This is a genomic window from Mycobacterium sp. NGS58 (genome assembly GCF_059812385.1).
The window spans coordinates 1-44,155 of the sequence record NZ_JCALCO010000032.1 but is presented as its reverse complement, the minus strand read 5'-3'; the positions used below and the strand labels follow the sequence as shown (position 1 = coordinate 44,155).

Genomic DNA, 44,155 nt, shown 5'->3' with positions numbered 1-44,155 from the left:
CCTGGATCGCCTGGATCGCCTGGATCGCCTGTGAATCCTGGGCTTTCAGCGTGAGCACTCGGCGGCGACACGCCGATGAACTCCGCCGTGGGTTCACGATCAAAGCCGTGGTGTCACATTAGATTTCGCCAGCGCCGCCCGCACCCGCCGGACGATGCCTTCGGGCCGGTCTTCCGCGACGACCCGGACGACGATCCACCCCATCCGCTCGAGCATCTCCAGCCGCTGGATGTCTTTGACGTATTGCCGTCGGTCGGTGCGGTGTTGATCACCGTCATACTCCACGCCGACCATCGACTTCGGAAAGCCCAAGTCCAAGTAGGCTACCGGTAAGCCGTCAACGCCCAGCACCGGAATCTGGGTCTGCGGCCGCGGCAGACCCGAGTCGATCAGGAGCAGCCGCAAGTAGCTTTCCCGCGGCGACTGCGAACCGGGATCGACCAGGTCGAGCGCGGTCTCCAGTCGCCGCAACCCGGGCGTGTGTGGGTGTGCCGTGGCGACCCGCAGCACGTCGTCGACCTTGAAACCCGTTGCGCGGGCCAGCGCGTCGAGCCGGACGACAGCCGAGCGGATGGCCCCACGCCGCCCGATATCGAAGGCGGTTCGCTCCGGTGTGGTCACGGTGAGACCGTCGCACAGCTGCGTCTCGCCTCCACACAGCGTTTCCCGACGCGTCAGTATCCCGTCCGGCGGTCGACTGTTGCTGTGTATCAGCTCAACCGGCACACCGTCGGGGATCCACCTGGCGCCGTGCAGGAAAGCGGCGGCGGCCCCCGCGATAACGGCTTGGCCCCCAGACCACAGCCAGGCCGCCCGCATGCGCATCCTGAGCGACGGCACCAAGTGCTCGGGCACATAGACATCCGGAAACACCGCGCGGTATCGGGTCCGCAGCTGGTGCCGACTCAACGCGGCATAGCGCAACGCCTCGCTGCCGACAAACGGCTCCTCCATGCCGCGACCATCGCACGTCGACCGCGTCGCGCGAGTACTTCTGTGCACAGGCCGCGGGACCCTTGCGGGCGGGACAATCGAGAGTGGACCTACCTCGGCCACGAAACCGCAGAGGATCCGCGAATGGGCGAGATTTGTCGCTTGAAGGCGACGGTTCCGATCACGGTGCTCGCGCTGGAAACGCTCGCGTTGACCGGTTGCGCCGCCGGCACGCCGAAAGCGCCGTCGGGCTCTTACTCAAATCGAAGGAAAACACAGCGAAATCTCAGCTGCAGGACGCACAGTTATCGGATGGGAGGCCAGTCCACCGCATGGGTCAGCACGGCCCGCATGCTGCGCCGGGCCGGGTTCGGGGTGACCGGTCCGGAGGTCGACGCGGTCGTCGGCCGGGACTGGCCCGGCTACGTGGACGCGATGCTGGCCACCGATCCCGACGCCGACCCGGGCGCGGCCGCCACGCCGATGCCCGCCCTGGACGCACCCAGGCGGCCGGGCAAGCGCGCCACGCCGGCGGCGCGCAGGCAATACAACCAGCAGGTGACACAACAGTTGGGCGCGCTGTCGGATTGGTGGATCCGCCGCATGGTCGGTGTGCGGCAGCCCGTGCACGAAAAGCTGACCCTGTTGTGGCACAACCACTTTGCCACCTCGGCGCAGAAGGTGCGGGTCGCGGCGTACATGGCCGCGCAGAATCAGAAGCTACGTGCGGGGTCGCTGGGCGATTTCGGCGCACTGGCGTACGCGATGCTGACCGACGCTGCGATGCTGCGCTGGCTGGACGCGCCGCGCAGCACCGCCAAGGCGCCCAACGAAAACCTGGCCCGCGAATTCATGGAGCTGTTCGCGTTGGGACACGGCAACGGCTATACCGAAAGCGACGTGCGCAACGGCGCGCGGGCCCTGACGGGATGGGTCATCGGTCCCGGGGGCTTAACATCCGTGGCACCCAAACGCCATGACGCGAGCGCCAAGACGCTGTTCGGGCAGAGCCGCAACTTCGATGCCGCCGGATTCTGCGACACCGTGCTGGCCCAACCCAAATCCGCCGTATACGTCGCGGGACGGCTGTGGCGGCAACTGGCGTCCGACGACCCGCCGTCACCCCAGGTGCTCGACCGGCTGCTCGCCGGCTACGGGCCCAACCGCGACCTGCGCGCGCTGACCCGGGCGATCCTCACCGACAACGAATTCACCGGTAGCCACGCCGCGCTGGTCAACACCCCGGTCGAATGGCTCGTCGGCGTCATCCGGGCGCTGCGGGTGCCCGTCGACGACCCGAAGCGCCTGAAGATGGTCGACGCGACACTGCGCACGTTGGGCCAGCGGCCGTTCTATCCGCCCAGCGTCGGGGGCTGGCCCAGCGGCCAACTCTGGCTGTCTACCGCCAGCGCCGGGACCCGCCTGCGCGCCGCGACCGAATTGGCGCACGCGGGCGACCTCTCGGGCATCGAGGACACCGCCGCGGGCGACCGCGTCGACGCGGTCGGTTATCTGATCGGCGTCGGCTCCTGGTCGGACCGCACCGTCAAGGCCCTGCAGCCGCTGGTGCGCCAACCGGCGCTGCTGGTCGCGGCCGCCGTCAACACTCCCGAATACCTGACGTCCTAGCGAGATGCCATGCCCGAGTTGAACCGTCGCCGATTCCTGATCGCCAGCGCGGGCGTCGGCGCGGCCGGCCTGATGTCGGCCGTCAGTTGGCCCGACCTGATGCGCGCAGCCCGGGAACGGCCGCTGGCCGCTGGCGCCGGTGTCCTGGTGATCGCCACCCTCTATGGCGGCAACGACGGCATCAACACCGTGATTCCCTACGCGGACAACGCCTATCACGACGCCCGCCCCGAACTCGCCTACGCGCCGGGCGATGTCTTGCACCTCGATCAGCAGCTGGGGCTCAACCCGGCGATGAAAGGGTTGGCGGGTCTGTGGAACCGGGGGCAACTGGCCGTCGTCCGCGGCGCCGGCTACCCGAAGCCCGACCACAGCCACTTTCGGTCCATGGATATCTGGCAGACGGCGTCACCGGCCGAGCCGGTGTCGACCGGCTGGATCGGCCGCTGGCTCGACACGACCGGAGATGATCCGTTGCGGGCGGTCAACATCGGCGCCGTCCTGCCGCCGCTGGCCGTCGGCGCGAAGTGCACGGCCGCAGCGCTCTCGCCGGGCGGCGCGCCGGCTAAGGCGGAGCGGTTCGGCGCGGTGATGACCGCGCTGGGCGACGACGATCCCGACGACACCCCCGCAATGGCCGCGGTGTGCAAGGCCTACCGCGCCGCGCGCACGGTCGACACGACGTTCGCGTCGGTGAAACCCGCCGCCAAGGAACGTAACTCGCTGTCGTCCCAACTGGGCGCGGTGTCCCAGGCCATCAAGGCCCGGGTACCCGCGCGCGTGTACACGGTGCAGCTGGGCGGCTTCGACACCCACGCCGGCGAACGCGGGACCCAGCAGCGCCTCCTGCAGACCTTCGACGAGGCGGTGACCACCTTCGTCCACGAGATGGCCGGGCGCGACGTGGTGCTGCTGGCGTACTCGGAATTCGGGCGCCGGGTGCGCGCCAACGCCTCGCAGGGCACCGATCACGGCACCGCGGGCCCCGTTTTCCTCGCGGGCCCACCCGTCAAGGGCGGTTTCTACGGCGAACAGCCCAGCCTCACCGACCTCGACAACGGAGACCTGAAGTACACTACAGATTTTCGTGACATCTACGCCGAGTTGCTGGCGCGAACGGTCGGGACGGATCCCACGCCGGCAGTGGGCGCCGGACGAAACAGCCTGGGCTTCCTATCCGCCTAGGACACTCACGCAGTCGCGGGCGATGGCCAGCTCTTCGTTGGTCGGGACCACCAGCACGGCGATCGGTGAGTCGTCCGCGGAGATCTGGCGCGTACCCTTGCCGCCGCCGAGGTTGCGGCGCTGATCGAGGACGATGCCCAGCTCCTCCATGCCGGCGACCGCGTCGCGGCGCACCGCCGGGTCGTTCTCGCCGATCCCGGCGGTGAAGCTGATGACATCGGTGTGCCCCAGCACCGCCAGGTAGGCGCCAATGTACTTGCGCAGCCGATGCGTGAACACGCTATATGCCAGTTGCGCTGCCTCGTCGCCGGATTCGATCATCGTCCGCAGCCGGCGAAAGTCGCGCTCCCCGGACAGACCCAGTACCCCGGAGCGCTGGTTGAGCATGGATTCGATGTCGTCAACGCCCATCTCGGCCGCGTGCGAAAGGTAGGCGACGACGCTGGGGTCGATGTCGCCGCTGCGGGTGCCCATCACGAGGCCTTCCAGCGGCGTCAAACCCATCGAGGTGTCCAGCGGCCGGGTGCCGGCGATCGCCGAGGCGGAGCAGCCGTTACCCAGGTGCAGCACAATCTGTTTCAGGTCACCGACCGATCGGTCCAGGAACGCGGCGGCCTGCTGGCTGACGTAGTGGTGCGACGTCCCGTGAAACCCATACCGGCGGATCTGATACCGCTGCGCGAGGTCGCGATCGATGGCGTAGGTGGCCGCCGCGGGCGGCAGGTCATGGAAGAAGCCGGTGTCGAACACCGCGATGTGCGCGAGGTCGGGCAGCAGTTTGCGCGCGACCGCGATTCCCTTGAGCGCGGGCGGATTGTGCAGCGGGGCCAGCTCCGACAATTGTTCGAGCCTGCCGATCACCGCGTCGTCCAGCAGCGTGGGTTGATAGAAAGTGTTGCCGCCGTGCACCACTCGATGGCCCACCGCGGCGATGCCGCTCGCCCCCAGGTCGATGCCGTCGTCGGCCAGCGTGTCGAACGCGCGGCGCAGCGCCGCATCGTGGTCGGGAACCGACGATGATTCCTCGCTGATGCGCTCGATGAGACCGGTCGCCCGCGCTTCACCCGAATCGGGATCGACCAGTTGATATTTGAGGGATGACGAGCCGGAGTTGATCACCAGCACCAGGCGTGTGCGCTCGCCGCTGTCCGTCATGGCTGCCCCTGGGCCTGGATCGCGGTGATGGCCACGGTGTTCACGATGTCTTCGACCAACGCGCCGCGGGAGAGGTCGTTCACCGGCTTGCGCAAGCCCTGCAGCACGGGCCCGATGGCCAGCGCGCCGGCGCTACGCTGCACCGCCTTGTAGGTGTTGTTGCCGGTGTTGAGGTCGGGGAAGATCAACACCGTGGCGCGGCCCGCCACCGGCGAATCGCGCAACTTGGTGGCAGCGACCGAGGGTTCGATCGCGGCGTCGTACTGGATGGGTCCCTCGACGGGCAGGTCGGGGTTCCGTTTCCGCACCAATTCGGTTGCCGTCCTTACCTTGTCGACGTCCGCGCCGGTACCCGAGTCGCCGGTCGAGTACGACAGCATCGCCACCCGCGGTTCGATGCCGAACTGGGCTGCAGTGCGCGCCGACGAGATCGCGATGTCGGCCAGCTGCTCGGGCGTCGGATTCGGGATGATCGCGCAGTCGCCATACGCCAGCACGCGATCGGGCAGACACATCAAGAAGATGCTGGACACCGTCGAGACATCCGGGACCGTCTTGATGATTTCGAATGCGGGCCGAACGGTGTGGGCGGTGGTGTGCGCGGCGCCGGACACCATGCCATCCACGTGGGAGTTGTGCACCAGCATGGTGCCGAAATACGTGCTGTCGCGCATCGCCTCGCGCGCCTGCTCGACGGTGATGCCCTTAGCCTTACGCACCTGTGCGTACTGCTCGGCGAACTCGTGGCGCAGCCGGCTGCTGCGCGGGTCGATCACCGTGACGTCACCCAGGTCGACTCCGAGTTCCGCTGACCGATGCCGGATTTGGGCCTCGTCGCCCAGGATGGTCAGGTCGGCGACGCGGCGCTGCAGCACCCGGCCGGCGGCCCGCAGGATCCGGTCGTCGTCACCCTCGGGAAGCACGATGTGCTTGCGATCCGCGCGCGCCCGCAGCGTGAGCTGGTGAATGAACATCTGCGGTGTGATGACGGTGGGGATCGGGATGGCAAGCTGCGCCAACAGATCGGTGACGTCGACATGGCGGTCCATCAGCTCCAGCGCGGTGTCGATCTTGCGCTGGGAGGTCGCCGTGACCCTGCCCCGGGCCGACGCCGCCGCGCTGGCGGTGTCGTAGGTGCCCAGGGCGGTGGCGACGATCGGCAGCCGCAGCCGCAGTCCGGCGACCAGCGCGGCGATGGACGGGTGCAACGCGAAGCCGCCGTTGAGCACGATGCACGACAGCGACGGAAAGCCTTCCGCGGCGTGGGCACTGGCAACCGCGAGCACCACGTCCGAGCGGTCACCGGGCGTGATGACCGCGATGCCGTCGCGCAGCCGCTCCAGCACGTGGTCGGCGGTCATCCCCGCGACCAGCACGCCGGTGACCTCGCGTTCGCGCAGCGACTCTTCGCCGCTCACCGGTGTTCCGGCGACCGCCTTCTGGAGCTCGGCCACCGTCGGGGCCGACAGCAGTGGCTCCTCGGGCAGCACATAGCTGCGCTGCGCGAATGTGCGCAGCGCCTCGGCCACGTCGGCCAGCTCTCCCGGCTCACACCGGTTGGCCACCACCGCCGCGGTGTGGGCGTGCTGGGCGTCCAGCTCGGCCAGGCAGACGTCGACGACGCTGGCGATCTCGGCGGCGGTGCGCCCCTTGCCGCTGACCGTCAGCAGCAGCGGCGCACCGAGGTTGACCGCAATGCGCGCGTTGGTCGTGAGTTCCGCGGGCCGGGTGACGTCCGTGTAGTCGCTGCCGACGATCACCACCGCGTCGCACGCCTCGGCGACCGCGTGATAAGCGTCGAAGATGCGGGCGATCGCGGCGTCACCGTCGGCGTGCAGCTGCTGATAGGTGACGCCGACGCACTGCTCGTAGGACAGACCCGCGGTGGTCCGTGTCAGCAGCAGTTCAAGGATGTAGTCGCGCTCACCTGGTTCAGAACGCGTAATCGGCCGGAACACACCGACTTTGGCGACAGTCGCGGTCAACCGGTGCAGCAACCCCAGCGCGATCGTGGACTTGCCGGTCTCCGGCTCGGGGGCGGCGATGTAGATCGCAGACACAGAACCGGTTGCCACCCCGTGCGCCTATCCGGCCAGCCGCCGCAGCCGCGGCGCCAGGTCCTTCTCGAAGAGCTCCAAGAACCGGCGTTGGTCATGGCCGGGCGCGTGGAACACCAGGTGGTTGAGGCCCCATTTCACGTACTGGCCGACCTTTTCGACCGCCTCGTCCGGATCGGAAGCCACGATCCAGCGCTTGGCGACCTGCTCGATGGGCAGTTCGTCGGCGGCCTTCTCCATCTCCAGCGGGTCGTGAATGCTGGTCTTCTGTTCGGCCGTCAGCGACAACGGCGCCCAGAACCGGGTGTTCTCCAGCGCCTTGTCCGGGTCGGTGTCGTAGGAGATTTTGATTTCGATCATCCGGTCGACGTCGTCGGGATTCTTTCCGGCGGCCTCCGCACCCTCCTTCATGGCGGGCATCAGCTTGTCCTTGTACAGCTCCTCGCCCTTGCCGGAGGTGCAGATGAAGCCGTCGCCCGCGCGACCCGCGTACTTGGCCACCTGCGGACCGCCGGCGGCGATATAGATCGGGATGCCGCCCTCCGGAACGTCGTAGATCGAGGCGCCCTTGGTGTGGTAGTACTCGCCCTCGAAGTCGACGCGGTCGCCCAGCCACAGTTCGCGCATCAGGCGCACCGATTCGCGCAGCCTGGCATAGCGTTCCTTGAACTCCGGCCACTCGCCCTCGTATCCGGTGGCTATCTCGTTGAGTGACTCGCCGGTGCCGACGCCGAGGAAAATCCGGTCCGGGTACAGGCACCCCATCGTGGCGAACGCCTGCGCGATGACGGCGGGGTTGTACCGGAAGGTCGGCGTGAGCACCGAGGTGCCCAGCACCAGCCTCTTGGTGCGCTCGCCGACGGCGGTCATCCAGGCCAGCGAGAAAGGTGCGTGTCCGCCCTCGTGCCGCCAGGGCTGGAAGTGGTCACTGACGGTTGCGCTGTCCATGCCGTGCCCTTCGGCGGCGACAGCGAGTTCGACGAGCTCGCGCGGTGCAAATTGTTCAGCGGACGCTTTGTATCCGAGTTTCAGTTCAGCCACGAGTCTTTTCTACTCCTGTGCCGATGGTCGCGACCCGTCCCCCACGCGTGGGAGGTGCCCCCTGCGCCTGCTTCTACACTCGCGGGCATGGGGTTGGCGCCAACTCTCGTGCAAGTGACCGACACGGTGTACCTCGCCCAGGGCGAGGCCGTGAACTGGACGCTGGTCGTCGACGGCACCGGCGTGATGCTGATCGACGCCGGATATCCCGGCGACCGCGAGGACGTGCTGGCGTCGCTGCGGGAGCTGAGTTACGGCCCCGGCGACGTGCGCGCCATCCTGCTCACGCACGCCCACATCGACCATCTGGGCTCGGCGATCTGGCTCGCCAACGAATACGGCACCGACGTGTATTGCCACGCCGAGGAAGTGGGCCACGCCAAGCGCGAGTACCTGGAACAAGCGTCGGTTTTCGATGTCGCCCTGCGCATTTGGCGGCCGCGCTGGGCGGCCTGGGGGCTGCACGTGCTGCGCAGTGGCGGCCTGATTCGCGACGGCATCCCGTCCACCCGGCCGCTCACCGACGAGGTGGCCGCCGGGCTGCCCGGCCACCCCACGGCGGTCTTCACCCCCGGGCACACCAGCGGCCACTGCTCGTACGTGGTCGACGGCGTGCTGGTCAGCGGCGACGCGTTGATCACCGGGCACCCGCTGCTGCGGCGCGGCGGGCCCCAGCTGCTGCCGGCGGTGTTCAGCCACAGCCAGCAGAATTCGCTGAAAAGCCTGGACGCACTGGCCCTGCTGGACACCGAGGTCCTGTTGCCCGGGCACGGCGACGTGTGGCGCGGCCCGATCCGGGAAGCTACCGCGCGGGCCGTCTCACTGGCCGGCCGCAACTGACTTCGGGTGAGATCGCCGTGGCATCAACGTGCTAGCACATCGGCTAGCCGAGTTGGCAACTCAACCTCATCAAAACTGTTGTGACGGAAGCGAAGTCACGCTAGCCACTTCTCGAACGCGATCGGCAGAAACGGGCCCCACGACGGTAGCGGGTCCGGCGGTATCCGGCTATACCCCGTCGCGTCATAGAGTGCCTCCGCCTCGGGCTGCCGATTGCCGGTGATCAGGTAGAGCCGCCGGTAGCCCCGCGCCAGGGTCTCGGCCTCCAGCGCCGCCAACAGCGCCCGGGCGTAACCGCGACGACGATGAGCGCCGTCGGTCCAGATCCGCTTGAGCTCAGCGGTATTGGCGTCGTAACGGCGAAACGCACCGCCGGTCACCGGTACGCCGTCCAGCACGCCGATCAGCAGCCCGCCGTCCGGTGGCGCCAACTCCGCCCGCGGCACCGGCAACCAGGTCAGGTGGGTGCTCGGCGTGCCGCCGTATCGTTGCGCGTACTCGACCGCGAGTTCGGCCAGCAGCGGCTGTGCCAGCGGGTCGTCGTGAGTCGCCGACACGAACCTCAATTGCAACGAGCTTGCTTCGGACATCACGACAACTCAAACGCGGGTAGCGGTGATGTATTCCGGGATGAATTCGGCGTCGCCGGGTCCGGTGCGGCGCCGCCTGCCCAGCCCCACCGCGCCCAGCAGTTCGTTGATGTCGAGTCCGGCCGTCTGCCAGCCGTTCGATGCCAAATACTCTGGGACATAATGGTATTCGCCGGGGTAGGTCAGGCTGGCCAGGTCGACGTCCAGGCCGCGCTGGCGCCAGCCGTCGACAAAGGCCCGCTCGGCACCGAGCTGCAGCGGATTCCAGGTGGGCATGTGAGCGGCGGTGAACCGGCTGCCCGCGGCGCTCGCGACGGTGACGCCGTCCAGCAATCGTTTCTGCTCGCCGGGCGGCAGGTAGCCGACGAGCAACTGCTCGGCGACCCAGACCGTAGGCTGGGCGGCGTCGAACCCGACCCGGCGCAGCGCCGCAGGCCAGTCCTGGCCCAGATCGATGCCGATCGCACACCGGTGGGTGGCCAATTCGGCGTCCAGCCCGCGCAGCACCTCGGCTTTGAAATCGAGCACTTGCGGCTGATCCACCTCGTACACCGTGGTTCCCTGCGGCCACCACAGCCGGTAGGGCCGGGTGTCCAGGCCCGACGCCAGGATCACCACCTGCCGGATGCCCGACCGGACGGCGTCGGCAAGGAATTCGTCGACGAACCGCGTATGCGCCGCCAGCGCGTCCATCAACCCTGTCATCGCGGGATCGTCGCCGTCGTCCTCGGCGAACACACGGTCCTTGATCGCCCGGGTGAGGTAGTCGATCCCGACGGCGCACAGCAGCGGCTCCGCGAACGGATCGTTCAACAGCCCCTTGTCGGTGGCCACCGCCCGCGCGGCCGCACCGAATGTTGCGCTTACCGCCACGTCGGCCGTCTGCACCATGGTCGTCTCAGACGCCGGAGCGACGCCGCAGGATCAGCCCGGCGGCCACTCGCCAGCCAAGCAACAACAGCGCGGTGACCGTCGTCGCGACCACGACGAAACTCGCCGCCACGCCGGCGGAGGTCGCCTTGCGCAGCAGCATGCCGATGATCACGGTGCACAACCACACGGCGACCCCCGTCGGCGCGACCGCGGCCGGCCGCCGCCACCCGCGAGAGACCAGCCACCCGACGGCGGTACCGGTGAGAAACGGCCACGCCGTCACGGCGATGCCGGTGACATCGAGGCCTTCGTCATGGCTCCGGCGTCCCACGGCGCAGAACACCAGCACACCGACGACATCCACCGCGAGCCAGGCCGGCCGCTGGAGCCTAAGCATGCGGGCAGACTACCGGGACACGGCGCAATCCTTGACCGCGCGGCCGCGGTGAACCTACATTCGTCAGCAATGAACAGCCATTCACGCGCCGGCCTCGCGGTGGTGACCGGCGGCCTGACGATGGCAGGCTGATCACATGAGCACTCAGACACCACCCGCCTTCGACCGCGACGATCCGCTCGGCCTGGACGCCTCGCTGTCCAGCGATGAGCTTGCCGTGCGCGACACCGTGCGGGGATTCTGCGCCGAGCATGTCCTGCCGCACGTCGCGGAATGGTTCGAAATCGGCGACCTGCCGGTGCGCGAACTGGCCAAGGGCTTCGGTCAACTCGGCCTGCTCGGGATGCATTTGGACGGGTACGGCTGCGGAGGGGCGTCGTCAGTGCACTACGGCCTGGCCTGTACCGAGCTCGAGGCCGCCGACTCCGGTATTCGATCGATGGTCTCGGTGCAGGGCTCGCTGGCCATGTTCGCGATCTGGAACTTCGGGTCCGAGGAGCAGAAGCAGGAATGGCTGCCCGGCATGGCCACCGGCGAGCTGCTCGGCTGCTTCGGCCTGACCGAACCCGACGTCGGCTCCGATCCCGCCGCGATGAAAACCCGTGCGCGCCAAGATGGTTCGCACTGGGTGCTGAACGGACGCAAGCTGTGGATCACCAACGGCTCGGTCGCCGACGTCGCGGTCGTCTGGGCCGCCACCGACGACGGGATCCGCGGTTTCATCGTGCCGACCAGGACGCCGGGATTCAGCGCCAACACCATTCACCACAAGCTGTCGCTGCGGGCCTCGATCACCAGCGAGCTGGTGCTCGACGACGTGCGGGTGCCGGCCGAGGCGATGCTGCCCGAGGCCAAAGGGCTGCGCGGGCCACTGTCCTGTCTATCCGAGGCCCGCTACGGAATCATCTGGGGCTCGATGGGTGCGGCCCGCTCGGCCTGGCAGGCCGCTCTCGATTACTCGACTCAGCGCACCCAATTCGGCCGCCCCATCGCCGGCTTCCAGCTGACCCAGGCCAAGCTCGTCGACATGGCGGTCGAACTGCACAAGGGCCAGCTGCTGTCGCTGCACCTCGGCCGCCTCAAGGACAGCGGCGGGCTGCGCCCCGAACAGGTGAGTTTCGGCAAGCTCAACAACACCCGCGAGGCGATCAAGATCTGCCGGACCGCGCGAACCATATTGGGCGGCAATGGAATATCCCTGGAATATCCCGTCATCCGGCACATGGTCAACCTGGAATCCGTGCTGACGTACGAGGGGACGCCCGAGATGCACCAGCTGGTCCTCGGCCAGGCCTTCACCGGCAGCGACGCCTTCCGCTGACTCCGAGCATCGATGGCCGCACACCTGGAGTACACGTCCGAGCATCACCAGTTCCGGGAACTGGTAAGCGATTTCGTGCGGCATACGGTCGTGCCCAATCACGAGCGTTGGGAACGGGACGGCCAGTGGGATCGCTCGCTGTTCATCGAGGCGGGCAAACTCGGGCTGCTGGGCTTCTCGGTGCCCGAGCATTTCGGCGGCCCGGGCGTGAGCGATTTCCGCTACAACGCGATCGTGATCGACGAATTGCAGCGCGCGGGTGCCGCCGCCGAGGCCATCGCCTTCACGCTGCAAAACGACGTGGTGCTGCCCTATCTCACCGATTTGACCACACCCGAACAGCAACAGCGCTGGCTGCCCGGCGTGGTCACCGGCGAGACGGTGCTCGCCATCGCGATGACCGAGCCCGGCACCGGCAGCGATCTGGCCGGCATCCGCACGACGGCCGTGCGCGACGGTGACGACTACGTCGTCAACGGCGCCAAGACGTTCATCTCCAACGGGCAGATCGGCGATCTGTTCGTCATCGCCGTGCGCACCTCGCCGGACCGGCACCACGGGCTGTCGCTCCTGGTCGTCGACCCCGCCACACCCGGCTTTTCCCGCGGCCGCAACCTGGAGAAGATCGGCCTGCACGCCCAGGACACCAGCGAGCTCACCTTCACCGATATGCGGGTGCCGAGGGCCAATCTGCTCGAAGCCGAGGGCAGGGGTTTCTACCAGCTGATGAAGAACCTGCCCCAGGAGCGGCTCGCCCTCGGGGTCGGGGCGGTGGCCGCGGCGGAGGGCATTTTGGCGCAGACCCTCGACTACGTGCGCGACCGCACGGCGTTCGGCTCACCGATCGCCAGCTTCCAGAACAGCCAATTCGTCCTCGCCGAGCTCGCAACCGAAATCGACATCGCCCGTACCTATCTCGACGACTGCCTCGCCGAACACCTGGTGGGTGAGCTGACCGCCGCGCGCGCCGCCCGGCTGAAGTGGTGGACCACCGACCTGCAGGTGCGCACCGCGGACCGCTGCCTGCAGTTGCACGGCGGATACGGCTACATGCGCGAATACAGCGTGGCGCGCGCCTTCGTCGACGCCCGCATTCAGACCATCTACGGCGGCACCAACGAGATCATGAAGACGATCATCGCCAAGGACCTGGGCATCTGAGGTCTTCATTGGTCACCGATTACAGCGATCTCCCCGCCGAGGAGGCGGTGCGCGCGGCCCGGGCCGGCTCGCGGCGCCGCCAGGTGCTGGATGCCGCGGTCAAGGTCATGGGCCGCAACGGGTTTCACCAGATGTCCATGCAGGACCTGGCCGCCGAAGCCAAGGTCAGCGTCGGCCTGATCTACAAATACTTCGGCGGCAAGGAGGACCTGCTGCTCGCGACGATCGTGCGGATCCTGGACGCGTTCCGCGACCAGCTGGCACCGGTCATCGCTGCCGCCGGCGACGACGTCGTCGACCAATTGACCGCGGGTGTGCGCCGCTATGCCCAGATCGTCGACGAGAACCTCGACGGTGTGGTGCTGACCTATCGGGAGAGCCGCACGCTCGGGTCGGCCGGCCGCGCCCAGATCAAGGACCTCGAAATCGCCAGCGCCGCACCACTGCGCGCGGTGATCGAGGACGGCATCGCCCAGGGGGTCTTTCGCGGCGTCGACGTCGACCTGACCGTGTTCGACATCATGCTGCTCGCCCACGGCTGGGCGCTCAAACAGTGGCACTTCGGGACGATCTATGGCATCGACCAGTACATCGCGTTGCAGACCCGGCACGTGCTGACCGGATTGATCGCCGACGACCACCGCGCCGACTACGCGCACGTGCTGAAATAGGGGTCATGAGACTCACCGCCCGCCCGTTTCGCAGCATGATCTTGCTGCTGGCGCTGGGCGCCGCCGCCGGTATGCCCACGGCGGGTGCCGATCCCGCCGGGACGCTTCCCGCGATGACGTCCAGCGGCGGTGGCCCGATCATCGGCGGCGGCAGCAACGCCGGCATCGCGCAGCAGCTGTTCACCTTCGGCAAGCCTGACGTGCAGGAGGTTGACGGCTCGGACGCCGCGCAATTCATCACGACCGCCGCCGCGGGCACGAATTCGCAACTGACCGCGCCCTTCTCGCTGATGCGCCGCGCGCTGGCATGCCAGACGAACAACGCCGGATTCGGGGCGCGGGCCTATCGGCGCAGCGATGGTCAATGGGGAGGCGCGATGGTGGTCGCGGCCAAGACCGCTACGCCGAATGTCGACGGCCTGGTCGCCTGCGCCAAGACCAACTGGCGCAGAGCCACCGCCGGCACGCCGAGTTCGCTCTGCAACTCCGGCTGGAGCACCCCCAACACCTTCGAGAGCCGCCGCGGCGAGACGTACTACGTCCTGCTCGCCGGCACCGCCGACGACTTCTGCAGCGCGGTCAACGGCAAATTCAAGGACAACTCCAACGGCTGGCCGTTCTAGGGGCAGCCGAGTCATAGGCTGGGTCTGCGCCGCAGGGGGCTTGCGGAAAACAGAAGGGGTGAGCATGTCGCGTCATCACGTCGTCATCATCGGAAGCGGATTCGGCGGGCTGAACGCGGCCAGGGCGCTCAGACGGGCCGACGTGGACGTCACCCTGATCTCGAAGACGACGACCCATCTGTTCCAGCCGTTGCTGTACCAAGTGGCCACCGGCATCCTGTCCGAGGGTGACATCGCCCCGACCACCCGGCTGATCCTGCGGCGGCAGAAGAACGTCCGGGTGCTGTGGGGCGAGGTCAGCGAGGTCGATCTGACGGCGAAGACGGTCACCTCGCACCTGATGGGCATGCAGACGGTGACGCCGTTCGACAGCCTCATCGTCGCTGCGGGCGCGCAGCAGTCGTACTTCGGAAACGACCAGTACGCGGCCTTCGCCCCCGGCATGAAGAGCGTCGACGACGCCCTCGAGCTGCGGGCCCGCATCCTCGGCGCGTTCGAGGCCGCCGAGGTTGCCACCGACCCGGCCGAGCGGCAACGCCGCCTGACGTTCGTGGTCGTCGGCGCCGGGCCGACCGGGGTCGAGCTGGCCGGCGAGATCGTGCAGCTCGCCGAGCGGACGCTGGCCGGGGCGTTCCGGACGATCACCCCCAGCGAATGCCGGGTCATCCTGCTGGACGCGGCACCCGCGGTGCTACCCCCGATGGGCCCCAAGCTCGGCCTCAAGGCGCAGCGGCGGCTGGAGAAGATGGACGTCGAGGTTCAGCTGAACGCGATGGTGACCGCGGTCGACTACATGGGCATCACGATCAAGGAGAAGGACGGCGGCGAGCGCCGCATCGAATGTGCGTGCAAGGTGTGGGCGGCGGGGGTGCAGGCCAGCTCGTTGGGCAAAATGATCGCCGAGCAGTCCGACGGGACCGAGACCGACCGCGCCGGAAGGGTGATCGTCGAACCCGACCTCACCGTCAAGGGGCATCCCTACGTCTTCGTGGTCGGCGACCTGATGTCGGTGCCCGACGTCCCCGGCATGGCGCAGGGCGCCATCCAGGGGGCGCGCTACGTCACCAAGCTCATCAAGGAGGCGGTGAAGGGCCACGACGATCCCGCCAACCGCAAGCCGTTCAAGTACTTCGACAAGGGCAGCATGGCGCTGATCTCGCGGTACAGCGCCGTCGCGAAGGTCGGCAAGCTGGAGTTCGGCGGCTTCATCGCCTGGCTGGCCTGGCTGCTGCTGCACCTGTTGTACCTGGTTGGCTTCCGCAACCGCATCGCCGCCATGTTCTCCTGGGGCATTTCCTTCCTGGGCCGCACGCGCGGCCAAATGGCCATCACCAGCCAGATGATGTATGCCCGCCCGGTGGTGGATTGGGTGGAGCAGCAAGCGCAGGAGGGAACCCTGGCGGCGGCCGAACGCATCGACGCGGCCGAGAAACAGGCGGGTTAGCTCAGCGCCCGATCGATGTCGGCGATCAGATCGTCGGTGCCTTCCAGCCCGACGGAGATGCGCACCACGCCGTCACCGAGTCCGATGGCCGCGCGGCCCTCCGGGCCCATCGCCCGGTGCGTGGTGGTCGCGGGATGTGTGACAAGGGATTTGGCGTCGCCGAGATTGTTCGAGATGTCGATCAGCTGTAGCTTGTCCAGCACCTCGAAGGCGCGTTGCTTGGCCTTGCCGTCGGGGCAGTCGAGCGCGAACGTGATCACCGTTCCCCCGCCGGACATCTGACGCTTGGCCAAATCGTACTGCGGGTGCGAGGTCAGATACGGGTAGCGGACCCAGCTCACCGCCGGATGGCTCTCCAGGAATTCGGCGATGCGGAAGGCCGAGTTGTTGCTGTATTCCACCCGGACCGCCATGGTCTCAAGCCCTTTCACCAACACCCAGGCGTTGAATGCGCTCATCGCCGGGCCGGTGTGCCGCATCAGCTTCTGCACCGGGCCGTCGATGTACTCCTTGTCGCCCAGGATGGCCCCGCCGAGCACCCGGCCCTGACCGTCGATGTGCTTGGTGGCGGAGTACACCACCACGTCGACGCCGAGCGGAATGCCCTGCTGTAGAAGCGGTGTTGCAAATACGTTGTCCAGCACCACTTTTGCGCCCGCGGCGTGGGCAAGGTCGCTCACCGCGGCGATGTCAACCAGCGACTGCATCGGATTCGACGGCGTCTCGAAGAACACCGCAGTGGTGGGCACCGACAACGCCTGCTCCCACTGCGCCAGGTCGTCGCCGTCGACGAAAACGGTTTCGACCCCCCAGCGCGGCAGGATCTCGTTGCACACCACGAAACACGAACCGAACAGGCTGCGCGACGCGACCAGCCGGTCCCCCGCCCCCAGCAGCGCGCCCAGAGAGGTGAACACCGCCGCCATGCCGCTCGCGGTGGCGAAGGCCGCCGGGGCCCCTTCCAGCAGGCGCAACCGCTCCTCGAACATCGTCACGGTCGGGTTGCCGTAGCGCGAGTAGACGAAGCGGTCCACCTCACCGGTGAACGACCCCTCCGCAACCGCCGCGGACTCGTAGACGTAGCCCGACGTCAGGAACATCCCCTCGGCGGTCTCGTCGAAATTCGAACGCAACAGGCCGCCGCGCACGCCGACGGTCGCCTGGCTGACGCCGTCGGGCAGCGCCGCGGGCACGCGAACGGAATCGTTGTCGGCTGGGGTCATCGCCGGCTCAGCCCTGTTTCCAAGGCAAACCGATTGCGCGCCAACCGGTTTCGCCCCGATGGCCGTCGGCGTCGAGTTGTCCCTCGAAGCCGTCCAGGACGTTGTACGCCGGCGTGATACCCAGCTGCGTTGCGACCTCGGCGGCGCCGATGGAGCGTTGTCCGGAGCGACACAAGAACAGCACGGGGCGCTGCGCCCCGGTCTCTTTCACCTGCTCGCGCAGTTGGTCGGCGAAATTCGGGTTGCGCTGCCCGTCGGAGGTATTCCACTCCAAGAACAACACCTCGCGGCCGAGGCTGGACAGATCGGGTACACCGACGAATCGCCATTCGGCGTCGGTGCGCACGTCGACCAGCACGGCGTCGGGGTTGTCGCTGAGCAGCTTCCATGCCTCCAGGGGCGAGATGTCCCCGGCGTAGGAGTGTGCGCGCTCTGTGCTCATGCTCGTTTCCCTCATTGTTCGTTGTCAGCCACCCTATCCGCGCGACGGCGGTCAAGCCCCGGCCGGACTGCCCCCAGCCCCCGCAGCGGTATCTGACCTGCGATGCTATCGAGGCCGTCGCCGCACTGAGCTGGGGGCGGTCGATTCGGCCGAACGGCCGCGCGGGCTCAGCCGGATGACTCTGGCGCGGCGAGCCGCCCGGCGACCTGGCCGGCGCGCTCGCGGGCGGCCGTCACCTCCGGTGCCGTGGCCAGGGCGCGGTAGCCGCGCCCGACCACCCGCAGGTCACTTTCGGGCACGCTCAGAGCGCCGGTCAGCGCGGCGGGACCATGGGAGGCGACGGCATCGATCGCGCGGGCGGCGGCCGGCGAAACCATCATGGTGTCCACCGGCAGGCCCAAGATGGTGCGGGCCTGCAGTTCGAACGCGGAGAGTCGCTGGCTGCGCAACGTCACCCAGACCGTGTCGGTGGGGTGGGACGTGACGTCGACGAAGTACACCTCGTCCCCGTTGATCATCAATTCGACGGCGAAGACGCCGCGGCCACCCAGCGCCTTCACTATGCGCGCGGCGATCGACTTCGCGGCGTCCGTCGCCGCCGCACTCATCTTCTGCGGTTGCCACGATTCCAGCACCTGCCCGCCGGAGTCACGATGACCGATGGGCGAACAGAATTCGATCACCGGACCCTCGGGCCCGTCGCCGCGCACGGCCAGCAGCGTCACGTAGAACTCGACCTCGACCACGGTTTCGGCCAGCACCCGCGGCTGTCCGGGGCCCGCGTGACCGCCCACCGCGCGTTGCCACGCCGGCCCGAGGTCCTCGCGCCGCGACGCCACCGATTGCCCCGGCCCGGTCGGTCCGGTCACCGGCTTGATCAACAAGGGGTAGCCGGCGTGCGCGCCCACCGCTTCGAGCTCGCCCAGCGACCCGACGAACCAGAACGGCGCGGTGGGCAGCCCCAACTCGTCGGCGGCCAGCCGGCGCAAGCCCTCGCGGTCCGCACTGAGCCGCACGGCGCGAGCGCTGGGCACCAGCTCGGTGTGGTTCCCGCCGGATCCCGAGGCCAGCGCGTCGAGCGCACCCACGGCGACGGCGTCGCTCGCGGTCACCACGAAGTCGGGCTGCAGCCGCCGCAGTGCCGCGGACAGCTCGGCCGCGTCGGTCAGCGGGAGCACCAGTGCCTGGTCGGCCACCCCGTGCGCGGGCGCGTGCGGATCCTGGTCGACGGCGACCACCCGGGCTCCTAGGCGCCCCAGGTCGATCGCCAGCTCGCGGCTGATCTCGCCAGAACCCAGCAGCACCACCGTCGGCCTGTCGTCGGCGGGGGCGGAATGGGCGTCGGCGGGCGCGGGAGCTTGCTGGGGCACGACGAGCGCCGTCGTTTCGTCGTCCCGTCCGTCGGTCACGCCGTCAGTCACGGCTCAAGGATAGGTCGGTTCCGAATGTGGGAGCCCGGGCTCGCCCGCTGACGATGCGGCCCGCGCGGCGGGGTGCTGAGGAAGCGGGCCATCCGGCCTCAGGGCTGGCCTGGGAGTAACTGCACCATCAGGCCGTTAGCCTCGGCCAGCAGCGCGCCGTCCTCGTCGATTAGTTCCGCGGACACGAACGCCTTGCGACCCTCGGTGCTGGTGACCCGTCCGCGCACCGCCAACGGCACGTCGATCGGGGTGATCTTGCGGTAGTCGACATGAAGGAATGCCGTCCGGCTGATCGGGCGGTTCGAGGCGTGGGACACCATGCCGAACATGTGATCAAACAACAGCGGCAGCACGCCGCCGTGCACCGCATGGTTGCCCCCGACGTGAAACCGGGTGAAATGGCCCCGCATCTCGCAGCCGTCGGGCTCGTATCGCGTCAACGTCCACGGCGGCAGCAGCAGACTGCCCATGCCGGGCAGGCCCGGCGTCCGGCCGGCCGGCGCCTGCCCCTCCACGGCGGCCTGAAACGGTCCCAGCAGCTCGGTCAGCGCCTCGACTCGATCGGCCGCGTCGTCCCACAGGTCGTCGCCGGGGTCAGCCGACACAGCGAGGTCCTGCAGCCGCCGCATGGCCGCCACGAATCGCCCGAATCCCGGCCCCGGGTCGGCCACCCCGTATTCCGGGAAGCCGCCGTGGTGCTCGTATTCGGGGTCGAGGTCTTTGGGATCGGAAGCGGCGTCCGTCACGGACGGGCCGCCAGGACATCGCGGCGCACGATGGTCTGCTCACGGCCGGGCCCCACGCCGATGCACGAAATATGTGCTCCGGCAAGTTCTTCCAGCCGCAGCACGTAATCGCGCGCTTTGGCGGGCAGGTCGTCGAATTCCCTTGCGTGCGAGATGTCCTCCCACCAGCCGGGCAGTTCTTCGTAGACGGGTTCGGCGCGGGACAGGTCGCTTTGCGTCATCGGCATCTCGTGGATGCGCTCACCGTCGATCTGGTAGCCGACGCACACCGGAACCGTTTCCAGACTGGACAACACGTCGAGTTTGGTCAGGAAGAAGTCGGTGATGCCGTTGACCCGGGTCGCGTAGCGGGCGATGACGGCGTCGAACCAGCCACAGCGCCGGCGCCGTCCGGTGGTGACGCCGAATTCGCCGCCCGTCTTCGACAGGTATTCGCCGTTCTCGTCGAACAGCTCGGTGGGGAACGGGCCCGAGCCCACGCGGGTGGTGTAGGCCTTGAGGATGCCTAGCACGGCGGTGATCCGGGTGGGGCCGATCCCCGAACCCACGGCGGCGCCGCCCGCCGTCGGATTCGACGACGTCACGTAGGGATAGGTGCCGTGGTCGACGTCGAGCAACGTGCCCTGCGAGCCCTCCAGCAGCACCGCCTCGCCGGCCTCCAGCGCGGTGTTGAGCAGCAACCGGGTGTCGGCGATCCGGTGTTTGAAGCCCTCGGCCTGCTCCAGCAGGGCCTCGACCACCTGGTGCGGATCCAACGCCTTGCGGTTGTAGATCTTGACCAGGATCTGGTTTTTCAGTTCCAGCGCGGCTTCGACCTTGTGCGTCAACACCTCCCGATCCAGCACGTCGGCGACCCGGATGCCGATGCGCGCGATCTTGTCCTGGTAGCAGGGGCCGATGCCGCGGCCGGTGGTGCCGATCTTCTTGTTGCCCATGTAGCGCTCAGTGACCTTGTCGATGGCCACGTGGTAGGGCAACAGCAGGTGCGCGTCGGCGGAGATGAGCAGCCGGGAGGTGTCGACCCCGCGGTCTTCGAGGCCCTTCAGCTCGTCCAGCAACACCCCGGGATCGACCACCACGCCGTTGCCGATGACGTTGGTGACGCCGGGGGTCAGCACTCCCGACGGGATGAGGTGCAGCGCGAAGTTCTCGCCGGTGGGCAGGACGACCGTGTGCCCGGCGTTATTGCCGCCCTGATAGCGCACCACCCACTGAACGCGCCCACCGAGCAAATCGGTGGCCTTACCTTTGCCCTCGTCGCCCCATTGGGCGCCGATGAGGACGATTGCCGGCATGACACGCTCCCACCTGATCTCGCCTGCGTATTGTGGTCCAGCCGGTGACCCACCCTAGCCTGGCGACCGCGCGGGCCACCGGTGGCCGGCTGAGGCGCCGGGCAAACCAGCTTAAGCCAGGAGGTGGCGAGACAGGCATGACAGAGCCGGTAGGGGCGGGCGCCAGCCTCGCGGACATGGCGGCGGTGGTGTTCGGCGACCGCCGGGTGCCGCGGCCGCTCGCCGGCCTGGCCGTCGTCCGGGTCGGGGCGCCCGGCGACCCGGACGCCATCGATGGCGCGATCGGGGCGTTCCGACGGCTGGTCGTGCTGGGCGGCGACGCCGAGCTGGCCAGCGTGCTGACCCGGCTGCTGCGTGCCGAGCGGTTGGACGTCGAGGTGGCTTACGCGCCCCGCCGCCGCACCCGGGCAACCCGGATCTACCGTCTGCCGACCGGATTCCGGGCGGTGTGGCGGGCCAGGCGTGGCTCCGCCCGGCGGGTGACGCTGATCCGCGACGAGACCGGTTCGGTGGTCGTCGGGCGGGCCTGCTGGGTGCCGGCGGGCGACGCGCGGTGGATCCACGGCGAAGCGGTGGTCGACGACACGACGTTGTTCGACGGCGACGTCGCGGGCGTGTGGATCGAGCCGATGCTGGCCGCGCCGGGCCTGCGTGCGGCGGTCGCGGGCCCCGGTACGGGCCGCCTCTGGCGCCGATGGGTCACCGGCCGCGCCGCGCAGCTGGGCAGCAACGGTGCCGCCGTGCTGCGCGACGGCGTTCCCGTGGCGCGCGCCGTCCGCCGCTCGGCGTTCTACCGCAACATCGAAGGCTGGCTGCTGGTCGGCTAGTTTCGACCGGTGAGCTTCCCTGCCTCCCAACACGAATCGGTACGGCCCAGCCCGATCTTCTTGGGCCTGATCGGGCTGACGGGCGCGGGCGCCGCGTTAGCCTGGTCGGCCGGGGTCAGCACACGGCCGCTGGCGTATACCGGCGTGTTCATCTTCGTCATCGCCGGCTGGCTGGTGTCGCTGTGCCTGCACGAATTCGGGCACGCGGTGACGGCCTGGCGGTTCGGCGATCGCGATGCCGCGGTGCGCGGCTACCTGACGCTGGACCCGCGCCGCTACAGCCATCCCGCGCTCTCGCTGCTGCTGCCGATGGTGATCATCCTGCTGGGCGGGATCGGTCTGCCCGGCGCGGCGGTGTACGTGCGGACCTGGTTCATGCCGCCCGCCCGGCGCACCATGGTCAGCCTGGCGGGCCCGGCGGCCAACCTCGTGCTGGCGGTGCTGCTGCTGGTGACGACGCGATTGTTCTTCGACCCGGCGCACGTGGTGCTGTGGGCCGGTGTGGCGTTCCTGGCGTTTCTCCAGCTCACCGCCGTGCTGCTGAATCTGCTGCCCATCCCGGGCCTGGACGGTTACGACGCCCTGGAACCGCACCTGAATCCCCAGACCCAGCGGGCGCTGGCGCCCGCCAAACAGTGGGGCTTCGTCATCCTGCTGTTCCTGCTCCTGGCGCCGGTGCTCAACCAATGGTTCTTCGGGCTCGTGCTGTCCCTGTTCGACCTGTCCGGCGTGCCGGATGTGCTGGTGGGCTGGGGCAACGCGCTGACCCGCTTCTGGAGCCGCTGGTTCTGACCCTTGCCATATATGCGTCGCTACGCATATATTTCGGCCCATGGGCGCAGGCCACAACCACACCCCCGCCGACTCGGGCGACGCTCGGCTGATCCCACGCATGATCATGGCCGCGGCGATCCTGGCGGCGTTCTTCGTGGTGGAGCTGGTCACCTCGCTGCTGATCAACTCGATCGCGCTGCTGGCCGACGCCGGCCACATGCTGACCGACGTCGTCGCCGTCTTCATGGGACTGGCCGCCGTCAGCATGGCGCGCCGCGGCAGCTCGTCGCCCGCCCGCACCTACGGCTGGCATCGCGCCGAGGTGTTCACGGCCGTCGCCAACGCCGGCCTGCTCATCGGCGTGGCGCTGTTCATCCTCTACGAAGCCATCCGGCGGCTCCGCGAAGCACCCGCCGTCCCCGGCGTGCCGATGATCGTGGTCGCGCTGGCCGGGCTCGCCGCCAACTTCGTGGTCGCGCTGCTGTTGCGTTCCCATTCGTCGGGCAGCCTGGCCGTCAAGGGCGCCTACATGGAAGTCGTCGCCGACACCGTGGGCAGCCTGGGCGTGTTGATCGCCGGGGTGGTCACCGTGACCACGCACTGGCCCTATGCCGATGTGGTCGTGGCGGTGCTGGTCGCGCTCTGGGTGTTACCCCGGGCCATCGCGCTGGCCCGCGACGCGCTGCGGATCCTGTCCGAATCGTCGCCTGCCCATATCGACGTCGAGGAACTGCGCGCCGCGCTCGGCGCCGTCGACGGGGTGACCGACGTGCACGACCTGCACGTGTGGACGCTCTCGCCCGGCAAGGACATGTGCACCGCACACCTGATCAGCGAAGGCGACTCCGCGCGGGTGCTGCACGACGCGCGCGCGGTGTTATCGGCTCGGGGACTGGAGCACGCCACCGTTCAGATCGACTGCCCCGACGACACCGATTGTTCGGACAGCTTTTAAAGCCCGAGCGCCTTGCGCGCTTCGGGGTCGCAGTCGTCCAGCAGGTCCAGGCAGCGCGAGTACTCGTCGGTTTCGCCGATCGTGTCGGCTGCGTGCGCCAGGGCCGCCACGCACCGCAGAAAGCCGCGGTTGGGTTCGTGCGAGTAGGGCACCGGGCCGAAGCCCTTCCAGCCGTTTCGGCGCAGCTGGTCCAGGCCGCGGTGGTAGCCGGTGCGGGCATAGGCGTACGCGGTGATCGCCCGATCGTCGGCCAGCGCCTGCTCGGCCAGCGTCGCCCAGGCCACCGACGCCGTCGGATGCGCGGCGGCCACAATGCCCGGCTCCTCGCCGGCGAGCAGCTCTGCCTCGGCTTCGGTATCTCCGGGCAGCAGGATCGGGTCGGGTCCGAGCAGGTCTCCCATCGGCGACATGGTTCTATTCTGCAGCTCGCCCATTTTTCCCCGTGACGCACCTCGGCCAACGCCGGAAGCCGGGCACTCGGTCGCTAAGCTCTGCAACTACCCGACGAAGCGGGAGGACAGTAGTACTCATGCCCAGACGATCCGATCCCGACCGCGGCGGCGCGCCGAAACGGCCCGGGTTCGACCCACGTGAGTCTCGCAGCGAACCGAGCGACGAGTGGGGGGCCGAGTCCGGCTTCGAAACCAGAGACGACGCCACCGAGGGCGTCCCCCTGGTCCCCAGCGACCCCGAAACCGAGACCGAGGTGATCAACAGATCCGACCCGCAGAGCGGCCCCGAGGAGATAGCGGACGGGCCGCAGCGCGAACGTCGCTTCACCGCGCCGGGCTTCGACGCCAAAGAAACCACGGTCATCGCCACCACGCCGGAGCCCGCCACCGAGGTCTTCGGGGCGCCGCCCGGCCAGGAAGGCACCGCACGGTTCGGGGCCCCTCCCAAAGCCGCTGTCCCGCAATCGATCCCACCGCGGCTCGGCGGAAAGCTGCGCACTTCGCGGCAATTCAACTGGGGCTGGATACTGGCGCTGGTCGTGATCGTCTTGGCGCTTGCCGCGATCGCGATCCTGGGCACCGTGCTGCTCACCCGGGGCAAACACTCGAATGCCTCACGGGAAGACCAGGTTCGGCAGACCATTCAGAACTTCGACGTCGCGATCCAGCGGGGTGACCTGACCACGCTGCGCACCATCACGTGCGGCACCACTCGCGACGGCTACGCGGACTACGACGAACACGCCTGGGACGAAACCTATCGGCGGGTGTCGGCGGCCAAGCAGTATCCGGTGATCGCCAGCATCGATCAGGTGGTGGTCAACGGCCAGCACGCCGAGGCCAACGTCACCACGTTCATGGCCTACGACCCGCAGCTGCGCTCGACCCGCAGCATGGACCTGCAGTATCGCGACGACCAGTGGAAGGTCTGCCAGTCCGCCAGCGGCTAGCTGCCGACCGACTTTCCGGCGCAGTGCAGGTCGGTGCAGGCCTGGACCACTCGCTCGGACATCGACGCCTCGGCCTTCTTCAGATAGCTGCGCGGGTCGTAGACCTTCTTGACGCCGACCTCGCCGTCGACCTTGAGCACGCCGTCGTAGTTGCCGAACATGTGACCGGCGATGGGGCGGGTGAACGCGTACTGGGTGTCGGTGTCGACGTTCATCTTCACCACGCCGTAGCGCAGCGACTCCTCGATCTCCGACGTCAGCGAACCGGAACCGCCGTGGAAGACGAAGTCGAACGGCTTGGCGTCCTCGGGAAGTCCCAGCTTCGCCGCCGCGACCTGCTGTCCCTGAGCCAGTATGTCGGGGCGGAGCTTGACGTTGCCCGGCTTGTAGACACCGTGCACGTTGCCGAAGGTGGCGGCGAGCAAGTACTTGCCGTGCTCGCCGTGGCCCAGCGCATCGATGGTCTTCTCGAAGTCGTCCGGTGACGTGTAGAGCTTGTCGTTGATCTCGTGGGCGACCCCGTCCTCCTCGCCACCCACCACGCCGATCTCGATCTCCAGGATGATCTTGGCGGCCGCCGCGTCCTTGAGCAATTCCCGCGCGATTTGGAGGTTCTCGTCGATCGGCACGGCCGATCCGTCCCACATGTGCGACCCGAACAACGGGTCGTGGCCTGCGGCCACCCGTTCGGCCGAAATCGCCAACAGCGGGCGGACATAGGTGTCCAGCTTGTCCTTGGGGCAGTGGTCGGTGTGCAGCGCGACATTGATCGGGTAGCTGTCCGCGATGGAACGCGTGAACTCGGCCAGCGCCACCGCACCGGTCACCATGTCCTTGACACCCAGCCCGGACGCGAATTCGGCGCCGCCCGTGGAGAATTGGATGATCCCGTCGCTGCCCGCGTCGGCGAAGCCCTTGATGGCCGCGTTGACCGTCTCCGACGACGTGCAGTTGATCGCCGGGAAGGCATACGAGTGCTCCTTGGCGCGTCGCAGCATCTCGGCATAGACCTCGGGCGTGGCGATGGGCATAAGACACCTCCTGACGGCTGGTCCTACCCAACCACGGATGGCTGGCCGGCAGCTACCCTGGCGAATCGACCGCCCGGCCCGGGGCGCGCGTTAGTCCGGGCTTGGTGCGGGACGGGGTCATTTCGCCGGTATGTTGAGAGACCATGAGCACCGCCGTGACGGCCCTGCCCCACATCTTCGACCCGATGTATTGGTTGGGCGCCGATGGCGTCTTCGGGTCCGCGGTGCTGCCCGGCATCCTGATCATCGTCTTCATCGAGACCGGACTGCTGTTTCCGCTGCTGCCCGGCGAATCGCTGCTGTTCACCGGCGGCTTGCTGGCCGCGCACCCGAACCCACCGGCCAGCATCTGGGTGCTGGCCCCGGCCGTCGCCACGGTGGCGATACTGGGCGATCAGACGGGGTACTTCATCGGCCGTCGAATCGGCCCCGCGCTGTTCAAGAAGGAAGACTCCCGGTTCTTCAAGAAGCATTACGTGACCGAGTCACACGCGTTCTTCGAGAAATATGGGCCCTGGGCGATCATCCTGGCCCGGTTCGCGCCTTTCGTGCGGACGTTCGTCCCCCCGGTCGCCGGGGTCTCCTACATGCGCTACCCGGTCTTCCTCGGCTTCGACATCGTCGGCGGCACCCTGTGGGGCGGCGGTGTCACGCTGGCGGGCTACTTCATGGGCAACGTGCCGTTCGTCCACCACAACCTGCAGAAAATCCTGTTGGCCATCCTGCTGGTCTCACTGATGCCGGCGTTCATCGCCGCCTGGCGAAGCTACCGGGGGCGCAAGCACGCGCCGAGCTCTGACGACCGGGAATCCGAGCGGCTGCCGGCCGCCGAATAGCCGGCCGCGCGCTCAGACCGCGACTTTGAAGTCGCAGCCCGTCTTGGCGCGAACTTCCTCGACCGTGACGCCGGGCTGCAACTCGGTGAGCACCAGCCCCTGTCCAGGCTCGACGTCGAAAACGCACAGGTTCGTGATGATCATGTCGACCACGGCCTTACCGGTGAGCGGCAGGGTGCACTGGCTGAGGATCTTCGGGCTACCGTCTTTCGCGGTGTGGTCCATCAGCACGATCACGCGTTTGACGCCGGACACCAAATCCATTGCGCCGCCCGGCCCTTTGACCATTTTGCCCGGCACCATCCAGTTGGCCAGGTCGCCGTTGTCCGCGACCTCCAGGGCGCCCAGGATGGACAGGTCGATGTGGCCGCCGCGGATCATCGCGAAGGAATCGGCGCTGGAAAAGAAGCTGGACCCGGGCAGGCTGGTGATGGTCTGCTTACCTGCGTTGATGAGATCGGGGTCGACGGTGTCTTCGCTGGGGTATGCGCCGATGCCCAATAGGCCATTCTCCGATTGCAGCGTGACCTTGATGCCGTCGGGAATGTAGTTGGCCACCAAGGTCGGAATGCCGATGCCCAGGTTCACGTAGAAGCCGTCGCGCAATTCCTGAGCGGCGCGCCGGGCCATCCGTTCGCGGACGGGGCTGTCGTTCTTCAGCGCGGCGCCGCCACTCGTGGTGCGGAACTCGATGCGCTTCTCGTAGCCGGTGCCCTCGATGATGCGGTCGACGTAGATACCCGGGGTGTGGATCAGGTCGGGGTCCAGCTCGCCGACCTCCACCAGTTCCTCCACCTCGGCGACGGTGGTCGCGCCGCAAGTGGCGATCATGGGGTTGAAGTTGCGCGCCGTCTTGCGGTAGACGAGATTGCCGGCGGTATCGCCCTTCCACGCCTTGACGATGGCCACGTCGGCCCGAATGCCTTCTTCGAGAACGTATTCGGTGCCGTCGAAGACCCTGGTGTCCTTGCCTTCGGCGAGGTTGGTGCCGAAGGCCGTGCGGGTGTAGAACCCGGGGATGCCCGCGCCGCCGGCGCGCAGCTTCTCCGCGAGAGTGCCCTGCGGCGTCAGCACGAGGTCCAGTTCGCCGGACAGCACCTGCCGCTCGAACTCCTTGTTCTCGCCGACGTAAGAGGCGATCACCTTCTTCACCTGCCGGCCCTTGAGCAGCAGACCCATGCCGAAATCGTCTACGCCCGCGTTGTTTCCGACGATGGTGAGGTCCTTGATGCCGCTGTCGACGAGAGCCTGGATCAGCTTCTCGGGAATGCCACAAAGACCGAACCCGCCAGCGGCGATGGTGATGCCGTCCTTCAGCAGGCCGTGCAGGGCCGACTCCGCGTCCGGGTGGACCTTATTGCTCACCGGGGGCTCCTGTCCTCGTGCGACGGCTCGGCGGAGACGTTACAGGCGGCCTCCATGAGCATCCACCCCGACAGCTGCACCGACAGGTCCCGTTCGGGCACCTCGGACGCCATCACCGCTCCCTCGACGAACTCCGCCTGTTTGCCGCCCGCCGTGGGCAGCTGGGCGTCGCGGTCCCAGAACGGGCCGAACACCGGCAGCCCGTCCACCGTCTGCCGGTTGTCCCAGGCCGACTTCGCGCTGGCCAGCACGATCTGCCGGGCGGTGTCGCGGGCCAGCACGTCGTCGGCCGCCTCGCCCGGCAGCGCTGTGGCCACCAGCGCCAGGTACCGCGCGGTCACCCCGGCGAACAGGCCGCCGTCCCCGCCACCGGCGCCGGCGAGCACGCCTGCCGGCGCCATGTGCTCGCGCACGGCCGCGACCAGCCGGTGCACCCGGGCGGCGTGCCGCTGCCTGATCTCGACGGCGGTGCGGGCGGCCAGCTCGGTCTCCAACCCCAGCACCACGCCCTGGCAGTAGGTGTACTGCGCGCGCACCAGCGAACCGGCCTTGATGCCGTCGAACACCAGGTGCGTCTCCGGGTCGATCAACGTCTGGTCGATCCAATCGCCCATCTGCTCAGCACGTTTCAGATTGTCTCCGTAGCGGGCGAGAAAGATTCCGGCGGGGCCGTTGGCCGGGGCGTTGAAGAACCGATCGGACTTGCGCCATGGGATGCCGCCGCCGTCCTCGGGCATCCACGCCTTGAGGAATTGGCCGGCGAGCTTGGGCAGCGCGCGGCTGCGCTCGACGCCGGCGATCCGGGCGGCGCGCTCGAGCGCCAGCGCCAGCCAGGCCATGTCGTCGTAGTAGCTGTTGGTCCACGAGAAGTTGTTGCGCAGCCGGTGCGAGCGGACCTGCCGGCTGATCTCGGTGTGCCGCTGCGGCTGCGGATCGCGCCGCTGGGCGTCGATTAGGCAGTCCAGCAGATGTGCCTGCCACCAGTAGTGCCAGGTGCCAAACCAGCGGTCGCGCCGCGTCGCCGGCCAGGCCACCACCCCCAGCTGGGTCGCGGGCAGCCCCCACAGCCGTTTCAGGTGTCGTTGCGTGACAGCGGCTTCGCTGCTGGCCGCGCGGTTGGCCCAGAGCTGATCCATAGCTGTCGATCCTGCCCCACGCGGCCGAGCGTGGGTGCAGGGCGTCGGCAGCTCACCAGGCGCGGGTCAGGTCGGCGTGCTGCTCGACCCACGCGTGCATGGCAATCCCGGCGGCGACGCCGGCGTTGATGCTGCGCGTCGAGCCGAACTGCGCGATCGACACCGTCAGCCCCGCGCCCGTGCGGGTGTCGTCGGTGATGCCCGGGCCCTCCTGCCCGAACACCAGCAGGCACTCGCGCGGCAGCACGGCCTCCTCCAGGCGCGCCGCGCCCGGCACGTTGTCCACCGCGACCACGGTCAGCCCGGCGTCGGCCGCGAAGGCCAGCAGCGCGGCGGTGCTGTCGTGGTGGCACAGCCGCTGATAGCGGTCGGTCACCATGGCGCCGCGACGATTCCACCGCCGCCGCCCCACGATGTGCACGGTGTGCACCGCGAAGGCGTTGGCCGTTCGCACCACCGAACCGATGTTGGCGTCGTGACCGAAGTTCTCGATCGCCACGTGCAGCGGATGGCGACGCCGGTCGATGTCGGCGATGATCGCTTCCCGGGACCAGTACCGGTAGGCGTCGACGACGTTGCGGGTGTCGCCCTCGCGCAACAGGATTGGGTCATACCGCGGGTCATCCGGCGGCTCGCCCGGCCACGGCCCGACGCCGGCCGGCGGTGTCGTCGCCCATTCCGTCGGCCCGGGTGGTTCGCTCATCGCTGCGTCCACACACCGGCGTGCGTGCCGTCGATGGCCAGCGTCGCGTAGAGCAGCGCGTCGTTGATCTCGCCCTGCGTGCACAGCGACGCGTTGACGTGCACCGCGTCCAGTGAGGCGTCGGGCAGGATCAGCACCGACGACCCGTAGGTCGCGCAGGCCGGGTTCAGTCCCGGGGCGGGCAGGGTCGGCGATGCCAGCAGCATCATCGGGCCACCACGCTTAACGGACTCGTCGCGATAGCGGGCCGCGATGGCGGTGGCTTCCAGCCCCAGCAGCATGTAGCCGTTGCCGGTGAACGCTCCCGGGTCGCCCAGCTGCATCTTGGTCACCGGGACGCCGTCGGCCCGCCATGCCGAGAGGCTGGCGGTCTTGACCGCCAGGCCGCCGCTGTCGTTGGCGTTGGTCGGCAGCAGTCCGACCGGGAAGGCGACCGGGTAGGCCGACGAGCTGTCCGGGATCCGGTCGCGCGGCGAGTAGGTGTAGATACCGCGCACCTGACTTCGATCCTTCAGCGGCCCAAGGCAAACCGTGCCCGTGAGCCGGTCACGCGGCGCCGAGAGCGGCGCGGGGATGTCACGCACGCTGGTCTTCGCGGTGTCACAGCTGCCCAGGCCGGCCACTTCCATGGGATGGGCCAGCGCGCCATAGAGCCCGAAGCGGATGTCTTCGGGTTTGGCGTGCGGGCCCTTGGCCGAGGCCGGGCTCGCGTCGACGTCGACAAGCACGTAATCGCCGTCCCAGCGCAGGTTCGACACCGACATGTTCCAGCCGAGTAGGGCCAGCGATTCGCCGAGCCGCGCGCCCTGGGCGCCGTAGGGGCGCACGGGTTGGCCGGAGGACGAGCAGCCGGCCAAACACAGCGCCAAGCAGGCCGCTATCGCGAGGAATGTGCGCACGGTGAAGCCGGCCTAGCTCAGCCCCAGATCGGCGAGGCCGAGCACGCTTCGGTAGGGCAGGCCCTCGGCCTCGATGGCCTCGGCCGCGCCGGTGGCACGGTCCACCACGGTGGCCACCCCCACCACTTCGCCACCGGCCTCCTGGACGGCGCGCACCGCGGTGAGCGCGGAGTTGCCGGTGGTGCTGGTGTCCTCGACGACCAGCGCCCGCTTGCCGGAAACCTCGGAACCCTCGATAAGACGTTGCAGCCCATGGGTTTTGACCGACTTACGCACGACGAAGGCGTCTATCGGGCGGCCGGATGCGTGCATCACGGCGGTGGCCACCGGGTCGGCCCCGAGCGTCAGGCCGCCGACCACGTCGTAGTCCCAGTCGCTGGTCAGTTCGCGCACCAGCGCGCCGATCAGAGCCGAGGCGCGGTGGTGCAGCGTGGCCCGGCGCAGGTCGACGTAGTAGTCGGCCTCCTTGCCCGAGGACAGCGTGACCCGCCCGTGCACCACCGACAGGCGCGACACCAGCTCCGCCAGCTCTTTGCGATCAGGTCCGGCCACGACCGCTCCCGATTCGTTTGGTGACCGCCCGCATCAGGGTCCGCGGCATCAAGCGCTCGGCGGCGATGATCGCCTTGTACTGCAGGCCCGGAATGCTGATCACCTTGCCGCGCGCGATATCGGCCAGGCTCTGGCTGACCACGTCGTCGACCTCGAGCCACATGAACGACGGCGACTTGGCCATGTCGATCCCGGCGCGGTCGTGGAATTCGGTGTGCACGTAGCCGGGACACACCGCGTGTACGGAGACGCCGGTGCCCTGCAGGCCGACGGACAGGCCCTCGCTGAACGAGATCACCCACGCCTTGGACGCCGAGTATGTCGACCCGCGCCCGGGCACGAGCCCGGCGACGCTGGCGATGTTGACGACGGTGCCGGCGCCGGCTTCCAGCATGGCCGGCAGGGCCGCGCGGGTCAGGTGCATGACGGCGGTGACGTTCACGTCGAGCTGGGACTGCAGCAGCGCGGGGTCGGCGGACCAGAAATCGCCGGAGGTGCCGAAGCCGGCGTTGTTCACCAGGACGCGCACTCCCCCCGCGGCCAACCGGTCGCAGACCCGTTGCCGACCCGCAGCATCCGCGAGGTCGGCGGGCAGGATCTCGACGCTGCCGGAGTGTTCTTGCAGCTCGTCCGACAGCCTGGTCAGGCGGTCAACGTCGCGGGCGACCAGGATCACGTCGTAGCCGTCGCCGGCGTAGCGTCGCGCGAACCCGGCGCCGATTCCGGACGTAGGCCCGGTGATCAGGGCTACGGGGCGGGGCATGAGCGACATCTTAACGACGCCGGCTTCATCGGCCGCCGCGCGCCGTCAGCGCTGATAGTTGTTGGCCTGGTGGCCGTTGCGCCCGGGGGGAGGTGGACGGCGGGTGGTTTCCGAGTGCCCCTCGGACCGGGGCTGGTCGCGACGCATCGGCTCGGCGGCTCGGCGACCGGGCGCAAGATCGGGGCCGAGCAATCCCCCCACGTCCTGCTGCGCGCGGCGGGGCGGCAGCTCGGCGCGGCCCGCCGGCGCCAGCGGCCGGCTGGGTGAGGCGTTGCGCGAACCCGCCGGCGTCCCGGCCTCCTGGGAGGTCTCCTCGGGCAGCGGCGGCAGGACCCGCAGCAGGTCGTTGAACTGGCGCACCGTGCGCAAACCCTCGTCCCACTCGGTGCGGGTGCTGGTGATCGGCATGGCGACCAGCGTCCAGTTCTGCTCGTTCCACATAATCTCGGCGCTGTCCGGTGCGGTGTGCGCGAAGGTGACCATGCGCCGGTCGCAGGCCCGTCGGGCGGCGTCCAGATTGGTGGAGTAGACCATCCGCGGCCCGATCGCACCCAACAGCCAAATGTCGCTTTCCCGCGGCTCTTTGAGTCCCTTGAGCCGCAGGTCCACCACGACATTGGTGCCCACCTTGCGGTGCAGCGCGATGACGGTGGCGACCTCTTCGAGGTCGAAGATGTAGACGGCCTCGCCGCGGATCTGACCCAGCACCACGTTCTGGGCGGCCACGTCGCCGACCGTCGACATCACCCCGCGCTTCCAGCGCTTGAGGATGTCGGCTGACTCACGCTCGTAGTCGAACCCGTGCGACCGCGCCCACGACCTGCGGCGCCTGCTGCGCCCGCGCCGCCGATCGATGTCGACGTACAGCAGCACGCCCGCGCCGACGAAGCACAGCGCGGAGAGCGTGAACCAGAGGGGGACCATCCCACACAGGGTATCTGCAATTGCGCCGGAATAAAGAAGTCCAGCAGGTCACAACCCAATTACAGGACAAACCCGCGCGGGATGGTCCCCGAGATCAGCCCAGGATCAACGAGTCGCCATCGGGGCTGACGTTCACCGGAACGGTGTCGCCGTCGTGCACGTCACCGGCCAACAACAGCTTGGCCAGCTGGTCACCGATGGCCTGCTGCACCAGGCGGCGCAACGGCCGCGCGCCGTAGACCGGATCGAATCCGCGTTGCGCCAGCCACTGCTTGGCCGGCAGCGACACCTCCAGCGTGAGGCGGCGCTGAGCCAGCCGCTTCTGCAGCTGGACCAACTGGATGTCGACGATCTGCACCAGCTCACCGGGTTCCAGGCCGTGGAAGATGATCACGTCATCGAGCCGGTTGATGAACTCCGGCTTGAATGCCGAGCGCACCGCGGCCATCACCTGCTCCTCGCTGCCACCCGATCCCAGGTTGGAGGTCAGGATCAGGATGGTGTTGCGGAAGTCGACGGTGCGGCCCTGCCCGTCGGTCAGCCGGCCCTCGTCGAGCACCTGCAGCAGAACGTCGAACACGTCCGGGTGCGCCTTTTCGATCTCGTCGAACAGGATCACCGTGTACGGGCGCCGCCGCACCGCCTCGGTCAGCTGACCGCCCTGGTCGTAGCCGATGTATCCGGGCGGGGCGCCGACCAGCCGGGCGACCGAGTGCTTCTCGCCGTACTCGCTCATGTCGATGCGGACCATCGCGCGTTCGTCGTCGAACAGGAACTCCGCCAGCGCCTTGGCCAGCTCGGTCTTCCCGACGCCGGTGGGACCGAGGAACATGAACGACCCGGTGGGCCGGTTGGGGTCGGCCACGCCGGCCCGGGAACGCCGCACGGCATCCGAGACCGCCGTCACGGCCTTCTTCTGGCCGATGACGCGCCGGCCCAGCTCGTCTTCCATGCGCAGCAGCTTGGCGGTCTCGCCCTCGAGCATTCGGCCTGCCGGAATGCCCGTCCACGCGGACACCACGTCGGCGATGTCGTCGGGACCGACCTCCTCCTTGAGCATCACGTTCTCGCGCGCCTCCGCCTGCGGCAGCGCGGCCTCGAGCTTCTTCTCGACCTCGGGAATGCGCCCGTAACGCAGTTCGGCCGCCTTGGCCAGGTCGCCGTCGCGTTCGGCTCGCTCGGACTCCCCGCGCAGGGTGTCCAGCTGCTCCTTGAGCTCGCGCACGACGTCGATGGCGTTCTTTTCGTTCTGCCAGCGGGTGGTGAGCTCGGCCAGCTTCTCCTTCTGGTCGGCCAGCTCCGAACGCAGCTTCTCCAGGCGTTCCTTGGACGCCTCGTCCTCCTCCTTGGCCAGCGCCATCTCCTCGATCTCGAGGCGGCGCACCAACCGCTCGACCTCGTCGATCTCGACGGGCCGGGAGTCGATCTCCATCTTCAGGCGGCTCGCGGCCTCGTCGACCAGGTCGATGGCCTTGTCCGGCAGGAAGCGTGCGGTGATGTAGCGGTCGGACAGAGTCGCGGCGGCCACCAGGGCCGAGTCGGTGATGCGCACCCCGTGGTGCACCTCGTAGCGGTCCTTCAGCCCACGCAGGATGCCAACGGTGTCCTCCACCGACGGCTCGCCCACCAGCACCTGCTGGAAGCGCCGCTCCAGCGCAGCGTCCTTCTCGATGTACTTGCGGTACTCGTCGAGCGTGGTGGCGCCGACCAGCCGCAGCTCGCCGCGGGCCAGCATCGGCTTGATCATGTTGCCGGCGTCCATCGCGCCCTCGCCGGTCGCGCCCGCGCCGACGATGGTGTGCAGCTCGTCGATGAACGTGATGATCTGTCCGGCGGAGTTCTTGATGTCGTCGAGGACGGCCTTCAGGCGTTCCTCGAACTCGCCGCGGTACTTCGCGCCGGCCACCATCGATCCCAGGTCCAGGCTGATGACGGTCTTGTCGCGCAGACTCTCGGGCACATCGCCGGCGACGATGCGCTGGGCCAGGCCCTCCACGATCGCGGTCTTGCCGACCCCGGGTTCACCGATCAGCACCGGGTTGTTCTTCGTGCGACGGGACAGTACTTGCACGACGCGGCGAATCTCGTTGTCCCGCCCGATAACCGGGTCGAGCTTGCCTTCGCGGGCCCGCTCGGTGAGGTCGGTCGAGTACTTCTCCAACGCCTGATAGGTCGCCTCCGGCTCCGGGCTGGTGACCCGCGCGCTGCCGCGCACCTTGACGAACCCGTCGCGCAACGCCTGCGGCGATGCGCCGTGACCACTGAGCAGCTTGGCGACGTCGGAGTCGCCGGTGGCCAGGCCCACCATCAGGTGCTCGGTCGAGACGTATTCGTCGTTCATCTCGGTGGCCAGTTGCTGCGCGGTGGTGACGGCGGCCAGCGACTCGCGCGACAGTTGCGGTTGCGAGCTGGCGCCGCTGGCCTGCGGCAGCCGCTCCAGCACCCGCTCGGTCTCGGCGCGGATGGTGGCCGGGTCGACGCCGACCGCCTCGAGCAGCGGAGCGGCGATGCCGTCCGCCTGCGTCAGCAGTGCCATCAGCAGGTGCGCGGGCCGGATCTCGGGGTTGCCGGCCGACGAGGCCGCCTGCAACGCCGAGGTCAGCGCCGCTTGGGTCTTGGTGGTCGGGTTAAAAGAGTCCACGACACCTCCGTTCGTAGTAGAAAATGCTTGTCCGCTTGTTCAACGCCGTCAAGGTTGAGTCTGTTCCGCTCAACTCTAACGAGTTTTGGGCGACATGGGCACCGGGGTACCCCCGTACCGATGACGCAGACGACGCAGCACCCCGACCAGGCCGGCGCCGGGCTTGCCAGGACCCCCCGCCGCGCTCCGCAGACCCTGTGGCTCGCCGCGGTGGCCGCGGGCCTCGCGTCCGCGGGCCTGCTACTGCTCGGGTTGCATACCGACTTCAGTGGCGGCAGCCCGTCGACCACCGTCCCGCAAGCCGGGACGCTGCAGGTCAGCGGGACCGGTACGACGAAGACGATCCCCTGCCACGCCGGCTATCTGTCGGTGAGCGGAAAGAACAACACCGTCACCCTCACCGGGCACTGCACCAGCGTCAGCGTCTCCGGCAGCGGTAACCACGTCACGGTCGACAGCGCCGATGCGGTGAGCGCGTCGGGCACCGGCAACGTCGTTCTTTATCACTGGGGATCGCCCAAGACCGACGACGTCGGGACCGCCAACACCGTCCGACAGGGCTAAGCCATCGGCGACCGAGCCTAGAATCGGGGCCCGTGGGCCTGGAGGACGTCGACGCACTGCGGGTGCTGCGCGATGCCTTCATATCCGAAAGCTCAACATCTCACGGTGACACAGAGCTGGTCCACCGCTTCTACACCTATTGGTTCGCCCTCGACCGTTCGGTGCGCGACCTGTTCCCGCCCGAAATGGCCGCCCAGCGGCGGGCTTTCGGCGACGCGTTGCACTGGGTGTACGGCGAGCTGGTCGCGCGGCGCACGCAGGAGCCGGTGGCGTTCCTGGCCCAACTCGGCCGCGATCACCGCAAATACGGTGTGCTGTCCCCGCATTACGAGACGTTGCGGCGGGCGTTGCTGACGACACTGCGCGACCACATCGGTGCGGCCTGGACCGACGCCCTCGACGAGGCCGCAGTGCAGTCGCTGAATCTGATCACCGGCGTGATGAGCGGCGCCGCGGACGCCGAGGAGGGACCCGCTTGGTGGGACGGCACCGTGATCGAGCACCTGCGGGTGTCCCGGGATCTGGCGGTGGTGCGCCTGCAGCTCGATCAGCCGATGCACTATCACCCCGGCCAGTACGTCAACGTCCACGTGCCCCAATGCCCGCGCCGATGGCGGTATTTGAGCCCCGCGATCCCGGCCGACCCGAGCGGCGGGATCGAGTTTCACGTCCGCCTGGTGCCCGGCGGGTTGGTCAGCACCGCGATCGTCGACGAAACGCGCGACGGCGACCGCTGGCGGCTGTCCAGCCCGCACGGCGGCCTGCAAGTCGACCGCGACGGGGAGGACGTGCTGATGGTCGCTGGCAGCACGGGCCTGGCGCCCCTGCGTGCGCTGATCATGGACCTGTCCCGGTTCGCGGTGAACCCGCGGATACACCTTTTCTTCGGCGCGCGATACCGCTGCGAACTCTACGATCTGCCGACCCTGTGGCAGGTCGCCTCCCACAATCCGTGGCTGTCGGTATCGCCCGTCTCCGAGTACAACAGCGACCCGTCCTGGGCCGCGGACTATCCCGACGTCACGCCGCCGCGCGGCCTGCACGTGCACCAGATCGGACGACTGCCCGACGTCGTGACCAAGTACGGCGGCTGGGGCGATCGGCAGATTCTGGTGTGTGGCGGGCCGGCGATGGTCGACGCCACTAAGGCCGCCCTGATCGCCAAAGGGGCTCCGCCCGAACGTATTCAGCACGACCCGCTATGGAGGTAGCCATGCATGTCGTCACCCTGTGCGATCCATCGGCGCCGGTGGTTGCGCAGTTCGTCCCCGAGGCGGGGATGATCGGCACGTCGCTCCGCGATGACGGGGTCGAGCTGCTCGGCCAGCGCCGCGGGCTGGACGCCTACATTTCGGACGGCAAGACGATGGGGATCCCGATCCTGTATCCGTGGGCGAATCGATTGGGCGAGAACACCTATACCGCGCACGACGTCACCGTGACCCTGACGCCGGGAGAAAACGGGGTGCGCGCCGACCCCAACGGGCTGCCCATCCACGGCGTCCTGGCCGCCTACCCCGGATGGCGGGTGACTGCCGAGACCGCCAACGAACTGACCGCCGAGCTGAATTTCGGTGCCGATCCCCGGCTACTGGCCAGCTTCCCGTACCCGCACGTGCTGGCGGTGACCGTGCGGCTGAGCGACCGGATGCTGACGGTCCGGACCATGGTCACCGCGACGAGCGACCGCGCGGTGCCGCTGTGTTTCGGGTTTCATCCCTACCTGCAGTTGCCGGATGCGCCACGGGCCGACTGGATCATCGAGACACCGCGGTTGCGACACCTGCGCCTGGATGACAAGGGGCTGCCCGCCGGCGGCTCGGAGCCTCAGCCCGCGCGCCAGGAAGCGTTGGGCGATAATGCCTTTGACGATGCCTACGACCAGGTGGTCGAGGGTTCGGTGTTCGCGGTGTCCGGCGGCGGACGTCGCATCGAGGTGCATTTCGAGCACGGCTACCCGGCGGCGCAGATCTTCGCCCCGCCGGCCGAGGACCCCGCGAAGGCGATCGTGTGTTTCGAGCCCATGACCGCACCGACCGACGCGCTGCGCCGGGGCGGCTACCGCTGCGCGCGGCCGGGAGAGCCGGCCGCGACGCAGTTTTCGATTCGCGTGTGATCACGGTGAGCACTTGGGTCACTGCATGGGGACAACCGAGCGAGGATCAGCGCCCTCGGCGCGGCTGCCACACCACCACTGCGGTGCTCTTGGGCACCACCGCCACATCGCGGCGCTGGCTCGCTCGCGTCTGCGCCAGCTCCTCGGTCAACTCCTTGACCCGGGCCTGCAGCGCCTCGACCTGATTGGTCAGCTCGATGATCCGCTTGATGCCGGCGAGGTTGACCCCCTCGTCCTGCGAGAGCCGCTGCACCTCACGCAGCAGATCGACATCGTGCTCCGAATACCGCCGTCCCCCACCGGAAGTCCGGCGGGGGCTGACCAACCCGAGGCGATCGTAGGTGCGCAGCGTTTGGGCATGCATGCCGGCCAGCTCCGCGGCCACCGAGATCAAAAAGGTCCGGGCGTCCTCTTTGCGGTTCTTAGCCATCAGCGATTGCCCGCCCATCCCGCCCGGGGGTCGAAGCCACTGGAGCGCTCCGCGGCGGCATACGCCTCCAGCGCCTCCTGGGCCACACCCTCCAAATTGGGTGGTACCGCCACCTTTACGGTCACCAGCAAGTCCCCGTTGCCACCGCTGCGCTTGGGCACGCCACGTCCGCGCACCCGCAGGATGCGGCCGTCGGCGGTGCCCTTGGGCACCCGGACACCGACTTTGCCATCCAGTGTGGGCACCGAAATGGTTGAACCCAAGGCCAACTCGGTGAAGCTGACCGGGACGGTCACCGTGAGGTCGTCACCGTCGCGTCCGAACACCTTGTCCGGGCGCACATGCACGGTCACGTACAGGTCACCCGACGGCGCGCCGCGCAACCCCGCCTCGCCCTGGCCGGGCAGCCGGATGCGTTGTCCGTCTTCGACGCCCGGTGGGATCCGCACGTTGATGGTGCGGGTGCGGGTGGTGACGCCGGTGCCCTTGCACTCGTCGCAAGGGTGCTCGATGATCGAGCCGCTGCCCCGGCAGTCGGTGCACGGTTCGGAGAAGCCGAATGCGCCCTGGTTTCGGTTGATCACGCCGGAGCCGTTGCAGGTTGGGCATACCTTTGGGCTGGTGCCGGGCCGCGCGCCACTGCCGTGGCAGTTGGTGCACGGCGCCGGACTGGTCAGCCGCAGCGGCATCGCCACGCCCTTGGCGGCCTCGACGAAATCCAGCTGGGTTTCGGTCTCGAGGTCGTTGCCGCGGCGCGGCCGGCTGGGCCGGGCGCCCGAGCCGCGCCCGAACAAGCCCCCGAACAGGTCACCGATGTTGGTGCCGCCGCTTCGGCCGGCGGCATCGAACAAATCGTTGAGGTTGAACTCGGCGCCGTCGCCACCGACGTTGAAGCCCCCGAACCCGCCGTTGTCGAACCGGCGCCCGCCGAAACCACCGCCGGCGAACAGCCTTCGGGTTTCGTCGTATTCCTTGCGCTTGGCCGGATCCGACAAGACGTTGTGCGCCTCGGAGACCGCTTTGAATCGTTCGCCGGCGGCGGGGTTGTCGGGGTTGGCGTCCGGGTGCAGATCGCGCGCCAACTTGCGGTAGGCGCGCTTGATCTCTTCCGGGCTGGCGTCAGAGGAGACGCCCAGCTCCTTGTAGAAGTCCTTTTCGACCCATTCACGCTGGGCCATGTCGCGTCACCCCCTCACCACTTCCTTTTGGTCTCTCTTCCAATGTGCTGATTGTGTGGTCTAGTCACCGGATGCGCCGGCATTATCGTCCGATCCGGCGGGCTCGGTTTCCCCAGCCGCCGCGGCGGACTCGCCGGTGGCAGCGGCCGCGTCACCCTCGTCGGCGACCGTGTCGACGACGCCGACCAGAGCGTGGCGCAGCACCTGATCGCCCAGTCTGTAGCCCTGTCGCATGACAGTGCCGATCACCGGCCGGGAGCCTTCGGAACCAGCGCCTTCGTGCTGGACGGCTTCGTGCAGCACCGGGTCGAAGTCCTCGCCCTCCTCGCCGAACGCCGACAGGCCGAGGCCGGTCAACGCGCTCTCCAGCTTGTCGGCCACCGACTTCAGCGGTCCGGACTCCAGGTCGCCGTGCTTGCGCGCCCGGTCGAGATCGTCCAGCACGCCCAGCAATTGGTTGACGACCGCGGCCTTGGCCCGGTCCGCCGCGGCCTGCTGGTCGCGCAGCGCCCGCTTGCGGTAATTGGCGAAGTCGGCCTGCACCCGTTGCAGATCGGCGGTGAGCTCGGCGACTTTGCCCTCGGCCTGGGCCGCCGGCTCGGCGGCAGGCGCCCCTCCCGGCGCGCTGCCGGGAGGGACCTGCCGTACTTCACCGGTCTCAGGATCGATGCGCCGCTTGTCGGTAACTGTCACCTGTTCCTGTGGGTTGCTTTCCGTCACTTGGACTCCCGGTCATCGTCGACCACCTCCGCGTCCACGACGTCGTCCGCGGAGCCCGACCCGTCGCCGGCCGCACCGCCACCGGGCTGTTCGCCGGTGGCCTGGGTGGCCTCGTAGATCGCCTGTCCGAGCGCCTGCGACTCCTGGCCCAGCTTCTCCATCGCCGCCTTGATCGCGGTGATGTCGGTGCCGGCCAGGGCCGCCTTGGCCTCGGCGATCGCGGCGTCGACCTTGGACAGCGTGTCCTCGGGGACCTTCGAGCCGCCCTCGGCTTCGCGCTGATCCTTGACGAACTTCTCCGTCTGGTAGACCAGCGACTCGGCCTGGTTGCGGACGTCGGCCTCTTCGCGACGCTGACGGTCCTCCTCGGCGTGCGCCTCGGCGTCCTTGATCATCCGGTCGATCTCCTCCTTGGACAGGCCGGAGCCCTCCTGGATTTTGATCGTGTTCTCCTTGCCGGTGCCCTTGTCCTTGGCCGTGACGTGCACGATGCCGTTGGCGTCGATGTCGAACGTGACCTCGATCTGCGGGACGCCGCGCGGAGCCGGCGGGATGCCGGTCAGCTCGAAGGAGCCGAGCAGCTTGTTGTGCGAAGCGATTTCGCGCTCACCCTGATAGACCTGAATCTGCACCGACGGCTGATTGTCGTCGGCGGTGGTGAAGGTCTCCGACCGCTTGGTGGGGATGGTGGTGTTGCGCTCGATGAGCTTGGTCATCACGCCACCCTTGGTCTCGATACCGAGGCTCAGCGGCGTAACATCCAGCAGCAGAACGTCTTTCACCTCACCCTTCAGCACACCGGCCTGCAGGGCGGCGCCCACGGCAACAACCTCGTCGGGGTTGACGCCCTTGTTGGGCTCCTTGCCACCGGTGAGCTCCTTGACCAGCTCGGTCACCGCGGGCATGCGGGTGGAACCACCCACCAGGACCACGTGGTCGATCTCGGAGACCGAGATGCCGGCGTCCTTGATCACGGACTGGAAGGGCTTGCGGGTCCGGTCCAGCAGATCCTGTGTGATGCGCTGGAATTCGGCGCGGGTCAGCTGCTCGTCGAGGAACAGCGGGTTCTTGTCCGCGTCGACGGTGATGTAGGGCAGGTTGATCGAGGTGCTCTGCGAACTCGAGAGCTCGATCTTGGCCTTCTCGGCGGCCTCACGCAGCCGCTGCATCGCCATCTTGTCCTTGGTCAGGTCAATTCCGCTGGTGCCCTTGAACTTGTCGACCAGCCACTCGACGACGCGGTCGTCCCAGTCGTCCCCACCGAGGTGGTTGTCACCGCTGGTGGCGCGGACCTCGACCACACCCTCGCCGATCTCGAGCAGCGAGACGTCGAACGTACCGCCACCGAGGTCGAAGACCAGGATGGTCTGTTCCTTCTCGCCCTTGTCCAGGCCGTAGGCCAGCGCGGCCGCGGTCGGCTCGTTGACGATGCGCAGGACGTTGAGGCCGGCGATCTGGCCGGCTTCCTTGGTCGCCTGACGCTGAGCGTCGTTGAAGTACGCCGGCACGGTGACGACGGCGTCGGTGACGTCCTCGCCCAGGTACGCCTCGGCGTCGCGCTTCAGCTTCATCAGCACGCGGGCGCTGATCTCCTGAGCGGTGTATTTCTTGTCATCGATCTCGACGGACCAGTCGGTGCCCATGTGCCGCTTGACCGAACGGATCGTGCGGTCGACGTTGGTGACCGCCTGGTTCTTGGCGGGCTGGCCGACGAGCACCTCGCCGTTGCGCGCGAACGCGACGATGGACGGCGTCGTCCGCGAGCCCTCGGAGTTGGCGACGACGACTGGGTCGCCACCCTCGAGAACTGCGACGACGGAGTTGGTGGTCCCGAGGTCGATACCGACCGCACGAGCCATAGTGATTCCTCCTGAATATGTAGAGCTTGTCTGGTGCCACTATGCTGAGTGAACCCCGCTCAAGCCTGCCCTTGGGGCCGGTGGGCTGTCAACCCAGCATTGAGTGTGGTTCGCTCAACTTGTCGTTCATGTTAACGGCGACCCGCCCCGCCTTGTTCCCGGGGTGGCTAAATATTCGCGGCCTCGCCGGCAACTTCCTCGATCAGCGCGAGCAGCGCCCTGGTGGCCGCGCTGGCCTGCCGGGTCGCCGAGGTCGCGACGTAGAGCCGCCACTGCAGGTCATGCCCGGCGATCCGGACGCTGGCCAAGCCCGAGCTGTCGATGCCCTCGAGGATGGACCAGCTGAGAAAACCGATGCCCAGCCCCTTGCGGATGCAGGTCGCCGCGGTGCCGATATCGGCAACCTCCACCGCGACGGTCCGCTCGACACCGGCGGCCGCGAACGCGTTGTCGACTACTGCGCGGTTGCCGTATCCCGGCGGCCCGTCGACGAAGGACATGCCCGCCAGGTCGGCCAGTGAAACCGCCGTGCGCAGGGCCAGCGGGTGCTCGGCGGGCACCACCAGCAGCAGGGGCACCGAGGCGACGAGCCGGCTGTGCAGGTCGGCCGGTGGCGGACCGGTGAAGACCAGGAAGGCGACGTCGAGGTCGCCGTCGCGCAGTTGCGCGGCCAGGCCGGCCGACCCGGCGCTGGCCGCGCGCAGGTGAACCACGACCTCGGGATGGCGGGCGTGCAGCTCGGCCAGCACGGTCGGCACGTCGATGACGCTGACCGACGTCAGCGTCCCGACCGTGACGGTGCCGCGCACGCGGCCCCGGGCGGCACTGACGGCGTCCTTGGCGGCGCGGGCGGCGTCGAGGGTCGCGCGTGCGTGGGGCCGCAGCGCCTCGCCGGCGGGGCTCAGCGCCGCGCCGGCCGCGTTCCGGACGAACAGCTCGGTGTCCAGTTCGCGTTCGAGCGCCTTGATGGTGGCCGACACGCCCGACTGCACGACGTGCAGGCGCTTGGCCGCGGCCGTGAAGCTCCGGGTGTCCGCGACGGCCAGAAAGTACTCGAGATGGCGAAGCTCCACACCGGCGATTATCACCGTGGGTGATGGTAACCATCAAAAGATATCGTTGGTGCTGATCATGCCGCCGGGCATACGGTGACAAAGCCCATGGATGAGCCAGCCCCCACCGAGATCAGCACCCGCTGGTCGTCGGCGTCCACCGACGACAGGTTCGACGTGGAAAACCCCGCCACCGGCCAGGTCGTCACCGTCGTACAAGGGGCCGGTCCCGAGCAGGTCGACCAGGCCGTGCGGGCCGCGCACGCCGCGCACCTGACCTGGAAGCAACGCCCGGCCCGCGAGCGCGGCCGCTACCTGCGGCGGATCGCCGACGTCATTCGCGCGCACGCCGACGAGATCGCCGCCCTCGAGTCGCGGGAA

General features: G+C 68.4%; 44 protein-coding genes. 17 read left to right on the top strand and 27 right to left on the bottom strand.

The window, feature by feature from the left end:
• Nucleotides 1-99 precede the first annotated feature (99 nt).
• The gene (locus AC5Y4H_RS23660) at nt 100-954 is read right to left on the bottom strand and encodes a hypothetical protein (RefSeq protein WP_499985826.1); all 855 of its coding nucleotides are present in this window, start codon (nt 952-954) and stop codon (nt 100-102) included.
• A 291-nt stretch (nt 955-1,245) separates the two neighbouring features.
• Here AC5Y4H_RS23660 and AC5Y4H_RS23655 point away from each other — a divergent pair, with 291 nt between their 5' ends.
• Nucleotides 1,246-2,562, top strand: coding sequence for a DUF1800 domain-containing protein (locus AC5Y4H_RS23655; protein ID WP_499985824.1), 1,317 nt, complete (start codon nt 1,246-1,248; stop codon nt 2,560-2,562).
• 9 nt (nt 2,563-2,571) lie between these two features.
• Nucleotides 2,572-3,747, top strand: a complete 1,176-nt coding sequence (locus AC5Y4H_RS23650) for a DUF1501 domain-containing protein (RefSeq protein WP_499985822.1) — start codon at nt 2,572-2,574, stop codon at nt 3,745-3,747.
• Here the strand turns inward: AC5Y4H_RS23650 and AC5Y4H_RS23645 are convergent.
• From AC5Y4H_RS23645 to fgd, 3 genes are read right to left on the bottom strand one after another with little or no spacing between them, the layout of a single operon-like run.
• A complete protein-coding gene (locus AC5Y4H_RS23645) occupies nt 3,736-4,902 on the bottom strand; it encodes an acetate kinase (protein ID WP_499985820.1) in 1,167 nt (388 codons plus the stop codon). The two genes, AC5Y4H_RS23650 and AC5Y4H_RS23645, sit on opposite strands and share 12 nt — an antisense overlap.
• Nucleotides 4,899-6,962: a phosphate acetyltransferase gene (gene pta, locus AC5Y4H_RS23640; RefSeq protein WP_499985830.1), complete on the bottom strand. Its 2,064-nt coding sequence runs from the start codon at nt 6,960-6,962 to the stop codon at nt 4,899-4,901. Before pta ends, AC5Y4H_RS23645 begins: the two co-directional genes overlap by 4 nt.
• A 24-nt stretch (nt 6,963-6,986) precedes the next feature.
• Entirely contained in the window at nt 6,987-8,000 is a 1,014-nt protein-coding gene (fgd, locus tag AC5Y4H_RS23635; RefSeq protein ID WP_067354132.1) for a glucose-6-phosphate dehydrogenase (coenzyme-F420), read from the bottom strand.
• An 87-nt stretch (nt 8,001-8,087) separates the two neighbouring features.
• Here fgd and AC5Y4H_RS23630 point away from each other — a divergent pair, with 87 nt between their 5' ends.
• Nucleotides 8,088-8,840 (top strand): MBL fold metallo-hydrolase, encoded by a 753-nt coding sequence (locus tag AC5Y4H_RS23630; protein WP_499985817.1) that lies wholly within the window; start codon nt 8,088-8,090, stop codon nt 8,838-8,840.
• Nucleotides 8,841-8,935: 95 nt separating this feature from the next.
• On the opposite strand, the gene AC5Y4H_RS23625 is transcribed toward AC5Y4H_RS23630, so the two are convergent.
• The 3 genes from AC5Y4H_RS23625 to AC5Y4H_RS23615 are packed head-to-tail and all read right to left on the bottom strand — an operon-like array spanning nt 8,936 to nt 10,700.
• Nucleotides 8,936-9,430 carry a GNAT family N-acetyltransferase gene (locus tag AC5Y4H_RS23625; protein ID WP_499985815.1) on the bottom strand — a complete coding sequence of 165 codons (495 nt, stop codon included), beginning with the start codon at nt 9,428-9,430 and terminating at the stop codon, nt 8,936-8,938.
• A gap of 9 nt (nt 9,431-9,439) precedes the next feature.
• On the bottom strand, nt 9,440-10,321 hold the full coding sequence (locus tag AC5Y4H_RS23620) for a class I SAM-dependent methyltransferase (RefSeq protein ID WP_499985812.1): 882 nt from the start codon (nt 10,319-10,321) through the stop codon (nt 9,440-9,442).
• 7 nt (nt 10,322-10,328) lie between these two features.
• Entirely contained in the window at nt 10,329-10,700 is a 372-nt protein-coding gene (locus AC5Y4H_RS23615) for a DUF3054 domain-containing protein (RefSeq protein ID WP_499985809.1), read from the bottom strand.
• Nucleotides 10,701-10,836: 136 nt separating this feature from the next.
• Between AC5Y4H_RS23615 and AC5Y4H_RS23610 the strand changes: the two genes are divergently transcribed.
• The 5 genes from AC5Y4H_RS23610 (at nt 10,837) to AC5Y4H_RS23590 (ending at nt 15,920) form a co-directional block, all read left to right on the top strand.
• Nucleotides 10,837-12,021: an acyl-CoA dehydrogenase family protein gene (locus AC5Y4H_RS23610; RefSeq protein WP_499985807.1), complete on the top strand. Its 1,185-nt coding sequence runs from the start codon at nt 10,837-10,839 to the stop codon at nt 12,019-12,021.
• Nucleotides 12,022-12,033: 12 nt separating this feature from the next.
• On the top strand, nt 12,034-13,182 hold the full coding sequence (locus tag AC5Y4H_RS23605; RefSeq protein ID WP_499985805.1) for an acyl-CoA dehydrogenase family protein: 1,149 nt from the start codon (nt 12,034-12,036) through the stop codon (nt 13,180-13,182).
• An 8-nt stretch (nt 13,183-13,190) separates the two neighbouring features.
• The gene (locus tag AC5Y4H_RS23600) at nt 13,191-13,853 is read left to right on the top strand and encodes a TetR/AcrR family transcriptional regulator (protein ID WP_499985803.1); all 663 of its coding nucleotides are present in this window, start codon (nt 13,191-13,193) and stop codon (nt 13,851-13,853) included.
• A 5-nt stretch (nt 13,854-13,858) separates the two neighbouring features.
• Nucleotides 13,859-14,476, top strand: coding sequence for a hypothetical protein (locus AC5Y4H_RS23595; RefSeq protein ID WP_499985798.1), 618 nt, complete (start codon nt 13,859-13,861; stop codon nt 14,474-14,476).
• A 64-nt stretch (nt 14,477-14,540) separates the two neighbouring features.
• Nucleotides 14,541-15,920 (top strand): NAD(P)/FAD-dependent oxidoreductase, encoded by a 1,380-nt coding sequence (locus AC5Y4H_RS23590; RefSeq protein WP_499985794.1) that lies wholly within the window; start codon nt 14,541-14,543, stop codon nt 15,918-15,920.
• Here AC5Y4H_RS23590 and AC5Y4H_RS23585 read toward each other — a convergent pair.
• The 5 genes from AC5Y4H_RS23585 to AC5Y4H_RS23565 all read right to left on the bottom strand — a co-directional run bounded on the left by AC5Y4H_RS23585 (nt 15,917) and on the right by AC5Y4H_RS23565 (nt 21,047).
• On the bottom strand, nt 15,917-17,143 hold the full coding sequence (locus tag AC5Y4H_RS23585; RefSeq protein WP_499985791.1) for an O-succinylhomoserine sulfhydrylase: 1,227 nt from the start codon (nt 17,141-17,143) through the stop codon (nt 15,917-15,919). The two genes, AC5Y4H_RS23590 and AC5Y4H_RS23585, sit on opposite strands and share 4 nt — an antisense overlap.
• A gap of 7 nt (nt 17,144-17,150) precedes the next feature.
• Nucleotides 17,151-17,585, bottom strand: a complete 435-nt coding sequence (locus AC5Y4H_RS23580) for a rhodanese-like domain-containing protein (protein ID WP_499985787.1) — start codon at nt 17,583-17,585, stop codon at nt 17,151-17,153.
• 167 nt (nt 17,586-17,752) lie between these two features.
• Nucleotides 17,753-19,006 carry a formate-dependent phosphoribosylglycinamide formyltransferase gene (purT, locus tag AC5Y4H_RS23575; RefSeq protein WP_499985783.1) on the bottom strand — a complete coding sequence of 418 codons (1,254 nt, stop codon included), beginning with the start codon at nt 19,004-19,006 and terminating at the stop codon, nt 17,753-17,755.
• Nucleotides 19,007-19,104: 98 nt separating this feature from the next.
• Complete coding sequence (locus tag AC5Y4H_RS23570) at nt 19,105-19,752, bottom strand: PaaI family thioesterase (RefSeq protein WP_499985779.1); 648 nt, start codon at nt 19,750-19,752, stop codon at nt 19,105-19,107.
• A complete protein-coding gene (locus tag AC5Y4H_RS23565) occupies nt 19,749-21,047 on the bottom strand; it encodes an adenylosuccinate synthase (protein ID WP_499985776.1) in 1,299 nt (432 codons plus the stop codon). The genes AC5Y4H_RS23570 and AC5Y4H_RS23565 overlap by 4 nt, the downstream gene beginning before the upstream one ends.
• A gap of 176 nt (nt 21,048-21,223) precedes the next feature.
• Here AC5Y4H_RS23565 and AC5Y4H_RS23560 point away from each other — a divergent pair, with 176 nt between their 5' ends.
• Genes AC5Y4H_RS23560 through AC5Y4H_RS23550 form a run of 3 tightly spaced genes read left to right on the top strand, consistent with a single transcriptional unit; the run spans nt 21,224 to nt 23,603 of the window.
• The gene (locus AC5Y4H_RS23560; protein WP_499985828.1) at nt 21,224-21,874 is read left to right on the top strand and encodes a peptidase M50; all 651 of its coding nucleotides are present in this window, start codon (nt 21,224-21,226) and stop codon (nt 21,872-21,874) included.
• Nucleotides 21,875-21,883: 9 nt separating this feature from the next.
• A complete protein-coding gene (locus tag AC5Y4H_RS23555) occupies nt 21,884-22,666 on the top strand; it encodes a site-2 protease family protein (RefSeq protein WP_499985774.1) in 783 nt (260 codons plus the stop codon).
• Between the two features lie 40 nt (nt 22,667-22,706).
• Nucleotides 22,707-23,603: a cation diffusion facilitator family transporter gene (locus tag AC5Y4H_RS23550; protein ID WP_499985772.1), complete on the top strand. Its 897-nt coding sequence runs from the start codon at nt 22,707-22,709 to the stop codon at nt 23,601-23,603.
• On the opposite strand, the gene AC5Y4H_RS23545 is transcribed toward AC5Y4H_RS23550, so the two are convergent.
• The gene (locus AC5Y4H_RS23545) at nt 23,600-24,013 is read right to left on the bottom strand and encodes a DUF3151 domain-containing protein (protein ID WP_499985770.1); all 414 of its coding nucleotides are present in this window, start codon (nt 24,011-24,013) and stop codon (nt 23,600-23,602) included. The two genes, AC5Y4H_RS23550 and AC5Y4H_RS23545, sit on opposite strands and share 4 nt — an antisense overlap.
• 119 nt (nt 24,014-24,132) lie before the next feature.
• Between AC5Y4H_RS23545 and AC5Y4H_RS23540 the strand changes: the two genes are divergently transcribed.
• A complete protein-coding gene (locus AC5Y4H_RS23540; RefSeq protein WP_499985768.1) occupies nt 24,133-25,005 on the top strand; it encodes an Rv0361 family membrane protein in 873 nt (290 codons plus the stop codon).
• On the opposite strand, the gene fbaA is transcribed toward AC5Y4H_RS23540, so the two are convergent.
• Nucleotides 25,002-26,036 carry a class II fructose-bisphosphate aldolase gene (fbaA, locus tag AC5Y4H_RS23535; protein WP_499985766.1) on the bottom strand — a complete coding sequence of 345 codons (1,035 nt, stop codon included), beginning with the start codon at nt 26,034-26,036 and terminating at the stop codon, nt 25,002-25,004. The genes AC5Y4H_RS23540 and fbaA overlap by 4 nt on opposite strands.
• 143 nt (nt 26,037-26,179) lie before the next feature.
• On the opposite strand from fbaA, the gene AC5Y4H_RS23530 reads away from it, so the two are divergent.
• On the top strand, nt 26,180-26,872 hold the full coding sequence (locus AC5Y4H_RS23530; protein ID WP_499985762.1) for a DedA family protein: 693 nt from the start codon (nt 26,180-26,182) through the stop codon (nt 26,870-26,872).
• A gap of 12 nt (nt 26,873-26,884) precedes the next feature.
• Here the strand turns inward: AC5Y4H_RS23530 and AC5Y4H_RS23525 are convergent, their stop codons facing one another.
• The 8 genes from AC5Y4H_RS23525 to clpB all read right to left on the bottom strand — a co-directional run bounded on the left by AC5Y4H_RS23525 (nt 26,885) and on the right by clpB (nt 35,855).
• Nucleotides 26,885-28,237: a 3-oxoacid CoA-transferase gene (locus AC5Y4H_RS23525; RefSeq protein WP_499985760.1), complete on the bottom strand. Its 1,353-nt coding sequence runs from the start codon at nt 28,235-28,237 to the stop codon at nt 26,885-26,887.
• On the bottom strand, nt 28,234-29,373 hold the full coding sequence (locus tag AC5Y4H_RS23520; protein WP_499985759.1) for a glycoside hydrolase family 76 protein: 1,140 nt from the start codon (nt 29,371-29,373) through the stop codon (nt 28,234-28,236). The genes AC5Y4H_RS23525 and AC5Y4H_RS23520 overlap by 4 nt, the downstream gene beginning before the upstream one ends.
• Before the next feature lie 52 nt (nt 29,374-29,425).
• Nucleotides 29,426-30,076: a TrmH family RNA methyltransferase gene (locus AC5Y4H_RS23515; protein WP_499985758.1), complete on the bottom strand. Its 651-nt coding sequence runs from the start codon at nt 30,074-30,076 to the stop codon at nt 29,426-29,428.
• Nucleotides 30,073-30,975: a hypothetical protein gene (locus AC5Y4H_RS23510; protein WP_499985756.1), complete on the bottom strand. Its 903-nt coding sequence runs from the start codon at nt 30,973-30,975 to the stop codon at nt 30,073-30,075. Before AC5Y4H_RS23510 ends, AC5Y4H_RS23515 begins: the two co-directional genes overlap by 4 nt.
• Nucleotides 30,976-30,987: 12 nt before the next feature.
• Nucleotides 30,988-31,527, bottom strand: a complete 540-nt coding sequence (gene pyrE / locus AC5Y4H_RS23505; protein WP_499985755.1) for an orotate phosphoribosyltransferase — start codon at nt 31,525-31,527, stop codon at nt 30,988-30,990.
• Nucleotides 31,514-32,290: an SDR family NAD(P)-dependent oxidoreductase gene (locus tag AC5Y4H_RS23500; protein ID WP_499985754.1), complete on the bottom strand. Its 777-nt coding sequence runs from the start codon at nt 32,288-32,290 to the stop codon at nt 31,514-31,516. Before AC5Y4H_RS23500 ends, pyrE begins: the two co-directional genes overlap by 14 nt.
• Before the next feature lie 45 nt (nt 32,291-32,335).
• A complete protein-coding gene (gene ttfA, locus AC5Y4H_RS23495) occupies nt 32,336-33,214 on the bottom strand; it encodes a trehalose monomycolate transport factor TtfA (RefSeq protein WP_499985753.1) in 879 nt (292 codons plus the stop codon).
• Nucleotides 33,215-33,308: 94 nt separating this feature from the next.
• Nucleotides 33,309-35,855 carry an ATP-dependent chaperone ClpB gene (gene clpB, locus AC5Y4H_RS23490; RefSeq protein WP_499985751.1) on the bottom strand — a complete coding sequence of 849 codons (2,547 nt, stop codon included), beginning with the start codon at nt 35,853-35,855 and terminating at the stop codon, nt 33,309-33,311.
• Between the two features lie 120 nt (nt 35,856-35,975).
• Between clpB and AC5Y4H_RS23485 the strand changes: the two genes are divergently transcribed.
• Genes AC5Y4H_RS23485 through AC5Y4H_RS23475 form a run of 3 tightly spaced genes read left to right on the top strand, consistent with a single transcriptional unit; the run spans nt 35,976 to nt 38,535 of the window.
• Nucleotides 35,976-36,419: a DUF3060 domain-containing protein gene (locus tag AC5Y4H_RS23485; protein ID WP_499985749.1), complete on the top strand. Its 444-nt coding sequence runs from the start codon at nt 35,976-35,978 to the stop codon at nt 36,417-36,419.
• A gap of 32 nt (nt 36,420-36,451) precedes the next feature.
• Complete coding sequence (locus tag AC5Y4H_RS23480) at nt 36,452-37,630, top strand: FAD-binding oxidoreductase (protein WP_499985746.1); 1,179 nt, start codon at nt 36,452-36,454, stop codon at nt 37,628-37,630.
• Nucleotides 37,631-37,632: 2 nt separating this feature from the next.
• Nucleotides 37,633-38,535 carry an aldose 1-epimerase gene (locus AC5Y4H_RS23475; RefSeq protein ID WP_499985743.1) on the top strand — a complete coding sequence of 301 codons (903 nt, stop codon included), beginning with the start codon at nt 37,633-37,635 and terminating at the stop codon, nt 38,533-38,535.
• 46 nt (nt 38,536-38,581) lie between these two features.
• On the opposite strand, the gene AC5Y4H_RS23470 is transcribed toward AC5Y4H_RS23475, so the two are convergent.
• The 5 genes from AC5Y4H_RS23470 to AC5Y4H_RS23450 form a co-directional block, all read right to left on the bottom strand.
• A complete protein-coding gene (locus AC5Y4H_RS23470) occupies nt 38,582-38,965 on the bottom strand; it encodes a heat shock protein transcriptional repressor HspR (RefSeq protein WP_499985740.1) in 384 nt (127 codons plus the stop codon).
• Entirely contained in the window at nt 38,965-40,143 is a 1,179-nt protein-coding gene (gene dnaJ / locus AC5Y4H_RS23465) for a molecular chaperone DnaJ (RefSeq protein WP_499985738.1), read from the bottom strand. Before dnaJ ends, AC5Y4H_RS23470 begins: the two co-directional genes overlap by 1 nt.
• A gap of 60 nt (nt 40,144-40,203) precedes the next feature.
• A complete protein-coding gene (gene grpE, locus AC5Y4H_RS23460) occupies nt 40,204-40,863 on the bottom strand; it encodes a nucleotide exchange factor GrpE (protein WP_499985735.1) in 660 nt (219 codons plus the stop codon).
• A complete protein-coding gene (gene dnaK / locus AC5Y4H_RS23455) occupies nt 40,860-42,722 on the bottom strand; it encodes a molecular chaperone DnaK (RefSeq protein WP_499985733.1) in 1,863 nt (620 codons plus the stop codon). The genes grpE and dnaK overlap by 4 nt, the downstream gene beginning before the upstream one ends.
• Nucleotides 42,723-42,889: 167 nt before the next feature.
• Entirely contained in the window at nt 42,890-43,795 is a 906-nt protein-coding gene (locus AC5Y4H_RS23450) for a LysR family transcriptional regulator (protein WP_499985731.1), read from the bottom strand.
• An 87-nt stretch (nt 43,796-43,882) separates the two neighbouring features.
• On the opposite strand from AC5Y4H_RS23450, the gene AC5Y4H_RS23445 reads away from it, so the two are divergent.
• Nucleotides 43,883-44,155, top strand: a 273-nt coding sequence (locus AC5Y4H_RS23445) for an aldehyde dehydrogenase family protein (RefSeq protein ID WP_499985729.1), incomplete at its 3' end; no start/stop codon positions are given.

Coding starts and splice junctions, on each gene's coding strand:
- dnaK (WP_499985733.1), bottom strand. CDS start 42,722: ATGGCTCGTGCGGTCGGTATCGACCTCGGGACCACCAACTCCGTCGTC.
- AC5Y4H_RS23545 (WP_499985770.1), bottom strand. CDS start 24,013: ATGTCGCCGATGGGAGACCTGCTCGGACCCGACCCGATCCTGCTGCCC.
- AC5Y4H_RS23590 (WP_499985794.1), top strand. CDS start 14,541: ATGTCGCGTCATCACGTCGTCATCATCGGAAGCGGATTCGGCGGGCTG.
- AC5Y4H_RS23660 (WP_499985826.1), bottom strand. CDS start 954: ATGGAGGAGCCGTTTGTCGGCAGCGAGGCGTTGCGCTATGCCGCGTTG.
- AC5Y4H_RS23615 (WP_499985809.1), bottom strand. CDS start 10,700: ATGCTTAGGCTCCAGCGGCCGGCCTGGCTCGCGGTGGATGTCGTCGGT.
- AC5Y4H_RS23515 (WP_499985758.1), bottom strand. CDS start 30,076: ATGAGCGAACCACCCGGGCCGACGGAATGGGCGACGACACCGCCGGCC.
- fbaA (WP_499985766.1), bottom strand. CDS start 26,036: ATGCCCATCGCCACGCCCGAGGTCTATGCCGAGATGCTGCGACGCGCC.
- AC5Y4H_RS23645 (WP_499985820.1), bottom strand. CDS start 4,902: ATGACGGACAGCGGCGAGCGCACACGCCTGGTGCTGGTGATCAACTCC.
- AC5Y4H_RS23605 (WP_499985805.1), top strand. CDS start 12,034: ATGGCCGCACACCTGGAGTACACGTCCGAGCATCACCAGTTCCGGGAA.
- AC5Y4H_RS23650 (WP_499985822.1), top strand. CDS start 2,572: ATGCCCGAGTTGAACCGTCGCCGATTCCTGATCGCCAGCGCGGGCGTC.
- AC5Y4H_RS23630 (WP_499985817.1), top strand. CDS start 8,088: ATGGGGTTGGCGCCAACTCTCGTGCAAGTGACCGACACGGTGTACCTC.
- AC5Y4H_RS23540 (WP_499985768.1), top strand. CDS start 24,133: ATGCCCAGACGATCCGATCCCGACCGCGGCGGCGCGCCGAAACGGCCC.
- AC5Y4H_RS23530 (WP_499985762.1), top strand. CDS start 26,180: ATGAGCACCGCCGTGACGGCCCTGCCCCACATCTTCGACCCGATGTAT.
- dnaJ (WP_499985738.1), bottom strand. CDS start 40,143: ATGGCCCAGCGTGAATGGGTCGAAAAGGACTTCTACAAGGAGCTGGGC.
- AC5Y4H_RS23560 (WP_499985828.1), top strand. CDS start 21,224: ATGGCGGCGGTGGTGTTCGGCGACCGCCGGGTGCCGCGGCCGCTCGCC.
- AC5Y4H_RS23625 (WP_499985815.1), bottom strand. CDS start 9,430: ATGTCCGAAGCAAGCTCGTTGCAATTGAGGTTCGTGTCGGCGACTCAC.
- AC5Y4H_RS23655 (WP_499985824.1), top strand. CDS start 1,246: ATGGGAGGCCAGTCCACCGCATGGGTCAGCACGGCCCGCATGCTGCGC.
- AC5Y4H_RS23610 (WP_499985807.1), top strand. CDS start 10,837: ATGAGCACTCAGACACCACCCGCCTTCGACCGCGACGATCCGCTCGGC.
- AC5Y4H_RS23565 (WP_499985776.1), bottom strand. CDS start 21,047: ATGCCGGCAATCGTCCTCATCGGCGCCCAATGGGGCGACGAGGGCAAA.
- AC5Y4H_RS23475 (WP_499985743.1), top strand. CDS start 37,633: ATGCATGTCGTCACCCTGTGCGATCCATCGGCGCCGGTGGTTGCGCAG.
- AC5Y4H_RS23500 (WP_499985754.1), bottom strand. CDS start 32,290: ATGCCCCGCCCCGTAGCCCTGATCACCGGGCCTACGTCCGGAATCGGC.
- AC5Y4H_RS23485 (WP_499985749.1), top strand. CDS start 35,976: ATGACGCAGACGACGCAGCACCCCGACCAGGCCGGCGCCGGGCTTGCC.
- AC5Y4H_RS23470 (WP_499985740.1), bottom strand. CDS start 38,965: ATGGCTAAGAACCGCAAAGAGGACGCCCGGACCTTTTTGATCTCGGTG.
- AC5Y4H_RS23580 (WP_499985787.1), bottom strand. CDS start 17,585: ATGAGCACAGAGCGCGCACACTCCTACGCCGGGGACATCTCGCCCCTG.
- AC5Y4H_RS23585 (WP_499985791.1), bottom strand. CDS start 17,143: ATGACCCCAGCCGACAACGATTCCGTTCGCGTGCCCGCGGCGCTGCCC.
- AC5Y4H_RS23595 (WP_499985798.1), top strand. CDS start 13,859: ATGAGACTCACCGCCCGCCCGTTTCGCAGCATGATCTTGCTGCTGGCG.
- AC5Y4H_RS23520 (WP_499985759.1), bottom strand. CDS start 29,373: ATGGATCAGCTCTGGGCCAACCGCGCGGCCAGCAGCGAAGCCGCTGTC.
- AC5Y4H_RS23550 (WP_499985772.1), top strand. CDS start 22,707: ATGGGCGCAGGCCACAACCACACCCCCGCCGACTCGGGCGACGCTCGG.
- ttfA (WP_499985753.1), bottom strand. CDS start 33,214: ATGGTCCCCCTCTGGTTCACGCTCTCCGCGCTGTGCTTCGTCGGCGCG.
- AC5Y4H_RS23620 (WP_499985812.1), bottom strand. CDS start 10,321: ATGGTGCAGACGGCCGACGTGGCGGTAAGCGCAACATTCGGTGCGGCC.